We start from the raw sequence: 57,671 nt of genomic DNA, 5'->3' as shown, positions 1-57,671 counted from the left end.
GCGAGAACTACTGAATTTTCGCTTGCTTCGCTAATTCAGCGGCCTTTTTCTTGGCGCGTTTTGCAGCATCTTTTTCCGCGAGCTTTTTCAGGCCCGTTTTGGTGTATGCCGTGCCAGTCGCATGAGCGATATCTCGAATCACGCCCCATTCTTCTTTATAAGTGATAGGAGAGAAACGATCGGCACCTTTAAATGCAGCACTCATTTCTGGGGTAAAGCGGTAACTGAAAAATGCCTCCTCGATTTTCTTGACCAGTTCTGGCTTGAGGTTATAGGCATAACCAAACGCAGACGTAGGGAAGCGAGGACTGCGGTAAATCACCTTCAACTCAGAGTCGTCGACGCGGCCTGCGGCAACCATGCGGTCATAGACATCAGAGGCAACGGGCGCCGCATCATAGTCTCCGTTATATACACCCAAAATAGATTGGTCATGTTTACCAGAGTAAAGCACCTTGTAATCTTGATCTGGCACTAGACCTTTTTCAGGGAACAGTGCACGGGGTGCTAGGTTACCTGAATTGGAGGACGCGGAGGTGTGCGCAACCTTTTTACCTTTTAAATCCGTCATGGAATCAATGCCGCTATCTTTGCGAACAATGGTGATCAAGTTATAACCTTGAAAACCTTTTTCATCGCCTTTAACTGCAATAGGCACATAGCCTGCAAGGTTCACGGCATAACCTGTTGGACCCGTCGAAAAGCCAGCGACATGAAGTCGACCAGAACGCATGGCTTCTACTTGTGCGGAGTTTGAGTGAACGGTGTAGTAAATAACACGTTTACCCGTAATTTTACTTAGGTGTGCTTGGAAGTCTGCGAATGCATCTTTATATAAAGCGGGATCTTCAACGGGTGTGTAAGTAAAAACGAGGGTGCTTGGGTCGATCCATTCATCGGCGTTCTTTGGGGAATCTGCCACCAAATCTTGGTTTTCATCACAGTATCTATTATCTAGCACGCCGCGGTTTACACACTCGCTTGCTGAGGCAACTGTAGGAAGAAGCAATGAGCTAGCGATTAACAATCCTTTAACGCTGGTTTTCATATTCATATCCTATTTCTACGTTTTGTTAAAAGTCGCTTACTCTATTGCACCCTTCATGCCAGATTTTTACCCCTTAATTATCAATAAGTTAAAATTAAATTGGTTTTCACCCCTTGATTTTGGGTCATCGATGTCCACTAAAAAAAGTAACGTTTGGGTCATTTGTGTCCCGCTTCAGAAAGACATATGAGGCCATGCTTGAATCTTGAAAGAAGGCGATTTGAGCGCTAGCTCACAGCTGCACGCACCACATGTCAATCTTATTAGCCTAGTCTTGTATAAATCTTCGTCATCTCAAAATGTTAAGTCATTAGTGGCAAGTCCCGCACAACACGCCTATTCGTTTTTGGGTCATTCTTGTCTCTTATTTGGATGCATATAACGCAAGCTCGCCGGCCTTATCAATCCTTAAAGCTGTCTTTATCCAGTTGATGCTTTTTCATTTTTCGATAAAGGGTCTTACGCGGAAGATTGAGTTTATTCGACACCTCATTAATGTTTCCTGAGGATTCAATCAGGGCTTCTGTCAACACGTTCTTCTCATACTGTTCCATCTGTTTTTCAAACGCAAAATCGTCACCCACCCCTTCACCGGTCGGCGATGTAAGGTCAAACCCATCACCCACGATGCCTAACACAAAACGGTCAGCCACATTGCGCAGCTCTCGGACATTTCCGGGCCAGTCATGGCGGCTTAATTGTTGGCTTTGCTCTGGATAAATCGTAGAAGGACGCGTTTTGTATTTCAGGCTGGCTTGTACCACGAAATGCCGAAACAGCACCAAAATATCCTCTTTACGCTGTCGTAACGGGGGCAGATGCAAGCTGGCGATATTTAATCGATAGAACAAATCTGAACGAAACTCGCCAGATTCACCCAGGCTGGCTAAATCGGCTTTACTGGCTGCAATGACAACGATGTCGACAGGGATCAGTGTATTTCCCCCTACACGTTCAATCGCGCGTTCTTGGATAACCCGAAGCAGTTTAATTTGAACCGCGATAGGCATACTTTCTATCTCATCGAGAAATAACGTTCCGCCACTGGCCTGCTCGATTTTGCCAATTCGCTTCTTATTGGCACTGGTGAACGATCCTGCTTCGTGGCCAAACAGCTCGCTCTCAATGATGCTCTCTGTCATTCCGCCACAGTTAATTGCAACAAAGGGTTTTTCTTTGCGGCAACTAAAGTCATGAAGCGCTCGCGCTATCACTTCCTTGCCAGTACCCGTTTCGCCATTGATGATAGTGTCCACACCCGTGTGTGCTAGCGCCATGACCTGTTGACGAACTATATCCATGCTTTTAGATTGCCCGATGATGACGGATTCAATCGGTAATGCGCTTGCAGAAGACGCATTGTCTGTTTCTGAGGGCTGCGATTGCTGACAATGCGTGACAGCAAGATTGAGCTTTTCGATCAGCTCATCCGCGTTGAGGGGTTTCTCCAGAAAATCAAACGCACCCAGTTTGATGGCTTCTATCGCCATCGGAATATCGCCATGACCACTCATCAGCAACACGGGAACTTGGGGTGCACGGTGTTGTATTGCTGTCACCAACGTAAGGCCATCCACATCGGGCATTTTTACATCACAGAGAACAACGGATTGGCAATGATGATCTAACGAGCGAAGGCCTGCATTCGGGTCAGTAAACCCACTGACTGAAAACCCCTCAAGCTCAAGCATTTCACTGACAGCTTCAACAACATCTGATTCGTCGTCGATCAGTACAACGTGTTTATCGTGTTTCATCAATGGCTGCCTTTTTGTAACGTAACAATGAATTCTGTTCCTTCATGCTCTACAGACTCAACAGCAATGGTGCCGCCAAAGCCTTGAATGATGTTGTAGGCAATCGACAAGCCTAAGCCCAAGCCCTTGCCCACCTCTTTTCGGGTATAAAAAGGGTCAAACAGATAAGAAAGATCGCCTGAAGGAATACCAAGACCATTATCTTTTACCGAGAACTGAACACCTTTTGATGTACCCTTCACCGCAACAGCGACCCGCGAGTTTGGCTGATTTTCGACAGCATCTAAAGCATTACTGATCAAATTGACCAATACCTGCTCAAGGCGAATACGATTTGCCCGCACCCACTGTTCTTCCGTTTTCTCATATTCAATCAATACACTGGTTTGCCTCGTCTCGAAAAGTCCAATGGCATCTCGAATAACCTCGTCCAAGAGTACGTTATCTACCTTTCCATCACTTTTGCGCGAAAACGCCTTAAGATGCCTTGTTATCGCGGCCACTTTTTCAAGTAGCCCCTGTATTTTCTCTAGGTTATTCTGCACCTTGTCGGGCCGGTCTTGCTCTAACCAACGTTGAGCGCTACGAATATGACTATTTACAGCCGTCAACGGTTGATTGATTTCGTGGGTAATCCCCACACTCAACTGACCTAATGCAGCAAGCTTTCCAGCCTGTACAAGCTCATCTTGTGTCACCCGCAGTTTGGCTTCCGCCAACGTTCTTTCTTCGACTTCCGCCTCTAGTTTCTGATTGGTCTTTTTCACCACTTTGGCCGTCAATTGGAAGACCTTTAAGTATTTCGCCATTTGAGTTACTTCATCTTCACCACGAATCGCGACTTCTGTGTCTAAGTGCCCGGTTGAAATCGCGAACATATTGTCCTTTAGCTGCAATAAACGCTCTAGTATGTTTTTGCGGACATAAAACCAAGAAATGGCAGCCGCCGCCAATACACTGAATATTGAAAGAAAGAGTGACCACTTTTGGTTAAATAACAAAGACTGCTGAGCTTGAACGATGGAAAGATCAATATTTCGGTTGACCTTGCTCGTGTTAGTCTCAATTTGCACGGTTAATTGATTGAGGTGTTCGCGGCTATTTTGTAAGAAATATTGCTCTTGATAATGGTGATCTAACGCTTTGTTTTTCAGCGCATAAAGGCTGCTAGAACGCGATGCTAAGTTGTATATCACAGAGAGTTGTCGATTTAATTCTGGAAACTCATCACCTAACCCGCCAACAACCCAAAGCGTCCACCATGATTCGCCCACTTGCTCTAATCGAGACCCCGTGTAATCGAGATCGTTAAAACTTGCGTCGTTATACAGTTTTTCGACCAAGCCTAACTGGTAATACAAGAGCGCTTTAAGTTGGGCATAGTCAATCTTGTTCTTGCTATCCTCTGGCAGTTGATCAAGCGATTGACTTGCTTGTTGAAGCAATGGATAGAAACCTTCCAGCAAATCCCCCAACTCTTTGTTGAGGTGTTCAGATTCGACTTCACTTTGAAACAACAAGCTCAGGCTATTATTGACTTGTGCAATGAGATCTTTGAAATAGGCATGATATTCGGGAAACTCCACGACAATGCCATCCATCACCAAAATCGCTTGTTCGATCTTTTCCATTGCCTGCTTTCGTTCAATGTTGGATTCTGCATCACCAATCTGCGAAGAAGTGGTGATAATCACGCGCACCATGTCATTGAGTCTTGCGGCTTGTTCCAATGCAGGAATCTCACTTTCCTTTAATTCCTCCAGACGCTGGTTAAGATCTGTAAATGTAAAGGAAGAAACAACAAAGAGAAAAAGTGTTGTCATTGATAGCATCGATAACGCCATAACAAGTCGTAACTCAATGCCTTTCCAACCAAAATTTTTCCTACGCAATCGAGAATGAGGCTTAGTTTGTAACGCCCCATTTTGCTCAGACTGAAACACTCCGCCGTCCACTGGCATCCACCTTATTGGTTACATCAAAACGTATTTTTCTGCAGGTAGTTTGAAGGGTCAGTACCCTAAAACGCGCTAAAATCCACATCAAATAACGGCAGATCAGCCACCGTTTCCACCCTGAATGTTCACTAAACACTGCCACAATCAATATAAAAAACTATATACCCAAGGCCCAAACACCTCTCGCTTTTTTCTTTTTCTACTCCTAATACGCTTTATGGTTAGCGTTCAAGTTAAAGACGTACCATTTCAAAACCTATTAACCAGAAAACAGCGGCCACTTACTTATTTTTTGTGTTTATATCTAAGCTGACTTTACACCTGCCTATTTTATCGACCAAAACTGCCAATATTTTTCATATAAAACAATATGAACTGCCTCATTAATGAAAATATCATTTAGTTAAAGAAACAATCCATACCTCACTAATTGACACATTCCAAGAGCACTAGCAACAATGATGAACGACTTAACAGAAGATGTGTTCAATCAAACATGGATGTTTCAAAAATGAATCAAAAAACTTCTCACTCCCAGCGCCGATTGAGCAAAAAAGGCATTGTTAAATCATTGCTGCTGGGCATGCTTTACCTAAATTACGCCCATGCAGGCAACGAACTCGAAGATGACAGTTATTTTCCTGCCGCAAGAATGTCTTTTGGATCACAAGCAAATGTTCGCTTGTTTGATGAGGCAGCCAATACCACTGCTCACCAAAAAGGGATGTGGAGCACTTCGGGAAATTGGCCGTTATATGCCATTCATATGGCGTTATTGCCAAATGGCAATGTGATCACCTACGGCACAGACGAGTCGGGTCGTGGTCTCGGCTTGGCGTATGATGTATGGACACCTTCACAGGGCTTCACTGACGCATCTCATAACACCTTAGATATCACCACTGACACCAATGTATTTTGCTCAGCACAACAACTTTTGGGCAATGGTAGCCTGCTTATTTCTGGTGGTGACCAGCGACCAAACGGCATCAATGGTGCGGGCATAAAAAGCGCAAATGTCTTCAACCCCAATGATAACAGCATGTCACTTACGGGAGAGATGAATCAACAGCGCTGGTACCCAACGCTAACGACAATGCCCAATGGCGATATACTCGTCCACGGTGGACGTATCGACAAAGAGACCCCTACCACATTACCGGAACTATACAGCCAAACGTCAGGCACCTGGTCTCAACTTCATGGCGCTGACTCGCCGGATGTGTATTCCGTAAAAGGTTGGTATTATCCAAGAAGCTTTGTGAACAACAAAGGAAATGTCGTTTTTATCAAAGGTAATGACAATGGCGTTTATGAATTAGACGCCTATAAAACAACCGCTAATGGACAAGGTGGAATTAATCACAAAATAAACACTGGTACGGGCGATTTTAAATTCTTTTACCCCACCGTGAGTTATGCAAGCGGCAAAGTACTTGCGTTTAAAGAAGGTAAAAAAGTTTATTCCATCAATATTAATAATTTCAGTTCCAAACGACTCGCTAATATTCCGTCTGAGCGAATCTGGTCTGATGCCACCCTGTTAGCAAATGGCGAAGTACTCGTTTCTGGTGGTTCATCTGTCCGACAAGACCTCGATTCTGCTCACTTCACTGCCGAGGTTTACAACCCAGAAAATGATAAGTGGCGAACCACAGAAGCTTCCCAGAAAGCGCGCCTCTATCATTCCTCAGCTGTGTTGTTACCTAGCGGTGCCGTTTTGGTTGCGGGTGGCGGTCCTCCAGGCCCTATTTATCAACTGAATGCTGAAATGTATTACCCTGACTATTTATTTGATGTAAACGGTAATTGGGCAACACGACCAACCATAACAAGCATTACGACGAACGTATCGTATGACAAAAATATCTCCGTCAAATACTCGGGAAATAAGAAGATTGAAAGGATCACCATGGTTAAACTGGGTTCAACGACACACAGTTGGAACATGGGGCAAATCTTCCGTGAAGTGAACTTCAAAGAACGCCAAAACAACCGTTTGGTGATTGGGTCAGGGCAACTGACACCTCAAAAAATGACACAGGGTTACTATATGGTCTTTGTCATTGATGCCGATGGCGTTCCATCAGAAGCAAAAATCATTAAGCTCTCATAGATAAAGCTCTCATAGATAAAGTTGTCTCGGGCGGCATGGGGAAATACCCAGCCGCCATTCTCAAAACCCACACGCCCACGCTTTGAAAATCCCCTTACTCTAACGCTCTCTGTGCCAAACCGATTGAAACGTCTATCTTTTCAATAACACGCCATCATTGAGTGAGTCATGAACCTTAAACGTATCGAAACTTTTGTCTTGGTCGCGACACTGCGCAGCTTTCGAAAAGCCGCCGAGCAACAATTCACCACTCAACCGGCGATTTCATCCCGCATTGCAGGGCTTGAGAAAGAACTTGGCGTGATCTTGTTTGATCGTGATGCGTCACCGATTTCATTGACCGCGAAAGGGCGAGAGCTATTGCCTTATGCTGAGAAGATGTTGATTTCGGCGGAGCAGTTTGAACGCCGCGCAGAGAACAATGCGCTATTGAGTGGCACCTTGCGATTAGGGGTGTCGGAATCCATCGTGCATACATGGCTGACTGCGTTCTTGCGCTGCTTGCATGACAAATTCCCAAGTTTAGACATTGATGTGACTGTCGATGTGACGTCGAACCTACGTCATGATTTGCTCGATAGAACCTTGGATTTGGCGTTTCTAATGGGACCCGTCTCGGAGCCTTCCGTGACCAATTTACCCTTGTGCAGCTACCCGCTTGCATGGGTTGCGAGCCCGTCGATTGCCTTGCCAGATTCAGTGGAATCTCTGGAACATCTTGCACCTTGGCCCATCATTACATACGCCCGCAATACCCTGCCATTTTGCGAAATCAAAGAGCATGTGGCGCAAGCCGATGTGTCTGGTGTGCATTTCTTTACGTCCAGTTCTTTATCGGCTTGTTTGCGGATGACAGCGGATGGGCTTGGCGTTGCCACCTTGCCCATGGCGATTGCAGCGCCTGAAATTGCATCAGGCAGGTTGAGGATAGTGGAATGCAATTGGACGCCTTCACCACTCGAATTCACCGCATCTTTCATGCGAGCACCACTGAATGGCGCGGCACAAGAAGCGGCGAAACTGGCCACGAAAGTCGCGGCTCGTCACGCTGGAGAACACACCTTGATTGCGTAAATCTGCGTGATTAAGAAGGGGGGATTTGTTTGGCATTCACCAGCGTTTGTGGCCGATAGTCGAGTGCCTGCCACCGTTTCCACACGCTCGGATCGACACGGACATTCAATGCGGGTAGCCCCCCTCGGCCGAGATTATACGCGCGATAAAAGCGTCCGTTTTCGTCTCCTTTACCACGAAAGCGCTGAAAGGCTGCATAGAAGCCGCGAATAAATTCATGAAAGGAGTCGCGAGGTTGTTTACGCCAAGGATCGTCCGTAAACACGTGTTGCGACATCTCTAGATCAAGCCCGAGTCCCATCGCTTTCTCAGCTATCCAACCGAAGGGGATTTCCCGCAAGGTATCATTGGGATAGCCACCTCCCACATTGGCATGTGCGCCGGTAAACCAGCGCTGTTCAACCTCTTCAATCGGCCTCATTTCGGTGTTTGCGTTGCACGTCCACAATGCCGCGTTGTAAGCGCTTCGGTGTTCATCTAACGCCATGGCATGAAAAGCATGTTTAATGCTGTCAGAGAGCGTTGTGTCGTGCCAACTGAACACGCCTTTTTCCGATAAAATGGTACCCGGCACGCCAAGTGCCCCCACCGTGTCCCACACCCCCATAAAATGAATGTCCACGTCGCGGCTGAAGTTTCTTCGGAAGTTCACACTCGCTTCGGAATCCCGTGAGAGCGACGGATTGCTGTAGAGCGCCATTGCACGTTTTAACAGATCAGGTGTGACGATTTTTAACAGTCCACACATACGCACGATCCCGCCCAAGCTGCGTGCAGTGTAAGCACCGCGACTGAACCCAAAGACCCAAATTTCTTCTTGAGAGTGGCAATGTTTGGCGAGCCATTCATACCCTTGAAGGAGATTTTTGGTTAACCCCCAGCCAGATGTGCCGCCAAGAAAACGCGTGGCGGCAGACGTTCCCACTCCCGGATCGTAGAAAAAACGCTGACGTACACCGTGTTCATCAAAAGGTTTAATGTATTTGGCGAGTCGATAGACATTGGTTTGATCTTGCGGGTCATTCCATGTGCCGTCGAATAGCACGATAAGACGTTGCTGAGATTTTGCTCTAAATGGGTTTTTTCTTGCGCCGTCGCTCGTCATAAATACCTCCAGCGACCAAGGTCTACATTCTGTGAAAGCGAACGTGACCTGTTCGTGTTTTTTGTGTCAATGGCATCCTTCGGGGGCTGCGTTGTTCCATGCTTTGGACACTTTACCTAGAAATTTTATGCATTAACCACGAGCAATGAATACGCAAGGTCGAGACAAATCGAGTGGTTTGCCGCCGCAAAGGCGTTTAAAACAACCCATTTCGTGACGAATTCCAGATGTTTCGCAGTGTTCAATGACCGATTAATTTTTTTTATGACAAAAGGTAAAAAACTATAATTGGACGGAATGACACCAAACTGCAACATTTAATTAACACAACAAATCACTGTAAGGGTTAAGGATGACGACCACGTTACCGACAGGCATGGAACGTCCTATCGCATTTATGCAGCGCGATGCTGCGTTGGCGGAAGCACGTAATCTACGAACGAAAATCCGCCGCGGCGAATTTCAGGACGCCACCAGCGGCTATGCTTCAGGCCTAGCACAAGGCAACGTGGTGATTCTGCCCAAAAACTGGGCGGATGATTTCTTGCTGTTCTGCCAAAAAAACCCGATTGCTTGCCCACTGCTTGCCGTCTCTCTCCCCGGCCAGCCTCTGCTCGACGCACTGGGTGACGACATTGATATTCGCTCAGACGTACCAGAATATCGTGTGTTTCGACATGGCGAGTTTACAAAAGAAACACAAGACATCAGTGATCTGTGGCGCGCCGACATGGTGACGTTTGTGCTCGGCTGTTCGTTTTCATTTGAAGATGCGTTAATGCGCGCTGGGTTGTCGCTTCGTAACATCGAAAGCCAGTCCAACGTCTCTATGTATAAAACGAATATCCCCGCGAATCCTAGCCAACATTTCAGCGGCAACTTGGTGGTGTCTATGCGCCCCTTTACGCCGGCCGATGCCATTCGCGCTATTCAAATCACATCGCGTTTACCGAAATCTCACGGTGCGCCGATTCACTTTGGCAACCCAGAAATGATCGGTATCAGCGACATTTCTTCGCCCGACTTTGGCGACCCGGTAACCATTAAAGACGATGAAATTCCCGTATTTTGGGCGTGTGGTGTGACGCCGCAATTAGCCATTGCAAATGCACGCCCACCCATTGCTATCACTCACGCGCCAGGGAAGATGCTCGTGACTGATATCAGTACTGAACAACTCTCAATTCTTTAACGAACACATGTGAAAAGGAGACTTCCAATGAAGTTGTTGAAAACCCTGCTACCTGCCATGGTCGTGTCATTCTCAGCATTGACCGCCTCCTCTACGATTGCTGCTCAATGGCACATGCCGACGCCCTATGGTGACGCGAATCTGCCAACCAAAATTGCCTATGACTTCGCTGAGCAAATCAAACAATCAACGGGCGGTGATATCGACATCATCGTGCACTCTGGCGCCTCGTTGATGAAGCACCCTGAAATCCCTCGCGCTGTGCGTACGGGACAAGTTCAGCTCGGTGAAGTGTTCATTGGCATCATGGGTAACACCCACCCTATTTTTAAACACGACAACATTCCTTTCCTTGCCACGGACTACAACCAAGCTCAGAAACTGTGGGAAGCGGCAAAGCCTGAAATTGAAAAGCAACTGAGTAAGGAAGGCATGATCCTGCTTTACACCGTGCCTTGGCCTGCACAAAGCCTTTACACCAAAAAGCCGGTGAACGCGTTGGCGGACATTAAAGGCACCAAGATGCGCGCTTACAGCCCTTCAACATCGCGTTTGGCTGATTTAATGAACACCACGCCGACGACGGTACAAGTGCCAGACATTCCACAAGCGTTCAGCACCGGCATTATCGATGCGATGATCACCTCTCCTTCAACGGGTGCGAACGGTCAAGCATGGGATTACCTGAGCCACTTCAATGAAATCAAAGCGTGGATCCCGAAAAACTTCGTTGTCGTGAACAAACGTGCGTTTAAACGCCTCGACAAAGACGATCAAAAAGCCATTCTTGATGCGGCTGAAAAAGCAGAAGCACGTGGCTGGAACGAAGTAACAGCACAAGAAGCGAAAGACACCAAAACCCTTGCTGATAACGGCATCGTGGTGTCTCAACCTTCTGAGCAATTGCTGGGTGAACTGCAAGCCATTGGTCAAACCATGACGAATGAGTGGGAACAAGAAGATCCTGCCGCACTGACACCTGTATTGAGCGCGTATAGCGCCAAGTAAACCGTCACTGAATCGACATCGCTCGCACTCAGCGTCAACCTTGGCTAGGTATATATAACAAGGTGCGTCGCGATGACGAAACGTGAAAAAAGCGTTCGCCCCCATCATTGGCTTTTTGTCTGCGCGGTGTGTTCACCGCGAACATAACAAAGCAGGGATGTTAAGTGATGGGGAGACACCGCGCTGTTGTGCCAATCGCTTGCTGTCATTCGCAGCACGCAAGGCAGCGCCAGACTAGGAAGGTTGAAATGAAACGAGCCCTGTATTTGCTGTCGGGCGGTTTATCCGGATTTTTTATCGTGGTGATCATGCTGATCATCCTCGCCCAAATCGTCGGCCGACTCTTCGGCTTTATTATACCCTCTGCGGAGGATTTCTCAGGCTACGCACTTGCCGCCTCTACGTTCTTTGGCTTGGCGTATACCTTTCGCGAAGGTGGACACATTCGCGTAAACCTCGCCATTCAGCGTTTGCCTGAATCATGGCAACGTCCGCTCGAAAGCGTGGTGCTGTTTCTCGCGTTTTTGCTGCTTTGCTTCGCCAGCTATTACTGCGCTTATATGGTGTGGGAATCCTATGATTTTGAGGAAGTGACGCACGGTTACATCCCTATTCCTTTATGGATTCCACAAGTCCCACTCGCGGTCGGCATGATTGCCTTTAACCTTGCGGTGTTGGACAGCCTCATCGATAACCTTCGTGGCATTACTCCGCATTACCGAGTGCGTGAAGATGAAGACGCGAACATTGACCTTTCAGAAGATCAGGAGCGCGCGTAATGGCTGACATATCTCTTATTTCCATCATTCTTGCCGTCAGCTTGCTGCTGTTTCTTGCCGCAGGTATGTGGGTTTCCCTCTCCCTGATCGGCGTTGGTGTGATTGGTTTGTACCTCACGGGCAACGAACAGATTGGATTGTTGTTTGCATCATCCAGTTGGGGCGCCAGCACCAGTTGGTCACTCACCGCACTCCCTATGTTTATTTGGATGGGTGAACTGTTATTCAGAACACGCTTGTCGGAAGATTTGTTTAAAGGCCTGTCCCCTTGGCTAAGCGGATTCCCCGGCAAGCTCTTGCACGTCAATGTCTTGAGCTGTGGCATCTTTGCTGCGGTATCAGGCTCATCTGCCGCCACCGCTGCCACCATCGGCCGCATGACCCTGCCTGAACTAAAAGCGCAAGGTTACAGCGAACGCATGGCAATTGGCACACTGGCAGGTTCTGGCACCTTGGGGCTGCTAATTCCCCCATCAATCATCTTGATTGTGTACGGCGTCGCTGCAGAAGTATCAATTGGCCGTTTGTTCATTGCAGGTGCCTTACCAGGGCTGATGCTGATGGGCTTATTTGTGGGTTACACCACCATCTGGGCACTGCTCAATAAAGATGAACTGCCTGCACACAACGCTGAAGAAACCTCATGGGCTACACGCTTCGCCGCCTTGCGTAAGCTGATCCCGATCGTCAGTTTGATCACCTTTGTATTGGGCTCGATTTACGGCGGACTAACCACGCCAACCGAAGCCGCTGCATTGGGTGTGTTTGGCGCCATGATATTGGCGTGGCTCACAGGATCGTTAACCTTCCAAGGGTTTATTGACAGCTTGCTCGGTGCAGTAAAAAGCGCCTGCATGATTGGCTTTATCTTGGTGGGCGCGCACTTCCTTACACTGGCAATGGGTTTCCTTGGTATTCCGCGTGAGCTGGCAGAATGGATTGCATCCATGTCTCTCACACCGATGGAACTGTTGTTGTATCTCACCATCTTGTTCGTGGTGCTGGGTTGCTTCCTTGACGGTATCTCCGTGGTCGTACTCACCGTTGCCGTGGTCATGCCCATGGTGCAGCAAGCGGGTATTGATCTGCTGTGGTTTGGTATTTTCATTGTGCTTGTGGTTGAGCTGTCACAGATCACACCGCCTGTTGGCTTTAATCTGTTTGTTATTCAGGCACTCACGGGCAAAAACATACTCTATGTCGCACGGGCTGCCTTCCCGTTTTTTATGCTGATCCTTTTAGGGTTAGTGTTGATTACCGTCTTCCCTGACATCGTGACGTACCTACCAACCACCATGAGTCAGCGATAGCGGCAGCGACCAAATAACAGCGGAGCGTTATTGATGAAATTGAATTGCGATATGGGTGAAAGTTACGGCGCTTGGGTGATGGGCAATGACGAAGCGGTCATGCCGTGTATTGATATGGCGAGCATTGCCTGCGGCTTTCACGCCTCAGACCCAGTCACCATGCAGCAAACCGTCGCGATGGCGCTCAAACACGGCGTCTCAATTGGTGCGCACCCTGGCTACCCGGATTTACTCGGATTTGGTCGCAGAAAGTTCGATTGTACAACCGAAGAATTGCGCGCGTGGTTAGCGTATCAAATCGGTGCATTGCAAGGCATTTGCCGTCAGCAACGCACCTATGTTGATTACGTCAAACCTCATGGTGCGCTTTACAACACCATGATGCGTGACATGGATGTGTTGCGCACCGTGATGCTCGCGGTGAAAGAAGCAGCACCCGGTTCAGCGTTGGTGGTGATGGCAATCCCGAGCCGTTGTGTTATCGAAGGCATGGCAGAAGACATTGGTATTGAGCTGATGTACGAAGCGTTTTCTGATCGCGCATATGACGATGCGGGATACTTGGTTGATCGCAAAGTCGAAGGGGCCGTTCACGGCAGCGCCGACGCCATCATTCGCCAAGTTCAGCAAATCGTGGAAAACGGCACTGTCACCACACTCAGTGGCAAAACACTGGCAGTGAAGGCTGACACGCTCTGCATTCATGGCGATGGCCCTCATGCCACCGCTGTCGCCTCTGCCCTTCATCACTGGCGCAAGAAAGACAAGCTGTAACGGAGTACCCATGCTTAAGATTGAAGCAGTCAGCGAGCAATCCCTGATTGTGTATTTTGGCGACACCATTGATGAAGCGATTGCGGCCAACGTCAATCGCGCCATCTTTCAAGTAAGACGCGAACTAGACGATGTTGTGACTGACATTGTCCCGTCTTACAACTCGATGCTGGTATGTTTTGATTTAAACCAAACCGACCGCTTCGACATTATCAAACGCATTAAACATGCCCTCGCCAGCAATGCTGAAGGTTTGAGTGACAGCAGTGATAACGTCGTGATTGAAATCCCCGTGTATTACGGCGAAGAAGTCGCGCTCGACATGGCCGATGTGTGTGAAAAGACAACGCTAGATGCAGAGACAGTCATCAAGCTGCACAGCGAGCGACAATACCGGGTGTATGCCATCGGCTTTAGCCCAGGGTTTGCTTACCTTGGCAGCTTAGACGATGCCATTGTCATGCCACGTAAATCCACGCCGCGCCTCAAAGTGCCAACAGGCAGTGTGGGGTTGGCAGATAATCAAACCGCGATTTACCCCAGCAGCACACCTGGTGGCTGGCAGATCATCGGCCGCACACCGCTGAGCATGTTGGATTGGGAAAGCCGCAACCTTGCCAGAGTCAACGTGGGGAATCGCGTGAAGTTTTGCCCTATCGACAAACAAGAGTTTCTCGCCCAAGGCGGTGTATTAAATGATTCGGAGGGCAAATGAGCTTTAACGTCATTAACCCCGGCATGCTGACCTTAATAGAAGACAGCGGTCGCCAAGGTTTCCAACACCTCGGCATTACCACTGGCGGGCCAATGGACGAGCACGCCTTTTATTGGGCAAACCGTTTGCTGGGCAACTCGCCTGATACAAACCAGTTGGAAATCACCTTTGGTCAGTTACAGCTCATCGCCAATCATGCGACCAGCGTGGCGATCACAGGCGCAGATCTTGCTGCACGTTTGAATGATAAGCCGATTCAACCTTGGTGTACGTACGCACTGAAAAAAGGCGATACCTTAGCATTCGGTGCGCCAGTCAACGGACTTCGCGCTTACCTGGCGGTTGTGGGTGGTTTTCAAGTAGAGGAAAAACTGGGAAGTGCTTCAACGGTAAAACGCGAGCAATTGGGCGGGCTATCGGGTAACGGCGACCCCTTGAAAAAGGGCGATGTGTTGCACTTCACGCCTCATGCAGAACCCATTGTTCAACGCGCGCCAAAATGGACCATTCCTGATTACAACGCACCGTTAGAATTGGGCGTGATGCCTGCGTATCAAAATGCCTCGTTTTCGCATGATGAACAAATGACATTTTTCACCCATAATTATGAAGTGAGCCAGAATATCGATCGCATGGGCTATCGACTCTCTGGCACACCCATCAAAAGCAGCTTAGACGGCATCATTTCTGAAGGTATTGCGTTCGGGGCGATCCAGATCCCTAACGATGGGCAACCCATCGTGTTGATGAAAGATCGTCAAACCATTGGCGGCTATCCCAAGATCGGTTGTTTGAGCAGTTTAGGTGCAGGCCAACTGTCCCAACGTCAGCCAGGACAAATCGTGACGTTCACATCCATGGATGTGGCAGATGCCGAAGTGGAAAGACGGTTGTTCAATCGCGTCATCTTTGGCTAATTCGACTCACCTATTGAAGCATAGCTAACCGCTCAACGGATCTAGGGGAATGTGAATCGATGCAGAAAAACGATATTACCCCGTTTTTATCGACCATCAATCGCTACATCGCAGCGAAAGATAACAACAAACCGCACCTGCTTTCGCAGGTGTTTACCCAGCAGGCAACCCTCTCTATGCAGGTAAACACAGACGGCATTTCATTCCCATCAGAAGTCGTAGGAAGACACGCAATTTCAGATGTTTTGGTCTCCCAGTTCAATCAAACGTATGAGAACATTTATACCTTTTGTCTGTCAGATTCCATCGATCGAAATGGGTCGCTCTTGGCCTGTAAATGGTTAGTGGCCATGACAGAAAAGGAAAGCGGAAACCTAAAAGTAGGCTGCGGACATTATGATTGGGAATTTCAATCTGAAGACGGTTCAAGCGTGAAGAAGCTGAGCATTACAATCAGACACATGTTCACCCTGGATTTTCAAAACACAGCGCATTTTCTTCATGGATTAAGTGAACTGCCCTACCCGTGGTGTTTCAGCAGTTCAGCACGTATCGAGATGCCTGCCATCCCAGCATTGCAGGATATTCGCACATTCCTTGACCAGATTTAATTCACACTAAACAACGCCTTCTGCATTAACACGTTTGATGCAGAATATTCGCTGGCGTCGCGCTACACGAGTGCGCTACGCTTCGTCCATATGACTGTTTATCGATGATTTACGCTATGAACCCAACCATTCGCACCGCATTGCCTTCTGACGCTCAACGCATTACTGACATCATTAACCCGATCATCGAAGGTGGGCAGTTCACCATCCTAGATTCGACGTTTTCGGTGTCTGACCAAAGCTTCTTTATTCAGTATTTCCCGGTCAACGGCGTGTTCCTCGTGGCAGAAGATCAAACCACCAAAACCACGCTGGGCTACCAAACCGTAGAACCGTTTGCCAGCTTCACCCGCACGCTGGATCACGTTGGTATTCTTTCAACGTACGTTGAGGAAAACAGCCGTCAAAGAGGCGTTGCATCCGCCCTGTTTGCGACCACGTTAGAGATAGCCAAATCACGGGGTTTTGAAAAGCTGATCGCCCAAGTACGTGCTGACAACGACGTCGCGTTGAACACGTATTTGAAACAAGGGTTTACCGTGGCAGGCACATTGACCAAGCATGCCAAAATCAACGGACAATACGTTGATGAAGTCATGTTAGAAGCCTTTCTATAATTCCCAACTTGTTTCACCCCCGCCCAAAAAGAATTCCCTGCAGGCCAGATAAAATCAGGCCTGTTTCGTTCAAACCCTGACATATCTCCAAAAGAATTGACGCAAATTTGTTGTTTCTTTCTCGTCTGGCGCTACACTCCGTCGCTTTTCGGCGATATGCCGATTTTTGAACGACTCACAGAGATACATAAGAATGAAAATGAAAACGCTACTTTCCCTGATATGCGTTTTAACGAGCATGCTGACGCTATCAAACAACGCCCATGCTGAAGAAAGAATCACACTCGGTCGTACTATCCTGCTAGAAAACGCGAGCCATGGTGCAGATATCCCATTGCTAATGTGCCGCCGCGTTAACGCGATCAAACTCAAAGCGGACCGTGACGCCTATGTGCGCAAGGTGAAAGTAACCTTTAAGAACGACGAAACCAAAACCATCAATTTCTATCGCAACATCAAAGAAGACGCGACAACCGATTGGCGTAAATTTGCTTACAAACGGTGTGTGAAGAAATTGGAAGTGTTTGGCGAATCGAAGAACTCGTCGGCGGGTATTCGCGTTTACGGGCGTCAGTGATCTATTCCTTATTATAAAAAGAAACGCTGCTCATTTAGCAGCGTTTTTGTCCTTCAACTAAAAAACAATTCCACTCTATGAATAAAAGCCAATAGATATATTAAAGCCCTAGAAATAAAATCCCACCCATTAAAAATGAAAAGATATATTTACAGGTAAAACTCATTTTCTAAAGTCATGACAGCGTTAATCACATCGCATTAAAATAAAATATGCTCACAGTTTTAAAATAGTCAACTAGTGAAAACACCACTCATACCACCACGATTAAGATAGAGTTCAAATTTTCACATGTCACCTGCAACATTCAGCACGTTAATATGAGCGAAAGGCCTTATTATCTCCTTAAAAAATATATGAAAATTTACATAATAAAACAGTAAACCATTCCTTACAAAAATCCCTTTAAACATTTGGCAAGCAGACATACACACCTAATCAAATACCTGCTTTACTTGGGTGGAGATATGAAACAAATCTATTAATTTCAGAATTATTACGACTAATGACAAATAAATAATAAGTAACAACCTTCATTCCCAACATGAATTTGAAATTAACGCATTACACATATATGCCTTAAAACGTCAAAATAAAATTGAAGTATTTTTTGTCGTTTATCACTAACAGGTGCCCATTTGCAGTTAGGTATCTTATTTAATTATTGGAGTTAATATGAAAATGAAAACGGGCTTTTCATTGCTCACTATCTGTGTGGCTAGCCTTGCTGCAATCAATGTATACGCTGCTGAAAGAACAACGCTAAACGAGGAGGCAATGTTCAAAGTAAAGGCAGATTCCCTCGCTAGTCGCATCATCAATAGTCAGTCTTTTTCTACGGGCGCTTCTTTTATTGATGCTGAAGGCAACCTCAAAGTACGTATCAATCAGATCTATCAAGGTCTTCCAATATATGGAGAGAGCTTTGTCGCGACACAGAATTCACGAGGTGATTTCCAGCGTTTCTCAGGTGATGCCGTCTCGGGTATTGCACAAGATTTGCCCTCTGTCGAAGCCACTGTTTCGTCAAACGAAGCATTGGCCACTCTGGCTGTGCATTGGAAGCATCAAAATCACCAGTTCTCCCACCCTGAACAACAATTGGTCGTCTGGCTTGATCATAAAGACATTGCTCATCTTGCATGGCAACTTTCCTATGTTGTTTACAGCGAAGAGCCAATAAGACCAATAGGGTTCGTTGACGCTCACAGTGGAGAGCTCCTCGACACTTGGGATGGGCTTAATCATGCTCACGGTAAAGGGCCTGGTGGTAACCAAAAAACGGGACGCTATGAATTTGGGCAGGATTACCCCGCGTTTGAGGTAAAACAAAACGGCTCTACCTGTTCACTGGATAGCGAAAACGTCGAAACACATGACATGCAACACCGAAAATATGGCGGAAACATTCACGCATTCCCATGTTTTGAAAACAGTGAACGTGAGGTGAATGGTGCTTATTCAGCACTCAACGATGCCCATGCATTCGGCCAAGTCGTTTTTAATATGTACAAAGATTGGTACGGCATCGCCCCCATTTCCCAGAAACTCAAGATGCGTGTCCATTACGACAGTAATTATGAAAATGCATTTTGGGATGGGCGCCAAATGACATTCGGCGATGGAAAATCCTATTTCTATCCACTTGTATCGTTAGATGTCGTTTCCCACGAAGTCAGCCATGGCGTCACGCAGCAAAACTCAAACCTTGAATATAAAAACCAATCAGGTGGCATTAACGAAGCTTTTTCTGATATCGCGGGCGCCGCTGCAATCCATTATTTCGAAGGTGACTATAACTGGAAAATTGGCGATCGCATTAAAAAAGGAAGTGGTGCCATGCGCCATATGGATAACCCTCCATTAGATGGTAAATCGATCGGCCATGCGAAAGATTATTATGATGGTATGGATGTCCACCATAGTTCGGGCGTGTTCAATAAGGCTTTTTATCTACTCAGCACTACGCCAAACTGGAATATCCGAAAAGGGTTCAACATTTTTGTAAAGGCCAATCAACTGTATTGGACACCTCGCTCAACCTACGACCAAGCAAGTGTCGGTGTCGTGAACGCCGCGCGAGATTTAGGCTATTGCGTCGATGATGTTATCCATGCGTTTGAGAAAGTCGGGGTTGATGCTGGCAGAGCAACAGCGGAATACTGTACAGATGTGCCACCCATTGTTGTGGAAGCCCAATTCACCGCGACAACCGATAAACTCTCCGTCGCGTTTAAAGACCAATCGGTTGGCAAAGTGCTTACCCATTATTGGCAATTTGGCGATGGAAATACATCCGCTCAAAAAAGTCCAACCCATGTTTACGCGGCATCTGGCTCTTACAACGTCTCTTTAACCGTCACCAGCGCGTCAGGTTACAACGATGTTTACACACAAAACGTCACAGTAGACGATAACATAACCTCGCCTTGTCGCATTGAGGCGTGGGAGAGAAGTAAGAGCTACAGTTCTGGTGACGAAGTAAGCTTTGAAGGAAAGACATACCTTGCCAATTGGTGGTCGACTGGCGCTCAACCTGATCTTTATCCACAAGTATGGAAAATGACCGGGAATTGCGATTTAGGCCCTATTGATAATATTGCCCCCGTTGCAGCGTTCTCGTACTCAGCGCAAGAGCTTATTGTTTCATTTTCAAATACTTCGTCTGACGACAAAGCCATTGTTTCCCAACAATGGACCTTCGGAGATGGAATTAGCTCTACAGAGAACAATCCAAACCATATATACGCAACAGCCGGCAACTACACCGTCGAGCTTTTAGTAAAAGATGCAGAAGGGTTAACGCACTCAACGACAAAGAACATCACCCTGACGGACACTCCGACAACATGTTCGGTCGCGGCATGGCGAGCAACGGATACTTACAACACTGGTGATCTCGTCGCGCACAAAGGCCAACGTTACAAAGCAGGATGGTGGACGAAAAATGAAGAACCGGGTACCACAGGACAGTGGGGCGTATGGAAAGCACTAGGCCCTTGTGAATAAACGTAAATAATATAAAAGGAGCACATAAGTGCTCCTTTACTTGCGTCAAATACGCGCTATTCACTCGATATGTCTACTTGACCGTTGCACCTACAACATCCTAAACACAGGCAATATATCGGTCTAATAGTGCTGTCTAATGAAGGTAAACCTTCACCAACGTTTCCGGCTCTAGTTCTATGTAGTAATTACCCTTTTTTTCACCGTCAAGGTATTCAACATACACAGAACCTTCGACGGGACATTGCTTATCTTCATAGCATTGCAGTAGCTCACCAAATTCATTCATACAGATCATAAATAGCACCTCAACTCACTCTCAATCCCTATCGAAAACGACTTAACCCTATATTTTTTCTGTCTCTTCTTTTACTTGATGATATTCCGTATATAGACATGAGCATATAACAGGCCAAGGTTATAAAATCTTAAATAGTTGTTTATTTTCAGAGAGTAAACTAGGTAGTAACACAGTGTTCAGCAATGGCAGCGGCATCTTATTGCAAAACGATTTTCATATTGCGACGAGCGTGGTCGAAAAACGGCCAACAAAAACGTCACAGCGGCACACCAACAGATTCGAAAGCAGACACGCAGAATAGCGACGCTACGGATTCAGAGAAGAAAAAGCGCGGTATCGGCTTTTGGATTTTTGCGATTATCTTTTCTCCGATCATATTGATTGTCGCCATGGCTCGCGCCTCAACCACGGCGAAAATAGCATTCGCCGCATCACTCTTCTTTTGGGTGTATTACTTCTTTATGTGATTCCGCGATTTGCTCTCACACATGCACCTGTTGAGCGCCAGCATACATTCGAGGGGTTCCGTGATACCGTCTGGCATTATCACTCTGACAGTTCTCGCACGCCGTGGCATAATCTGCCCCCTACAACGATCAATAACAAAAGAAAGCAACGATGAAACTGATTGATAAATTGGCTTGGCTGACCATCAAAGACGGCAAACTTCTGGCAGTGCGTTCTAAAGGGAAAACGCTGTTCTACCTTCCTGGTGGCAAACGTGAAGCAGGTGAAACCGATGAACAGGCGCTGATTCGCGAAATCAAAGAAGAACTGTCTGTTGATTTAGTGCCAGACAGCCTGAAGTATGTTGACACTTTTACTGGCCCTGCCGATGGCAAAGCGGAAGGTGTGTCTGTGCAATTAACCTGCTACTTCGCCGATTACACAGGCGAGCTAGTCGCAGATTCAGAAATTGAAGAGTTGGCTTACTTAGGGGCAGCGGATGAATCTGTGACCTCAAAAGCGGCGTGGATTGCAATGGAATCGCTCATTGAGCAAGGGCATATCACCCAATAATTGCTCCCTTCAAATAGAAAGAAAACGCGCCACAATGGCGCGTTTTTTTATTCGGGTTACGACGTTATGACAGCAGCATCTCGAACGCCACTTCATCAGATTCCGTCACACAAAATGTCGTGACTAGAGTGGCGGCTTCATGTGGCGTGAGTGTTCTTACTTTCCCATGCCATTCCAATTCGCAATAAGGGTACGCAGCGGAGTTGTAGACTTCAAAGGCATTCCCATGCGCATAGTCAGCCGCATCTGTCAGCGCTTCAACAAAAGAAGTGAGCAACAAACCTTTCGAGGTATTTTCAATGGGGCAATACGCCAACGCTGTCGAGGAGTCAGGATGAACACCGACTTTAAACTCGTTATCATCGTTACATATCACCACCCCATGACATCCTGTCGTTTGCAGATTGTTCGCGGGCTCGCCGAAGTACGTCTCTAGCTTTGATGCCTCATTTTGCTTGTACGCGATGATGGCATTACGCTGCAACATCATCACTGACCAGCACCCAACCTTGACCACGTCTGCGCCTTCATTGGTGATCTGATGATGGATTTCAAACTGCCCTTCCACGGTTTCAGACAATGACACCATTCTGGTAATCACCAATCCATCGCTATTTTTAGGACTGGTCATTTTCACAGAATGCGCACCTAACCACTCAACATGGTATGCCGCCGAATCCAGCACAGGAATCGGGCCCTTATCCTGCCAATAACGTTCTGGTGCAAGCCATGTTTTCTCACCGCCCCATAACGGAAAAGGGACATGCTTAGCCCGTGTCGGGAAGGTGTTTAGCTCACCTGTCACTGAATCTGCATGAATGCCCTTCAAGTCAGGGTTGGTAAACAATAGCGAGTGCCCCTTGTACACCACATCCATAAGACGCCCACCAATGCTGGGCATCAAAATCAACGATAGATCGCCACGTGTCAGCGTGGTCTCTTGCCAAGTATTTTTCACAGTCAAACCTTTGTATCCCCAAATACCAGTCGCGCTGGTTTAGTTGCTGAGTTTTATCTTTTTTTTTTGCGACGAAATCATACTCACTCATAAAAACAGAAGATGCCTGTTTTCCTAGAATCTGCAGAAATTGTCGTGTTTTGTTGTTTCACTCATTCGTGCAGATCCATATCCATCAAAGCATCGAACGCTAACCCCAACAAATTAGCACGTTAGACACAAAGGGGTTTCACTTCCATTAGCACATATGAATACACTTTTGTAATCATATATTTAAGGTGTTTCTTATGATTGATACGCGACACAACATTGCGAAAACCGACGACATATTGAATGCTTAACCTATTGGATAAATGTTGGAAATACCGTTTGCAGGTTGTATGTCACCTTTGTGATCACGTATCGAATGTGCCCGAGCTTAATGAGAATCAAGTGGCGGTTTGTCGCGTCTGTGGTGGGCATGTTGTGGAAGGCGCAAAACATGATGACGAAAAAGTCATCGCCTTCGCGACCACTGCCAGCATTCTCTTATTATGCTCGTTACTGTTTGAACTGATTTCGTTTTCTCGCCAAGGCCTCGTCCAGTCTATGGGGTTGATGGACGTGTCACTCGTGATGGTGAAACACCAATACGAGCCGCTGGGCGCTTTGATGGCCGCCACCATAACAATGCTGCCTGCCAGTCTGCTGCTGTTTGCGTTTTTCCTGCATACCCCGCTACGCAAACTCTTGCCGACGTCCCTGCAGATCTTCATGACCAAAGCCATTTTCTTTTGCAAAGATTGGAGCATGCCAGAAATTTTTCTGGTCGCCGTACTCGTTAGTTTGGTGAAAATCACCTCACTCGCAGACATTGGGATGGGGCTGTCATTCTGGGCGTACATTGGCTTCGTGGTCTTCTTCTTGCTGACCATGCTCAACATTCATCGACAGAATTTATGGGACAGCATTTCCCACCATTCCAAATATCCCCAGTATCCCACCCTCGGACGCGCCATCGATTCAGACGTTGGTGGTTGTCACACCTGTGATTTGATCACCAAAGAATCGGAATGCCCACGCTGCCATAGTGCCGTCCATACGCGCAACCCACAAAGTGTGCAGAAAACCTTGGCGTGGTTAGCAACGATTCATGTTGTATATCCCCGCGAATATCGCGCCGATTTTGATTACCGTTTTTCTTAACTCGCCTGAACCCTCAACCATCATCGGTGGTGTGGCTGTTCTTATCGAACACGGGTCTTATCCCATAGCCATCGTTATTTTCGTCGCGAGCGTGATGCTACCGCTCGCCAAAATGGCAGCGTTTGCGCTGTTCTGCTGGGTCGTCACCAAACAGAAGAATATCTGCCGTTTATCGTTTACGCAGATCTACATGATTGCAGAATTTTTAGGGAAATGGTCGATGATTGATGTGTATGTCGTCGCCGTTTTGGCCGCGCTGGTGCAACTCTCCGGCATGATGGAAATCGTGCCGGGCGTAGGCGCAGTGTATTTCTCACTGATGGTGATCGCCTCCATGATTGCGGCACACAGTTTTGACCCCAAATTGCTCTGGGATTTAGAGCAGAAATACGCCGATAAGGAATAATATGGCAGAGGCAGATAACGCCGTCATCACACAGCGCAACGGCATATCCAAAATCTGGTTTGTGCCGCTGATGGCGCTGATTTTAGGTATTTGGATGGTCTACGCTTATCTCGATGACAAAGGCACCATGATCACCATTGTGATGCCGAATGCGGAAGGTATTAGCCCCGGTAAAACCCAAATAAAAACACGCAGCGTCCCCATTGGGTTGATCACTGAAGTTCACCTCACCGATGATCGACGCCAAGTGGAAGTCACTGCGGAGATTGAAAAGCGCTATGACGATCTTCTCACTAAAGATGCGCAAATTTGGGCCGTTCAACCACGCATAGACCAATCGGGTATCAGTGGCTTGGGCACATTACTTTCAGGTATCTACTTTGAATTTCGCCCTGGCAACGCACAAGAAAACAGTGATGAATTCACTGTACTACCCGAACCACCATTAGTGTCCATAAACCTTAAAGGGAAACGCTACGAGTTGATCAGCTATAACGCGGATGCGATGGCGGTTGGCTCACCGGTTTACTTCAAAGGTTACAATGTTGGCACTATCGAAAAAGCCCAGTTCGATTGGCAACAGCAAGTGATGAACTATCAGGTTTTTATCCAAGACCCTTATCACAACCTCATCACACAGAAAACGCTGTTCTGGGTTGAAACTGGCTTAGAAATGGATTTGTCTGCTGATGGATTGAGTGTGCGCGCTGGCCCGCTGACAAAATTCGTGGATGGCGGCATCACGTTCGGGGTGCCTAATCGCGAAGATCCGGGGGCAATCGCCAAAGAAAACAGCCAGTTTGTCTTGAGCAAAAGCTACAGCGAGAGTTTGGAAGAACGCTACCCTGATTATCAATACTATGTCGTGATGTTTGAACACTCGATACGCGGATTGCGCGCGGGTGCGCCCGTTGAATACCGCGGTGTGCGCATAGGCACCGTCGTTGAAGTGCCTCTCAACGAAGGAAAAGACGGCATGCCGGTGCTTGTCACAGAGAACAACACTGACATTCCCGTGCTGATCAAAGTGGAGTTTGCGCGCATCAATGAAGATGTCGCGCTGGCCGAAAACTTCTGGCGCAAGAATATCGGTATTTGGCTGAAAAATGGCCTTCGCGCCTCCATGGAAACAGGCAGCCTGATAACGGGGGCGTTGTTCGTCAACGTGGACTTTTTGTCAACGCGACGAGAAGCCCTATGCGGCAACGTTTGGCGGTTATAACGTGATCCCAAGTACCGCGGATGGCTTTACCCAGCTTACAGACCAAATGTCAGGCTTCCTCAATAAGCTCAATGCGCTGGAAATCGAGAAAACCCTCGCCAGCATTGACGACACCTTGGCGTCTTTCTCGTCGCTCGCAGGCTCAACGGAGAAAATCGTCAGCAGCGCCAACATCGAAAGCGTGCCAAAAGAAATCACGGAGAGCTTGGAAGAACTGCAAACCACGCTACAGAGTTATCAAAAAGGATCGCCGCTGTATAACGACATCCAGAACGCGATTCAATCCATGGAAGTGCTGATGAAGCAAATTCAGCCGTTGGCGGAAGAACTCAGCGAACATCCAAACATACTGATTTTTGATAAACCTGATGAAGACGATGTGCAACCCAAAGCCCGAGGAAATGAATAATGATCATGAAACGCACCCTCGCAGGATTGGGATTCGCTGCGGCTCTAGTTGTGTTAAGTGGCTGCTCAGCGCAGACAGAACGCAAAGTGTCTTACTACCAGTTCGACATTGTGGCGGAAGACAAGGTGGTGACCACACCCGCATCGAAGCCGCAACTCATTGTTGAAAACGTCGACATGTATTCAGGGCTTAACGAACCCGGCATGGTACAGCGTGTTGACAACTACCGCGCCCGCGCTGCAACTTGGCATCAGTGGGCGATTCTGCCTGCTGACATGTTGGAATCCGCCACGGCGAATTTATTGTCACAGCAGTTATCGGGTTGGTTGGTGCTGATCGAAAAAGACGGCGATATTCCGCAGTCTGCAGCCGCAGAAAAAGCCAGTTATGCCGTGCGACTTTTCGTTGAGCGCTTTAACGGCGGGCTAAATGGCGATGCAGAAGTGGTGGGCAGCTGGTCACTGTATGACGCTAATCAGCAACTGGTGATTAAAAACACCTTCAACAAATCGGTGCCATTAGAGCAAGACGGTTATGTCGGCCTGACGCAATCATTGCAGGCCGCGTGGGTTGAGGTGAGCGAGGATATTGCGCGCTATGTGAAAACGCGCTGAACCTTCGCATTTTCGCCAAGTCGCGATCAACGCATTCCGCTTTACCCAATAAAAAACGCGCCCTGTTGGCGCGTTTTTTTCGATCTTATTTTAACGAACGCGCGTTAACCGATCACGTCAGTCAAAGCGCGGCTCGACACCCATTTGATCAAAGCAAAATGCATACACGTCAGCATTCGAATCGAGCACTTTGTGGGTAGGCATCCCAGCACCATGGCCTGCATTCACATCAATACGAATGAACACAGGATTCTCGCCCACATGTTTGGCTTGAAGCTCTGCAATGAACTTGTAGGAATGTGCAGGTACAACACGGTCATCATGGTCTGCTGTCGTCACCAAGGTTGACGGGTACGCCACGCCTTCTTTCACGTTATGAACAGGCGAATACCCCAGCAGATATTCAAACATTGCTTGGCTTTGCGCCGAGGTGCCAAAGTCATACGCCCAGCCTTCACCCGATGTGAAGGTGTGATAACGCAGCATGTCTAACACGCCAACCGCAGGCAACGCGACACGGAAAAGTTCTGGTCGTTGCGTCATGCATGCCCCCACCAGCAAACCCCCGTTAGAACCACCGCGGATCGCGAGCTTTTCTGATGATGTGTATTTTGCATCAATCAGGTATTCCGCTGCCGCAAAGAAATCATCAAACACGTTTTGCTTTTGCTGTTGTGTCCCTGCATCGTGCCACGCTTTTCCGTATTCACCACCGCCGCGAAGGTTCGCCACAGCGTAGATCCCGCCAAGCTCAATCCATGTCGCGACATTCGGATTAAACGCAGGCTCAAGACTGATATTAAAACCGCCGTAGCCATACAAAATCGTCGGGTGACTGCCGTCCAGCGTGATGCCCTTACGATAGCAAATCGTCATCGGCACCTTGGTGCCATCTTTGGAGGTATAAAACACCTGCTTCGATTCCAGCTTGGCACTGGCGATCACACACTCACTCTTTCGATAAAGGGTCACATCGCCGCTTTCAGGATCGTAGCGATAGATAGCGCTTGCCGTGGTGTAATTGGTAAAGCTAAAGAACAAGTCCGATTCTTGTTCACGCGCACTGAACCCTGAGGCACTGCCAATATCAGGAAGTTGAATGTCTCTCACCTTCTCGCCAGAATACCGATACTGGGTGACTTGGGTTTGCACGTCGACCAAGTAACTGACAAACAAATACCCACACCCTGAACCAATGCTTAACTCATGCTCGGTCTCAGGGATCAAATCTTGCCAATGTTCTTGTGTCGGCGTGGTGGCATCCACGGAAACGATACGCCCCATGGGTGCGTTGAGGTTGGTATAGAGGATGAGGGTGCCGTCGTGATGTTCGATCACATCACTGTCGAACGCATCATCTTGTGTTAAACAGGTTAACGGCGTGCCCGCTTTTAGGTCTTGCACATAGAGCATGTTGCCCGAGGTGGCATTCGCACCACTGATCACCAAGAAGCGATCATCTTCCGTCATGTAACCGCTCACGTAGCGATATTGCGGGTCACCTTCGCCACCAAATACCAGTTCATCGTCGCTTTGCGTTGTGCCGATACGGTGGAAATAGAGTTTATGGTGCTCCGTGCGTGCTGACAGTTCGCTGCCTTCCGGCTTGTCATAGGTCGAGTAATAAAAGCCTTCACTTCCGCGCCACGAAATACCTGAAAATTTCACGTTCTCGATGGTATCACCCAGCGCCTTGCCCGATTCTGCATCAATCACATACACGGTGCGCCAATCACTACCACCCTCGGACGTAGAATACGCCACCAGAGTGTCATCACGAGAAAACTGCAGACGATCAAGCGACGTAGTGCCTTCGCCACTCCATGTGTTGGGGTCAAGAAAGATCTCTAGCTCAGAGGCGTCTGTATTGTCACGATGCGTTTTTGAACGGAATAGAATCGCGTGATCTTGTAAGCCATCATTGCGATAGAAGTAGGTGTGATCTCCCCGAACAAATGGGCTTGATTGTTTCACGTAGTCGTTCGCACGGATCAGGCGCAATCGGATTTCATCACGGCACTCAATCGCGCGAAGGTAGTCAAAGGTCACGGCATTTTGCGCATCTACCCAATCGGCCGTTTCATCGCTCAAATCGTCTTCTAGCCAACGATAAGGGTCAGGAATATTGTTGGAAAAATAGGTATCAACGGTGTCGTCTTTGCGAGTTTGGGGATAGCGGAACATGTGTTACTCCGTGCTGACGTTATGTTTTTCATCATAACGAAAGGCGCGAACTTCTGCCTAACGTTTCTACCCAAACAGCACAGTATTCAATGTCTCTGAGGCAAAAATATTGTATTCACATATTGGTGGAAATATCCCTTGTTTCGATTTATTTCCCCTCTCTCTCGGCCAGTCTTTTTGGACATAACTCGCAAAATATCTAACCGATAAACACGACCGTTCCCTTAATTTTCAACCACCAAGCACGAGATGCCTTTTCGACGCCTTAGTATTAAATATCGAGGTAACTAATTAATTTTACTATGAGCGAACGAAAGGGTGATTTTCTGGGCATTTCATTTTACCGACACAAAAGGTGATCTTTTTCATTCACACCATCAATGATTCTCAGTGACTAGCAGGAAATCTCGATTGCTCACGTGCCGGAACATCTGCTTAAATAGTCGCCGACCTGTTAAGAAAGGAGGCAAAATAATGTCGATCACAACCGATACTTACGCGATGCGCGAGACACTGGAACGCCTCAATAAAGATGCAACAAACACCATGGATAAGGCAGATAACTGCACCGTAAAACTCAGCGATCTTTCTACCCTGTTGGCTGCATATAAAATCGAGCTCAACAAAGGTAATCACCTGCGAAAACTTCTGGACCAAGAGACTAACGCCCAATAGGCGTTATCACGTCGCCTATCGTTAATCCCTCTGGTGCCCACATGGCAATAGGCGACGTTTTTATTTGATACATCCCTATTCAATACCCCCACCCATCTTGTCCAATATTTATTTCTCTTCCCCGATAAAACTGCATGGGTGCAGGTGCTATATCAATACTCTTTACAGGGAAAAGAAACTCATGATAAATTCGCGCAATTGACGGCAAGCGTCGAACGAACCAATACCAAAACCAATAAAGTACCGCAACCAGGAGGAAAAAAATGATTGTAGCAATGACCCACCCGGCAGGAATCGTACGCTAAATAGCGCATTTTAAACGATCGGTAAAACCGCGTTTACGCCCTCAGCGACACCCTTCCTTTGCCCGGTGAATCTCGACCGGGGTCTTTCCAAATTGATTCGACCCTACAACACTCTGTTACTCAAACACACAGAGCGACTCTCTGTGCGTAGGGAAAAGCAATGACATCTTTAAAAACATTGAGCCAACTTGGCTGGCAACCTGTATTTCAACAACAACTGACTCTGGAAGATTACGAAAATTGTCGTATCGCCAGAATTGCAGAGCATCACCGTGGCCACTATGTACTGATCAGCGAATCGGGCATCGAATCGCTTGAAATCCGCCCATCGTTTCCCAGTATGACGGTTGGTGATTGGCTTTTATTGGATGATGACGGTCAGTTCATTCGCCCGCTCGATCGCCAATCTTTGTTTGCGCGCAAAGGCGCAGGCACGAAAGTGATTGAACAGTTGATTGCCGCCAACATCGACACCGCGTTTGTGGTGTGCGCGTTGGATCATGACTTCAACCTGAACCGCATCGAACGCTATTTGGCGATGTGTGCGGACGCATCCGTTGAACCTGTGGTGGTCTTAACCAAGCGTGACCTTGCTGAAAGTAGCCTTGATGCAGACGGCAACGCGTTCGATGTGAATGACACCCTTCGTTCTGTCGAAGCATTAGCGCCATTTTTGGCCGTTGAAGCGGTAAACGCCCTCGACGAACAGACCAAGAGCGCCCTTAGCCCTTGGCTAAAACCGGGGAAAACGCTGGTCGTGATGGGATCATCTGGCGTGGGTAAATCCACCTTAGTGAACACCTTGTTGGGGGATTTCGTGCAAGCAACCGGCGGTATTCGTGAAAGTGATAGCAAAGGTCGCCACACCACAACAGCAAGAAGCCTGCACTGTTTGCCTTCTGGCGCAGTGTTATTGGATACACCGGGAATGCGAGAGCTAAAAATCTTCGACAGCGAAGACGGCCTCAATACCTTGTTTTCCGACATCAAGGCACTGGAATCACAATGTCGATTCAGCGATTGCCAACACGGTAACGAACCGGGCTGTGCCATTCGTGACGCCTTGGCATCTGGCAGCATCGACGAACGTCGACTCAACAACTACATCAAACTGCAAAGTGAAGACGCGAGAAACTCGGCAACCATGGCGCAAAAACGCGCAAAGGATAAAGCCTTCACCAAAATGGTGAACACGGTGCAATCCAGCCATCGCCATATTAAGAAAGGGTTCTAACACCCCAAGACATGATGTTTCTAATGAAACGATAAGGAAGCGTGGACTGGCACTTTACGAGCGTGTTGTTCCTCGCGCGCTTAGTGTTGTCCTCGTGCGATCGAGTGGAAAGCCGACATTCTCGATAGCCTGAGTGCAATCCACCACCGCAACCTGATCAAAGCGCGGGAAGCATTGCAGCGTCACGCACAAGAAATGCACACCTCAAAATAACAAGCCTTGGCATGGACCCGCTTTGAATAGCGGCGTCCATCGCCTACGCTTTTTATATCTTAATCAACGCATTGTTTAATCTTTAGAACACATGCCGCTCACGAATTTCGATAGAGTAGTCACGCGCTATCCTCAGCAAATGCTGGGTGATGGAACCGCAAGGATGGCGCTTCATCGAATTACTAACAGGGACTCACTATGGACATGCTAGCAGGGCTACTTTCCGGCCTTCCTAACTTTCTGATCTACTTCGCGACCTCAATTGCCTTCGTTCTCATTTTCAAATTTATCTATGTGCGCATCACGCCATACGATGAATGGTCGTTGATCAAAGATGACAAAAGTGTCACTGCTGCTGTTGCGCTTGGCGGCGCATTCTTAGGTTACTGTCTCGCCATTGCAGGGGCGGCGCAGAACTCCGTCAACATCATCGATTTCATGGTGTGGGGCGTGATTGCCATGGTTGCGCAGTTTATTGCCTTCGCGATAGTGCGCTTTTTGCTGCTGAAAGAGCTGACCAAGCGTATCGAAAACGATGAGTTGCCAGCCGGTATTGTGTTAGCGGTCGTCTCTGTGTCCATAGGCATTTTGAATGCCGCGTGTCTGACCTATTAATTCGGGAGAGACACCATGACGCAGCACAATACTGAGCAACACGCTAATCGTTCAAAACGAAGCAACAACGTGAAACGCTCCGCCATGAACAAAGCTGCGCGCGTGATCCCTTTCGCGTTCGTTGGCGGCATTTCAGGGTGCTTTTTCGAACCTGAAACCGAAGGGTTTGTGTTCGAAAACCCACGCCAATGTGGGAATTCATTTCCTGAACAAATGGAAGAATGTGAAATCGCGTATCAAGAAGCCTTACGCGACGCCGCTGAATCCGCGCCGCGTTACTACAACCAACAAGAATGTGAAATGGACTTCTTAGACGGTTGTCAGCGCTACTCATCGTTTTTCATTCCAGCGCTCGCGGGGTACTTCTTCGCCCGAGGGTTGGATGACGATTACTTCAAGCGCAAGAAAAAACGCCACTACTCGCAACCGCTTTATCGCTACCGTGGCAAGTTCTTCTCTGGCGACGGCAAATCTTTTGGCAACGTGGCGAACAAGGCAGTGAACGTCAGTTCTAGCACGATTAACCGTAAGGGCGGCACCGTCGGTCAAGTGATGTCTCGCGGCGGCTTCGGTAAGTCCGTGTCATCGTCATCACGCTCATCGAGCAGGGGCAGCTAATACATGTTCCGTCGGAATATCTCTGAACGCCCGCATTGGCGTGAACTCGCCAAGAAATACGGGTTTGGTTTTCACTCCATGTATGACGCCCCTTACTGGGACGAAACGGCGTATTACCAATTTAACCTCAAGCAAATTGAGGAAGATTTAGAGAAACCGACGGAAGACATCCACCAAATGTGTTTAGACGTGGTGGAAAAAGTGGTGCGAGACGATGCGTTATTGCAGCGTTTTGGCATTCCTGAAAGCATGTGGGATTTGGTCGCAAACTCATGGCGTCGTCGCGATCCATCGCTGTATGCACGCCTTGATTTTGCGTATGACGGCGTCAACCCCGCCAAACTCTACGAGAACAACGCAGATACCCCCACCTCTCTCTTCGAGACAGGTTTCTGGCAATGGGTGTGGCTGGAAGATGTGGTCGACAGTGGTCGCATTCATCGCAGCGCAGATCAGTTCAATATCTTGCAAGACTTCATCATTGAGCGCTTTGCCGATCTTGCGCGTCGACAACCGGGGCAAACGCTGCATTTCAGTTGCTGCAAAGACACTGAAGAAGACAGGGCCACAGTGCAATACCTTGAAGATTGCGCCATTGAGGCAGGGTTACACACCGCCTTTGTGTTCGTAGAAGACATTGGCGTCAACACGCATGGCGAATTTATCGACCTCAGCAACCGCCCGATCCGTTGGATGTTTAAGCTCTACCCGTGGGAGTTTATGTTTGACGAGGAGTACGCCACACACCTGAAAACGTCTACCGTCAATTGGTTAGAGCCTATGTGGAAGTCTGTGCTTTCCAACAAAGCCCTGCTGCCCATGCTTTGGCAAATGCAGCCAAACCATCCGAATTTGCTGCCTGCCTATTTCGCTGACGACCCAAGGGCCTCTTCATTAACCGACTTCGTGATCAAGCCTTTGTTCTCACGCGAAGGCGCGAACATCGAAATCATCCGAGACGGCAAGTCGTTCGTCAAAACCGACGGCCCTTACGCATCCACACAGGCGATTGTTCAGCAATACCAACCGCTGCCTAAGTTTGGGGATAGCTACACCTTGATCGGCAGTTGGCTCGTCAACGATCGCGCCGCGGGCATTTCCATTCGTGAAGACGCCAGTTTGATCACTCAAGACGTTGCCCGATATATCCCGCACATTATTCTTTAGCTTTCGTGCTTCAACTTTTCTTCTTTTAATTTCCCCTTCACCGCGCAAGCATAAGGTGTTGATTTATTGAGATTGGCACGCCTTCTCTCTTTTTAATCGCCTATCTTTTAAAAATAAATGTCCCCGTTTGGTCACCCTCAAACGTTGTCTATACGAGATTAAATCTCACAACAACAATTCATGAAATGGAGAGACGAAGATGAAAGAATTTATGTTTATCTACCAAGGTGGTGACCCAGAATGGATGAAACACACTTCCCCTGAAGACATAGCCGCAGTGATGAAATGCTGGGAAGAGTGGATGACCAAACTGCAGGAAGCCGTTCCTGAATGACTTATGCCCATGATTTGTTCCGCTTTCCTCTTGTGTGATACAGACAACGTAGATGACTATTCAAACAATTTGAAAATGAAGGGCGCAGTGAATTTGACGGGCGTTTTGCCTCGCTTTTAAACCAGCAAGATCAAACACCTCAAAGAAAACCTGACGCTGATAAAGCAAAAAAACGGCTCTTATGAGCCGTTTTTTTGTATACCTAATCCACTAAAAAATCATTACGATTGTTGCGGTGTTGGCACCATTGGATAACGCAGGCCAGCCATGTGTTCAATACAGTGAATCACCTGACAGCTGTAACCAAACTCATTGTCATACCAGATGTAAAGCACACAACGGTTGCCATCGGCAATGGTTGCTTCGCTATCAACAACACCCGCATAGCGCGAGCCAACGATATCTGACGAAACGATTTCCGTCGATTGCGTGTAATCCACTTGTCCCGCTAACTCTGACACTAACGCCGTATCACGCAAAAATGCGTTGAGGGATTCGCGCTCTACCTCTGAGCCAAGGTTAAGGTTCGCAATCGCCATCGACACATTCGGCGTCGGTACACGAATCGAGTTACCCGTTAGCTTGCCCTTCAGCGCAGGCAACGCCTTCGCAACGGCGGTTGCAGCACCCGTGGACGTTAACACCATGTTCAATGATGCAGCGCGACCACGACGATCACCACTGTGGAAGTTATCAATCAGGTTTTGGTCATTCGTGAACGAGTGAACCGTTTCGATGTGCCCTGATTCCACGCCGTAACGATCATGCATTGCTTTTAACACTGGCGTGATGGCATTTGTGGTGCAACTTGCAGCCGAAATGATGGTGTCTGCATCATCAATGTCGTCTTGGTTAACGCCATATACGATATTTTTGATGTCGCCTTTGCCCGGTGCAGTCAGTAAGACTTTACCTGCACCTTTAGCAGTAAGGTGTTGACCGAGGCCATCAGTGTCACGCCACATGCCTGTGTTATCCACCACCACTGCGTTTTCAATGCCGTAAGCCGTGTAATCTACTTCAGAAGGGTGATTGGCGTAAATGACTTGGATGTAGTTACCGTTTACGATCAGCGCATTTCTCGCTTCATCCACAAGGATTGAACCGTTGAAAGGACCATGCACGGAATCACGACGCAGCAAGCTCGCACGTTTTTCCAGATCGCCATCGCGTCCACCACGTACAACAATGGCACGTAAGCGAAGCGGGTAACCAGGGCCGCTTTTTTCGATCATAAGACGCGTAACAAGGCGTCCAATACGGCCAAAACCATAAAGCACAACGTCTCTTGGTGCGTCTAATGCATTGCCCTTTGGCAAGTCTGCGACGGCGCGCTCAAGAAAGCCCTCTAATGCAGTGCCATCTTCGTGCTCGCTCCAATAAAGGCTCGCAAGGCGACCAAGATCGACGCGGCATGGTGGTAAATCCATGTTAGAGAGGGCTTGAAGCAGCGGGAGGGTGTGTTCAGTAGTGACTTCTTGGCCGGTGTACCAGCGCGCAACGCGATGTGCTTTCACAACATCAATGGTACTTGCCGTGACCATTGCGCGGCCATAAATGTGAATGTCGACGCCTTTTTCTCGGTACAATTTCCCGATCAACGGATACATGGATTCTGCGTCGGCTTGACTTTGTTGCCATTGGGTAAGGTACTGTTCTGGACTCATTGTTACTTTCTATGCCTTTTAACTAATACGTGAAAAGAAGAACAACTAAGGGTGATTATTATTATTTTGGTCGTGAGTCTAACGAGTGAACAATTATTAACCAACCAAAAATAACATAGCCCCAATGTCATACTATTCAATCAGTTAAATCGCACAGTGATGAATAATTACTGTCTTATTGCACCTTCTTCGCTTTTCCCTCAAAAATTGATTGAAAGTTTACTACTTCCCGCTGAATTCAAGCGGGCTTGTTGTTACTTTTTAATCGCAGGGAATTAAGTAAATCCCCTGCCTGTCGAAAAATTTTTCGTGATCTTACTCGAAATAAAAATGTCATTTCATTGCCTTAATAGCGCAATATTTTCGTTATACATCTAATGATTTCCATTTTCCCGGACTAAAAATTACATCCATATATAACAATAAGATACAAATTTAAAGTCTCATAAACGTGACGAAAACTTGATAATTGATGAGCAAACTGTATCCTTTAGGTGGCTTTAATGTTTAGACCTCTAAAGGATTAGTTAATCAAATGAGCACTACGACGATCTACCAAACTGCGGCTTTAGCGCGTTTGAGTCAGGATGAAGATGCATGGGTTTTTCGCGTTCCAACCCTTAAAGATGGCATCGGGATCCACCAATTAATCGCCAGTTGTCCGCCGCTTGATGAAAACTCTTCTTACTGTAATTTCCTTCAGTCCTCCCACTTCCACAAAACCTGCATCCTTGCAGAGTATGATGGCGAAATTGTTGGTTTTATTTCCGCCTACCTAAAGCCCGAATCAAATGACGAACTCTTCGTCTGGCAAGTGGCTGTTTCACCGACCATGCGCGGCAAAGGCCTCGCATACCATATGTTGCAAGAACTGCTGATGCGCGAATATTTGCAGCATGTTCAAGCCGTCGAAACCACGATCACCAAATCTAATGAAGGCTCTTGGAACCTGTTCAAGAAGCTCGATAAGTCGCATGGCGAAACGGGTTCGGTATCGGTATTTCTCGACGAGCAGCAGCACTTCAAAGGTCATCACGACACGGAATTTCTTTACCGCATTCCTTTGAACAACAACCAATAAATTGGAGTTAAAACGGAATCCTTATGGATATTTATAACAAGCAAGAATCAAACGTTAGGTCTTACTCAAACAGCTTCCCTGTGGTTTTCTCTTCCGCAAAAGGGTGCTGGCTGAAAACCGAAAACGGCGATCGTTACATTGATTTTCTCGCCGGCGCTGGTTCGCTTAATTACGGTCACAACAATGCCATCTTCAAAAAAGCACTGATCGAATACATCGAAAGTGATGGCGTGACCCATGGCCTTGATATGCACACGGAAGCCAAGTCTGCATTCCTAACCGCACTCCGTAATCACATCTTCGAACCACGAAATCTTGATTACAAAGTGCAGTTTACGGGCCCGACTGGCACCAATGCCGTTGAAGCGGCAATGAAGCTTGCACGTAAAGTGACGGGCCGTGCCAACATCGTGACCTTCACTAATGGTTTTCACGGCTGTACCTATGGCGCATTGGCGGCAACCGGTAACCAACACCACCGTGGCGGTTCAGGCATGCCATTGGCTGGCACTTCACGTTTGCCGTACGAAGGCTATGCAGGCGTAGACAGCCTATTGCTGCTTGAAACCATGCTGAACGACAACTCAAGCGGTTTAGATAAACCGGCTGCTGTGTTACTTGAAACCTTGCAAGGTGAAGGCGGCCTGAACGTGGCGTCCAACGAGTGGCTTCAGCGTTTAAGCAAAATCTGTAAAGACAACGGCGTGCTTGTGATTGTTGATGACATTCAAGCAGGTTGTGGCCGCACCGGGACCTTCTTTAGCTTTGAGCCGTCAGGCATCAAACCAGACATGGTGACCTTGTCGAAATCTATTGGTGGTTACGGCCTACCAATGGCACTTGTTCTGATGAAGCCTGAGCTGGACAAATGGGCGCCGGGTGAACATAACGGTACGTTCCGTGGTAACAACCACGCATTCGTTACTGCAACCAAAGCCATTGAAAGCTACTGGGCGAATGACGATTTCGAAAAGCACATTGCCGAGCGCAGCCAACAAGTGAAAAAGGTGATCGACCGTTCACTGAAGCGCCACTCGTCTTTGTTCGTTCGTGCTAAAGGGCGCGGCATGATGCAGGGCATTGAGTGTAAAGATGGTGATCTTGCTTCTGCCATTTCACGTCGCTGTTTTGAAAAAGGCATGATCATTGAAACTGCGGGTCCAAACGATGAAGTGGTGAAGTTTTTCTGTCCACTGACCATCAGCGAATCTGAGCTCGAACAAGGCCTTCATATTTTCGAGCAAGCCGCAGAATACGTTGCACAGACAGCAACACGAAAAGCATCTTAAGGAACAAGAAACATGATCGTAAGAACTCTGGAAGAGTGCAGAAACAGCGAGCGCCGCGTCGCGTCTGAAACGTGGGAAAGCGTTCGTATGTTGTTGAAAGACGACAAGATGGCGTTTTCTTTCCACATCACCACGATTTACGAAGGCACGGAAACACACATTCACTATAAGAACCACTTAGAGTCTGTGTATTGCATGTCGGGTGAAGGTGAAATTGAAGTGGTAGGCGGTGAAACCTACCCCATCAAACCAGGCACCTTATACATTCTGGATAAACATGATGAGCACTACCTTCGCGCCTATTCTGGCGAGGGTAAAGAGATGGTGATGGCATGTGTATTTAACCCGCCAATCACAGGTAACGAAGTCCACGATGAAAACGGTGTTTACCCCCTCGTCGACTAACGTCTCTCATCAATAAGGGGCGACTCGCCCCTTCTTTTTATCCTCTTTTGTGTAAAGGAAGCCCAAATGACTTACACCGTAGAAAAGATTGGTGGCACGTCCATGTCGGCGTTTGATGCTGTCTTAGACAACATCTTGCTGCACCCGGCATCCCCTTATAACCGTGTTTTTGTCGTCTCTGCTTATGGCGGTATCACGGATGCATTGTTGGAATGTAAACGCTCTGGTGAACCCGGTATTTACCAACAAGTTGCGAAACGCGATGAAAACTGGATGAGTGCGTTCACAACCGTGAAACAACGCATGATGATGACCAATGAAAATCTATTTGCAGACCCGGTCAGTCGTAAGCGCGCAGACAAGTTCATTACTGAACGCTTGGATGATGCGCAAAACTGTATCACCAACATATTGGCGACCTGCGAATACGGCCAGTTCACCCTCCGCCAATACCTTCCACAAATTCGAGAATTTTTATCTTCGATCGGCGAAGCACACAGTGCGTTCAACACCGCTCTGAAGCTAAAAACTCTTGGCGTGAACGCACGTTTTATTGATTTGTCAGGATGGGATAACAACCTTTCGGGCAACTTGGACACTGTCATTAAAAGTGCCTTTGAAGATATTGATGTCACCAAAGAACTGCCGATTGTCACAGGCTATGCATACTGTGATGAAGGGTTGATGAAAACCTATGACCGTGGTTACAGCGAGATGACATTTAGTCGTATTGCTTGCCTGACCTCTGCAGACCTTGCCGTGATCCACAAAGAATACCACTTGAGCAGCGCCGACCCACGCATTGCAGGGCCTGAAAATGTGCTGCCGATTGGTAAATCAAACTTTGATGTTGCTGACCAGCTCGCGAACTTGGGGATGGAAGCCATTCACCCAAATGCCGCCTCTGGCCTGCGTCAAAACAACATTCCGCTTCAGATTAAAAACACCTTTGAGCCGGAACACCAAGGCACCTTGATCTCTCAGGAATACCAGCCTGATGCAGAGAAAATTGAAATCATTGCGGGTAAAAACAAAGTGTTTGCGCTGCACGTTTTCGACCAAGCCATGGTAGGACAGGTTGATAACGTGGGTTATGAAATGATGGAAATCATTGCCGATGCGCGCGTCAGCTTGGTGGGTAAGGAAATGAATGCCAACTCCATTACTTACTACTTGAGCGGCGCAGGTAAAAACCTCAACCACTTGCTGTACAAAGCAGAGAAACGCTTCCCTAGCTCGACCATTACTGGTCAATGGGTCGCACTCATCTCCGCCATTGGCGCTGAAATAAACACCAACACAACGTTGAGCCGTGGCGTGCTGGCACTCATGAACCATGACATCGCACCGATTGCTGTGCATTCGTCAATGCGTAACGTGAACGTTCAGTTTGTGGTAAAAGACGATGCTTATGATCGCACCATTCGCGCACTGCATGATGAGTTCTTTACCGCCAAAGCGATGAAAAAACAGCATGTTGCTTAAACATACCCGTTAAAGACAACCGCTGTCACAAGACCACAAACGCTCATTGATAACCTCAATGAGCGTTTCTCTTTTCCGCTAGTCTTAAAGTAACGTGTTAACTCGCCTTCGACACGCATTCATCAACACGACCAGTGACATCATCAGCAAAAGGGAGACACGATGAGATTGGATAAATACGACGTGAAGATTTTGCATATCTTGGCAACACAAGGCCGTATTACAAAATCTCACCTCGCAGAGGCCATCAACCTCTCTGTGAGCCCTTGTTGGGAGCGCGTAAAACGCTTGGAAGAAGCCGGTGTCATTGAAGGGTATGGTGCAAAGATTAATCGCAATGTGTTATCCAAACAAACGCCCGTCATTGTAGAAGTGACGCTCGGTCAGCACAGCGCGAATAGTTTTGAGCGCTTCGAACGCGCGATGCAAGAATGCGATGAAGTCGCCGACTGCTTTGCAACAGGTGGCGGCGTTGATTACGTGCTTCGTGTTGTCGCGAGCGACATTGACCAATACCAGCGCTTAATCGACCACTGGCTCGTGTCCGATTTAGGCATTGAACGCTACTACACCTACATCGTCACCAAGACCATCAAGCACCAGCAAGAATCCTTGTTCATCGACGATACCCAATTGTCATAAAAACGCCGTCCTGATAAAACGAAAAAGCCAACCGCATCATCTGCCGTTGGCTTTTTCTGTGTTTCTGCTAGGGTCCGTTGAGCTTGAGTGTTGCCCATTAAAACGTGACGCCAACGCTCCGCGCCAACACCCTTAGTTAGCTTTAATTAGCACTGACGTATCCATACGCCCCAAACCTTGCTCTTGCAGGCTGGCATACTTGCTATCGACCTCTTGCGTCAGTGACAGCGTTAAGTCATGGCGTTTTGCTTCATCAAGGCAAATCCCCAAATCTTTGCGCATCCAATCAATGGCAAAACCAAAGTCGAACGTATCTTTCGCCATGGTCACCGCGCGGTTTTCCATTTGCCATGAACCCGCTGCACCGTGCTTCAGCACACTGGTCACCTGCTCAATGTCTAAGCCAGACGCTTGCGCCAGCAATAGGCCTTCGCTCAACCCCTGTAAAATGCCCGCAATACAGATTTGGTTCACCATTTTACAGCGCTGACCTTGTCCATTCTCGCCCAACAACACTGCTTGCTTGGCATAAGCGTCAAAAACAGGGTTGACGATGTTAAAGATGCCTTCATCGCCGCCACACATAATGGTTAGCGCACCATTTTCAGCGCCCGCTTGGCCGCCCGACACCGGCGCATCAATAAAGTGCACGCCCTTTTCCTTACAGGCTGCCGCCAACTCTTCTGCTAACTCTGCCGACGTAGTGGTGTGATCGACCAAAATACTGTCCGGTTTCATGCTCGTTAGCACGCCATCATCACCATAAATAACGCTTCTCACGTCATTGTCGTTACCCACACAAACAAACACGATGTCGCAATCTGATGCTGCTTCACGCGGTGTATTAGCAAACGTTTGTTGATATTCAGACGCCCACCTCTCTGCTCGCGCCGTCGTGCGGTTATAAACGGTAGTGTCGAAGCCAGCACGGGCCAGATGACCTGCCATTGGATACCCCATGACACCCAAACCGATAAACGAAACCTTTTTCTCTGACATATCCTTATCCTCTCATGTTGGGTGCATGCAAACTGGCGTGACTGATTCAGCCTCACAAACAAAAACGTATGATTAGTGAGTAATGAGATGACTATAATTGCACCGATTGACATATGTCAATATTAAGTTTGATTGCACTAAGCTATTTCAATTCGGTTGAAAGCTGGCCATAATTTGTTCCAGTGATAGAAAATACATGGAATGCCAGTGAGCGAAACCAAATTCAAAGACATCGCCCGTCAAATTGAGCAACGCATTGATGAAGGGATTTACCCACCCAACGCCAAGCTACCTCCGCACCGCGAGCTTGCTGCTGAGTTAGACACCACGCCAGCCACCATTTCCAAAGCCTATAAGCTACTGGCGGAAATGAATCGAGTGGAGTCGTTTGTCGGTCGTGGCACGTTCGTCGTGGGTGAGTCTCAATTGAATCAAGCCATTCAGCCTGGCGAAAGTGATACCGAATTTAACTTCTCGATCCTTCAACCTTACGTGTTGCAGAATCTATCCTCACTGCGCACCGCCTATCAAAAAGCATCCCTCGCGTTTACACCAGAACTCTTGGTCTATACCGACCATTCTGGTCACCATGCGCACCGTGAAGCGGGCGCAATGTGGGCAAAACGCTACGGTTTGAATTCGGCAACAGCAAGCAATGTGCTCTTAACCAATGGTGCACAACATGCGCTGTCACTGCTGGTTGAAACGTTGACTCAACCCGGCGATGTTATCGCGGTCGAAATGCTCACTTACCCTGGAATTTTGGCTATTGCCAGTTTAGCGGGACGCCAAATCATCGGCATAGACATGGACGAAGACGGACTCATCCCGTCCGCGCTCGAAACAGTATTACACACACACAAACCCAAACTGGTCATTGCCATACCGTCACACCAGAACCCCACTGGCATCACTATGCCAATTCAGCGTCGACAAGCCATTGCCGCCATCATTGAGCAATCCGCCGCCTATTTGGTGGAAGATGACATTTACGGGTTTCTAAACGAAGACACCTTGCCTGCAATATGCCATTGGCTCCCAGAAAAAGGCATTCATGTTTCTGGGTTATCCAAGGCCATTAGCCCCGCCATGCGTTGCGGATTTGTGGTTGCTCCTGAGCATCTATTGCCGGTGCTAAATGCCCATATTCGCGCCAATGTCTGGTTAGCCTCACCCATGAATTTCATTGTTGCCGAACAGTTGATCAACAGCGGCGACGCGTTTTCTATGGCAGATACCCAGCGCGATATTGCCAAACAGCGACAAGCCATCGCAAAAGACATTCTCGGTGACGTAATATCTGAATCTGATGGTTACCACGTTTGGGTTACCTTGCCAGCACATTGGCAACAAGAGCGCTTTGTGATGGAAGCGAAGCAACGAGATTTGATCGTGACAAGTGGTAGCTATTTTGTTGCTGGAAACACCAACCCGAATTGCATTCGGCTGTCTTTGATGTCGATAAAACACAACGAGGCATTGAAGCAAGGCCTGCGTGCATTAAAGGCGTTACTCGAAAGTCATGAGGTATCTTTAGCACCGTTTTGAACCCGATAATTCAAAGCGGTTGCTCTTTCGGGTATACCTCAGAATTTTCCGATGGTTAGACTGAACAAGGCCTCTCGTCGCAAACGTTGGATGGCGATTTCGTCCCACCAGCATAAGCAACGTATTTCTTGGCATTCTCCGGTTTTACATCATGCAAGCGCATTCCGGATTAAAGTGATATTCTAGCGCTCGCATTGAATCACTGAGAATCCAAAAATGAGCAAATTGACTGCTGACATCGAAGCAAACTTGACGCTTTTCATTGAAGAAACACAAGAAACCGCCAAAGTTTGGGGTCTAACCAATGAAGAAGGTTGGCTGGCATGCGATTCTACCGAATTTGAAAACAGCGAAATCATGCCTTTCTGGTCTTCAAAAGAAGATGCAGAACTTCACAACGTTGAAGAATGGGCAGATTTCGAGGTTCAAGAAATCCCACTAGATGTGTTCGTTCAAGATTGGTTGATCACGCTAGATGAAGACGGCGTACTGGTTGGTATCAACTGGAACTCTGCGCTAGAAGGCAAAGAACTTGAGCCAGCAACACTGGCGAAAATGTATCTGTAATCGTCTTCTCGACAAGTAAGATCACAAAGGGCATCCACGTTCTCGTCGATGCCCTTTTTCATGTCTGTTGTTTATCGATGCTGACGCTTAATTCGCGATCACATATAGACGTGGTTAAACACGTATTACGGCGCAGCACGGCCCAACAAACGAAAGTTCCAGTTTTCCACTTCATTCGTCTCTTGGCGTTGTTTCACTTTCCCCATCCAACTGTCAGACAGGGCAGATTGCTCGCGCAGTTTCGCTAGTCCTTCCGTGTTCAAAGGATCACCAAAGAACACATCACACACCTCACGCAGCGTCATGGAATTCTTAGGGCGCGATAAAAGCACGAGTGGCAATTGCTTGTTCACAGTGCCGGTTTGAATTACGCGATAAAGCCAACCGCAACGGCTGACGGCTTGCATGTCGACGGAAAGGTTTTCGACTTCCCAGCGCTGATTGAGCTTAAAACATGGCGAACGTGGCTGACTCACTTCGATGATCGCATCGCCCCACTGGTAACGATCACCAATGCATACCGTGTCTTCCGTCATCCCCACGGAGCTGATGTTTTCGCCCATACCCGGTGCTTGCCAATCTTGCATATCACCATGCTTTTCTCGCCAAAATACATAGTGCTCCTGCGGGTAATGGTGAAGGGCGCGCTCTGGACCACCGTGATGCTTCTTATCCGCAGTTTCATCACCGTCTAATCCCGTGTTTGACAGAAAAACATCGCCCGTAATGTCAACCTTGTCCATCGCCGTTTGAAGGCCATAGCGTTCGGCCACTTTCCCACGATAAATGTTAGCAAGCTGAAAGGTCAGTGTTGGTGAAGGCGCTGGGTTCGATGCATCTTGCAAAGCGGAATCTCCAAAGCGAATAGTCGAGACTATCTAAAACGTTATTTTCTTGGTGTTATCGAGTGAAGAAAAAAATGCACTGATGTCTTTCACATCCTCTTCACTGAGTTTCACCCCAAGTTGATGCCATGCTGTGTCACGCACAGCCTGATCCAGATTGAACACTGCACCATCGTGAAAATAGGGGGCAGTTTGCGCCACATTTCTTAAGGTCGGCACTTTAAACATAAAGTTGTCAGCAGAGCTGCCCGTCACATGCGCGCGGCCTTTGTCGATCTTGTTAGGATACGGCTTCACTAAGCCCATTTTCATGAAGAGTTCGCCGCCAAGCAATGGGCCGTTGTGACACGCATTACACCCTGTGGAAATAAATTGTTCTAATCCCCGTTTTTCTTGAGCATTCAGCGCTGTTATGTCTCCCGCTAGGTACATATCGAACCTGTCTTCGGTCACTAACGTGCGTTGAAAGGCGGCGAGAGACTCCGTCAAGTGATCAAAGGTCAGCGCATCATCTGCATCGGGAAACGCAGCAGCGAACGCGTCTTGGTAACCTTTGTCTTTGAGCTTATCAATGGCTTCGTCTTCTGAAGACAACCCCATCTCAATGGGGTTGGTGATCGGCCCACGCGCTTGCTCTGCCAGATCTTTCGCCCGCCCATCCCAAAACTGAGCAAATTGAAAACCGGCGTTCCACGTCGTGAGGCTATTGCGCGTGCCTAACTTACCGAGCGCGCCAACAGAAACAGACAATGGTTCAGCGCCTGACCCGCCATCTAAAAGATTGTGGCAGGTATTGCACGACTGATTATCAACAGCAGAAAGCGCCGTTTCGAAATAGAGCGCTTTGCCGAGGGCAATCCGCTCAGGCGTATCAAACTCGCTGCCCGGCATCGTCTCAGGTAGCGGGCCAAATAACTTATTGGCGAGGGTTTGCAAGGGTTCGGCTGCGGAGGTACTCAAAGAAAACCCCAGCATTGAAATAACGAAAAAGACAGTGCGTATCGTTTTCATCCTATGACCTCCTATCAGCAGCCTGTCTGGGAGTATAGGCAGCAATTTTCGACCATTTACAACGAGATCTTTCGATGGAAGCAACAGAAAAAACGAATCACAGGCGCTCTAAGCCAATGCGACGATCAAAAAGGCCTTTGATTGATTTAATCAAAGGCCTTTTTAACGCACTGTTTTTCAACATTCATTCACTCAAATGGCTCGGCAGGGATCCAGCAATTCTCACTTTCATCGTTCTCATCTGCCAGTACTACCAGCAACCCCATATCAACCATTTCTTTCAACGTGAGATCATCGGCGAGATGCATTTTCTCGCCAAATTGGTTTTCCAATTCCATGTTGCACTCCTTAACGACTTAGCGCAGTAAAAGTAAAGATAGCACCAGAAAAACCACCTGAAAGAAGAATGTTATTTAGCCTTAATTTCCTGAGGGTTACGCGTAAAGAATAAGTACACAATTGGCACAACGCAGACAAAAGGTAGCAACAGTAAATTCAACGATTGCCACCCCATCGTGGCCTCCAGATTCCCGGCTAACAGTGCTGTAAGCGTGACACAGCCAAACACCGCAAATTCATTCATCGCTTGTGCTCTTGCCTTGTCCTGCGGCAAGTATGTTTGGGTAAGTTGGCTGGTTGCACCAATGAACATAAAGTTCCAACCAATACCTAACAACACCAGTGCCACCCTAAAGTGCCACTCCGTCACGCCATTCAGGTTGACCAAAATACTGGCGATAAACATCAAGCTACCCAGCATGATGGTCATGCGCGTCCCTATCTTTCCAATCAGCGAACCTGTAAAGAACGAAGGAAGAAACATACCCAATACATGCCATTCAATAACAAGCGCCGCGGCTTCAAAGTGGAAGCCATGCTTGTGCATCGCAATTGGCGTTACCGTCATCAGAAGATTCATAACGGCATACGCGATAACCGCGGCAAAGACTGCCAACATGTATCCCGGCGCACGCAGAATATCGCCCACCGCGCTTTGAGAGGATTGATGCTGTTCAGGCGCAGCACGAGGAAGGCCTATAAATTGAAGCACCACCAGTGAGAGCACGTACAACACAGTAATACCAATAAATGCGCCACTGAAATTCGTGCCCGGCAACCAGTGCTGGCTTGCAATGGCCAGATTCGGCCCAAGCACCGCGGCAAGCACACCACCTGCCATCGACAATGAAATGGCTTTATCACGGCTTTCTGGCGCGCTTACCTCGATGGCCGCAAATCGGTATAACGTGCCGAACCCAATGCCTATCCCTAAAAGCATGGTGCTGAAACAAAACAGCCAAAATGCGCTTTGACCAAGGGCGTATACACACAACAACGCCCCAAAAATGCCAATGACATTTCCAAGCATAAAGCCGTTTTTTCTGCCTATTTTTGCCATGATCAGCGAGGCAGGAATGGTGGCCATCATCAAGCCAACAAACTGTGTAGAAACAGGTAAAGTTACCCAACTGTCATCCGGGGAGAGTGCTTGTCCAATCAGGCCGTTGACGGAAATAAGCACGATGTTACCGCTCATCAAAAGGGCTTGGCATAGCGCCAACAACCATACGTTTTTATTCATGCTTTCCCCTTTTGACTTTACTTTCGCAGCAAAGACAAACCATTCCTTAGTCAAGTGGCGAGTATCTCGCAGGGGCTGCGAGGCGGCAAGCATGTGGGCAATAAATCAGCAAATCACAGTCACACCAACACGAAACAATTGCCTTGTTAGTTTCCCAATGAAACTTATATACACCCCAACCACCTGAAGGTGCGTAAGTTCAGAAGTGAAATTGCCACTGGCCAGACGTTTGATTTCCATTTGTTGCAAACCACTTTCGACGTACTTCAACAATGAAATAAAAAAGAGTAAATCTTGCTTGGAAATCTATGAACTTGGTTGTTTTTCATACTTTCATCAATAAGATAAAAACCATTAAGTTGCTCATGGAAACTAACTCATTGTGACGATCAAGCTCAGCAGAACACATAGCACCGCGGGGATCATCAATTCGCTTTGGCAATCTCCAGGCGTTTCTCGCATCGAAATAGCGTCAAAGCTTGGTCTCGATAAATCTACCGTCACGAAAACCGTCAACCACCTCCTCGACATTGGCATGATTTTAGAGCAACCACAGATCGTGTCCGGCAAAGGCGGTCGCCCCAAAGTGTCTTTGGTATTCAACCCAGAGTTTGGTGTTGTTATCGGTGTCGATGTGAATTCAGACACACTCAAAGTTTCCGTCGTCAACTTGCTCGGGCAAGTGATTTATCACGACATGTTACCCATCGATACACAAATCTCGATAGACGCCGCTTTGCTTAATGCACTTCTCCCCTGCATTGAAGACATTGAAACACTGTTCCCGCGGATTCTTGCGATCGGCGTTGGCGTTCCCGGCCTTGTAGACCCTGAAAAATGCCAGCTCCAACTCTCACATTCGCTCAATGTTCGCTCTATTATTAATTTTGCACCGTTGTTTAAACGTCATGTCCCCTATCCCGTGTTTCTTGATAATGACGCCAACTGCGGCGCATGGGGCGAACTCATGCAACAGCGTAGCCTGCCTTATGAACACTTTTTGTATGTGCTGCTCTCTACCCACCATGCCCGTGAACACTATCACCGACTCGGCATAGGTGTTGGCGTGGTACTCAATCGTCAGTTGTTTTACGGCGAGCAACACATGGCGGGGCAATTTAACAGCCAAGCGTTGATGCGAGGTGCTGAGCCAACACCCAGCGTTATTATTGAAGAATTTTCCGAACTTGCCGTTAACCTTTGTAGTCTGATGAGCATTAAGCGCATCGTCATTGGTGGCAACGGCATGTCATTTGGTTCGGAGCTAGCATCATCACTGCGTAAACACAGTGACGCATTGGCGGGGTCTTATATCGTGAAGCCTAACATTGAGTTTTCGATTCTTGGCCCGCAAGCCGCCGCCATGGGCGCTGCTTCCATGGCTTGGCAAAAGCTACTCACACCTGACCTAAGATTGGCCGAAAGTTTGTGCTTACCAGAGAACGGTAATGTTTCAATTTAATGTGAATGACAAGGACGATGTCAGATGGAATTGATTTTCCCCGCCCCCAAACGCTTTATAGAGGGGTTTTCAGCACAGCGATTTCGCATAGCGAACGCGCTGCGCAGTTGTCCGACGGATTATGAAGCACGCTCATCACATGCGCTTTTGACTTATCTACACGATCCATCGCTACCCGAGCAAGGGTATCGACTGAGTTATTCCTCTTGCGGGTTGAACTTGGCCTATGCCGATCTGCACGGCCTGAGATACGGGCACCTCTCGATCAATCAATTGATCGAAAACGACGCTGAATTGAAGTTCGATTTTGTCATTGAAGACTGGCCCGATTTTTCCGCACGCAGTATTTTGCTCGATATCAGCCGAGATCGTGTACCTACCTTACCCGCGCTCAAGCGACTCATCGATTATTGGAGTGCGCTCAGGTACAACCAATTACAACTCTATACCGAACATACTTTTGCCTATAAAAAGCACGAGGCCGTATGGCGCGACTACACACCCATGACCGCGGAAGACATTCGTGATATTGACGTTTACTGTCGCCACAAAGGGATCGAACTGGTCGCAAACCAAGCCTGCTTCGGCCACATGGAAAAATGGCTGAATCACCCTGAATATAAGCACCTTGCTGAACAGAAAACCGGGTTTAAAGATCAACGTGGCGACCACCGCCCTGGGTCATTTGGTTTGAACCCCATCAGTACACAAACTGAAACCTTCATAGACGGACTGATCGCTGAGCTTACGCCAAACTTTTCCAGCCACACCTTAAATATCAACTTTGACGAAACCATGGATTTAGGTGTCGGTGCCAGCAAATCAGCGTGTGAGATTTTTGGAAAAGGGAAAGTCTATTTAAACTACTTACAGAAAGTTCTCACCATCGCCAACAAACACGGAAAGCGCTGTCAGATCTTCAGCGACATGCTCTTTCGTTACCCAAACCTAATTGACCAATTGCCTGACGACCTTACCTTGCTTAACTGGGGTTACGAACCGAATCACCCGTTTGATGCCGAGCACAAGCAACTTGCCTTGTTTGGCTACCCTTTCCATGTCGCGGTTTCCACCAGTTGTTTTGCATCAGTGTCGGGACGTTGGAATGCTGCTGTCACTCACATGCGAAAAGCAGCGAAATCGGCGAAAAAATTCGGCGCAAAAGGCTACATGGTGACGGAATGGGGCGACATGGGGCACGGCCAGCAATTCTCAATGCCGATCCCTGCATACGCCTTTGGTGGCGCGATGGCATGGGGAGAAATGCAGCAAAAAGATAACGATGTCATGCGCGCGATTTCATGGTTCTACCCTGATGTCACCCAAACAGAATGCGATGCACTGATTGCACTGCAAGACATCTATTTGATGACAGGCATTGAAACGCCGAACTGCGCCTTCTTTGGTCCTTTCCTGTTTGATCAAGCCTCGCGCCGTCATATCAAACATGCCAAAGGCATTGAGACGAACACGGTTAATACAGCGCTGAATGAATTGGCGCTGTGGCAAGAAAAGCTCGAAAACCTTTCTTCCGCATTAACCAAAGAGTTGCGCTGGACGATAGACGCATTACGCCTTGCTTGTCTTATTGCACAAGGTTATGAGCAAGAAGGCCATCGCCTTGTCGAACAATTTACAGACGATAGAAAAACCACGCTTGTGGCCGAATTGAAACCACTGATACGCACCTATCGCGCGCTGTGGACCAACAACTATCGTCCAGGTGGCATGAATCAAAGTACAAGCCGTCTTGAGTATTTATTGTCATTACTCGAGACAGTGACATCAAAAGCAGCAAACAAAGAGGCAACGCCGTGACCACGACGCAAAGTGATGTTCAACACGCCATCAAGGCACTGGCGCTTGAGAACAAAGTACTGTTTGTTCACTCGTCCATTCGATCATTCGGCCACCTTGATGGTGGGCCTGATACCTTGTTCGATGCCTTGCTTGAAGCAGGATGTACCCTCGTGGTGCCCACCTTCAATTACGACACACTTTGCCTTCCACCCAACGGTGACCCGTATCGCCAAAACGGATATCGCGGCGAGCTGCAACTTGAAGAAACGGTGACCTTCTGCGGCGAAGAAAACCGACTTGAACCCAGTATGGGGGCAATTTCTAAAGCCTTGCTCCACCGTCCAGACCGAATCCGTAGCACCCACCCAATTTGTAGCTATGCAGCATTAGGCCCACACGCGGAAGCCATATTGTCGAAACAAACGAATGATGACATCTACGGCCTGTATGCATGCGATGAAGCCAAAGATGCCCTTGTCATCTCAATGGGCGTGCCACTCACCACCATCACCCCTATTCACTATGCAGAACAACTTGCGGGCAGAAACCTTCTAAGGCGCTGGGCAAAAACTTACACACGCGGCATTGTCGAAACGTCAGTGGGAAGTTGCTCTGAGGGTTTTAACAAATTTGCCCCCTTGCTCACCGAGATATCACAGCAAGCCAAGGTAGGACACAGCACGTGGACGGCTTATCCGCTGCGAGCTCTGGTACAAACCTGTGCCAATGCCATCAAAACAACGCCAACCATCACCCATTGTGGCGATGAAAAATGCTACCGATGTGCGGATATGGAGAAAGGTGGATTAGTGAAGGCGTAACAATATTTGTTACACCGTCACTTACATTGCCGCAAGTATACGCTTTGATGACTCGGGCTATGGAGGCCTCTCGGTGAGGTGAAAAGAGCGCGTACTCATGACATGCCATAAGAACACGATCAGTTCACAATGGAGCCCATAGAACATTGCCTGCTGCGTCTCCTATTAGCATGTGGGAAAGAGATTCAGTAAGCACAATTGCCGTTACCTCAGCGTCCGTTGGTCGCCTCAAGATGAAGGCATCATCGGTCTCGTCTAGCATAACGAGAAAAACCGCACCGTCTCGGTATCCTGCCAACACACCTTTATCCCTAGAAAAAGCGTGCACACACGTCACGACTTGGTCATCACGTCGGCCAATGCAAACGGGTGAGCGCCTCAAAGGGCCATCTTTGCCATCAAACGGCCAACAAATCACTTCATCCGTGCCAGACGTTGCAAGGTATGGTGTTTCACCCACCCAGCTAAAACTCTTCACTTTTTTGGGATACCCGGACATTTCAAGATCAGCGCCATCCGACAAGCGCCATACGTGGACGGCTTTCTCTTGCATCAGTGTCATCAAAAAACGCCCGTCAGGACTAAAATCAACGGCCCCGTGGACGCCCTTCCAAGGTAAAAGCAACGATGTCCACTCACCGTTTTTATAGCTCCAGAGAGTGACACCACCATAGTGAGCGACGGCCAATTGCTCACCACATTTATCAAAGGCAACCCCTCCCACTGTGCTCGGATGCGCCAGTAACGTAGGAGAAGACTGCTCACCAGACCAAAGGTAAACCGTTCGACCTGACGAGCAAGCAAACCAATCGCATGTTGCCCCCACACAATCCACCCACTTGGTACCAAACGTCGCGATTTCCTGAATGCTGCCATCAGGTGATACTCGCAGAAAACGTCCATCATCGCCGCCGCTCAGCACGCTTTCCCCATCCGTGGCAAGACAGAGGACGACGCTCTCATGCGCTTGAACTAACGCAGGCTCCTCTTCAAATCCAAAGAAAGCGATTATCCCGTTCCCGAACCCTGCAGCAACGCCGCATCCCAAAGAAACGGCGCAAGTCACCGCTGCGCCAAACTCGAGGCGAATACCCCGGTTCTCGAGATACGTCTCCCCGGCTTCGAGAGGATGATAGGGTCCACCCCATAGACTAGGGTCTATTTTATCTTGCATGCGTCAAACCCCTCCTTCAGGCCCATGCTGTTTAGGTTTCGCCCAATAAACACCATTCTGGAATTGCGGGGCTTGTCTTCAGGCCAAGCTCCCATCATGGAGCCGTCCATCAGCATGTGTACCCCTTGGAAAACATACCGTTCTTCTTGCCCTTCAAAGTCAAGAATACCTTTTGAACGTAAAATGTCCTGACCGCGTGTTTGTAAAAGCCGACCAAACCAGCGTTGGAATTTTTCAAGATCAAGGGGAGTATCTGTTGTGAAAGAAACGCTAGTGACATCGTCATCGTGCTCGTGAGCATGTTCAGACGCTAAAAAATCCGGCTCAAATTCCAGCACACGATCTAGGCTGAAGGCTTTCAATCCAATAATGTCGTCAAGAGGGGCATCACAGCGGGCCGTTCGAATGATTTTTGCGTAAGGATTGCTTTTGCGAATACGCGCTTCAACGTGTTCAACGTCGCCGGCTCCCGCAAGATCCGTTTTGTTGAGCAAGACGACATCCGCAAAAGCCAGTTGCTCGTCAGCTTCATGATGTTCAGCTAATTGAGACTCAAGGTGAATGGCGTCTGCCACTGTCACAATGGCATCTAACCGCGTGCAATCTGCCACATCTTGGTCAACAAAGAACGTCTGAATCACGGGGCCTGGATCAGCAAGGCCCGTTGTCTCTACAATGATCGCATCGAATTGATCAGCGCGCTTTATCAACCCGCTAAGGATTCGGATGAGGTCACCACGCACCGTGCAGCATATGCATCCGTTGTTCATTTCGAACACTTCTTCATCAGCATCAACCACCAAATCGTTATCAATGCCTTCTTCACCGAATTCGTTAACAATGACGGCATAGCGACGCCCGTGCTTCTCAGTGAGGATTCGATTTAACAACGTTGTTTTTCCTGCACCAAGGAAACCAGTTAACACAGTGACAGGCACTTTTTCTGTTCGGATCATCGTCTTTCCTTCCTAGCGATTTTACAACCAATGACAAAGGGTAGATATCATTTGCGATGTTCAACTCGATGCTGCCTCAGAGCAGCTTAGTAAATGTTACGTTATAACATTACACCACACTTTAAATTGTTGGCATCTACTATCTGATACACCCTCCACTTTGCTGTTCAGGAGGCTCAAAAGAAGCGGTAAACAGATGACCTAGCGTTTAAAGAACAGAAACATGCCGACGCGTCAGTCGACATATTGTTAGCGAGATAAATATTCAAAGGGCTGCTGGAGTTCATGACGGGTCTACAATGATTCTTTAGCGTTGTGATGCGGAATCAATAGACAAACACCAAAACACCAGCGACCGTCACTGGCGTTATGCGCATGTGCAAAGGTGAGGTTCAAGAAGAAAACAAAGGCAGTCACCTCAAAAAAAGCCAGATTCAAAGCCTAAATCTGGACATAATGGAAGCAAACGAATGATGCAAGAGAGGCTTTGAACCCAACGGGAACCGTTGGAATCAGTTCATGACCATTGTTTCTTGCTTACCGTTGGCTTGATGTTGGTCCCCATTTTCAGGCTTTACATTAGATCGGGAAGGAAATACCGGTCTGCCACTCTCTACAGGGAAGGGTTCATAATGCTTTATTTCATTGGAGTACTGATACTCATTGGGTTTGTCGCTTACCGAATGACCCCACCAGAAAAGCTATTCGAGCTTGGCATTTCAGCAGAGCGAAGAATATCGGGTTTGACTTTAAAAACATCGGAGATTGAAGAGGGCGAAATTGCCTATCTGGAAGGTGGATCGGGTACGCCACTTCTGTTGCTTCACGGCTTCGGCGCAGACAAAGACAACTGGGTAAGAATGGCGAAACACCTAACTAGCAAGTACCGAGTGATAGCGCCGGATCTGCCAGGGTTTGGGGATAGCCTGAAACAACCTGACTTAAACTACGATGTGCCTGCTCAGGTGGCACGCCTTCAAGCATTTGCAGCGTCTATTGGCTTGTCGGCGTTTCACATTGGCGGCAATTCTATGGGAGGTTACATTGCGGGGAATTACGCGGTAGAGCACCCTGATCAAGTGCTAAGTTTGTGGCTTCTCAACCCACTAGGCGTGGCAACCTCGCCAGACAGCGAGATGTTTACCATGTTGCGCCAGCAAGAACGCCCCGCAGTGCTGGTCGGCGATGCCAATCAATACAGAGAACTGTTGGCGTTTGCATTTCACAAGCCACCCTTCATTCCAGAAGTAATGATCAAAGAACTCGCTAAACGGGCAGAAGCCAGCTTCCCACTTAACAGCAAGATCTTCCAGCAGATCCACCACATCACAGATGGACAAGTCCATTTCACTTTGCCGCTGGATACTGTGCTCGTTGGCTTCGAGAAACCAACACTGATTACCTGGGGAGACAATGATCGTGTTTTGCATGTCGCCGGTGCTGATATCCTTGGTAAATTAGTCTCTCAATCAGAAGTGCAAGTGATGAAGGATATGGGCCATCTGCCAATGATTGAAGCACCGTCCAAGACGGCGAAGCTGTTCCTTCAATTTGACCAAACGTAGAGCAAGGTGAAGCTAAATAAAGAAGAGACGAGCATGCTCAACAACAAACTAAGGACAGACATACCTAAAAATTCATCCCATTAGTGGTTCGTTGTCTGAACAGTTATAACGAGGATTTCATTTTCTCTACAAGCCGAAGGCACGCCTTCAAGAGCAAATGCTCCATATCTTTATTGTTATACAAGGGCTTATACCGAAAGAACAACCCATTGAGCGTCATTGAACGCCCAACAAAATCAGACCAAGAGAAACGCTCTACCACTTTGTATTTTTTGAATGTTTTCTGACTGTCTAAATAGAACAAACGTGAATGTATCTCTATCTTGGGTTTCCAAAATATAGGCACCGATATGGGATGCAAACCCGCATCAACAAGCTCTCCACCTCGGTATCCCACAACAGCCACTTGCAAACCAAGATCACGTCGCGTCACCTCTGACGCAGTAGAAATATGTGGCAAGTTAAAGATCTCACCAAGCTCAGCGCGAATACTCTCTTCAAAACTTTCAGCACTCGCCAGAAATCCCCATTCATCGCTTGACGTTAGCTCCCCACGAGGCACGACAAAGATCGAGTCGAGGTACACCCTTGGTTTTTCTTTCTTAAAGAACTTCCGTACAAACAACATTCATCACTCGGTCGCTACGTCATGTTCGCCAGAATACAGTATCTGAATGACATTCCCGTATTGAGCGCCCCAATCTGTGACAGTGCGGTTTAATATCAATGCAGCTTGATATCAATGAGCACGCACCAACAAACTGAACCGAGCAGTCAAAGGGTGCCACCTTTAGCAACGAAATCTCTACTATGTTCGCCCCCTGATAGTGATAAAATCTCCGCATCAGAATTAACGAGAAACGCTATGTTTATCCATCATGTTAACGGCATCGACTGGCTGGTGATTACCGCTTATGAAGAACTGAAAACGATGTTTATCGAAGAAGCCGGTGCGATCCCCTTTTGCTTCTCTACTACGAGCGAATTGAACCTGATTGATCAAGCCAAACGCACGTATGGATATTTGCCTACACTCAGCGGCGTCATCACCGATACTGGCACCTTTCAAAGTCAGGATAACGAAGAAGATTTGAACCCACAGCTTGCCTGCTTAGTTGAGGGACGTGGTCGGGTGTTTATCTATTATGGCGGCTTTGTGGCTTTTGTGGATGACGAGCAAACCTTTATTACCCGAATGGACTGAAAATTATTCAGTAAATTGAAATCGGCGAATTGGCATCCCTAGCAAGGAATGGGGAAATTTTGAGCTAGTCATCATTGCTAACTCAAAATTGGACAGAAATCATTTAGAGTAGGAGCTCCAAGCCACACGCTTCGCATAAGCTCAGTTTTGGTAAAGTTTGGCTTTTAACTGTCTGCCGAGGATTTATGTTACTTCCAGGAGGCGATCGCCTGTCAATCGATGGTCGGCGGGCATCCTCTCTATGCTCATCCGAGCAATTTACTTAATAAAGTAGCGACTGGCTTGTACATCACCCAAATAAAGTGGCGGCTGCGCGACACTTATTCTTATTTGTTATGCCATTTTTCCAATGCTAGACCATTGCCATTTTCAGATATAACAACTTCTTGATAGATTGTACTTTCCGGCATTTTTCTACGAATATAATCTCTTGTTTTTTCGGGCATTCGATAACCAAAAATGATTGATTTTATCCACTCGGGTTGAAACCTGACTAATGCAAGTTTCCCTAAATCTTTCACGATCAAATTTTGAGCACGATTACTTAAGTTAATGCGATATTCTGACTCATACTCCCATTCTTTTAGCTTAATCTTCAATGATAGCCAAGCCTGAGAAGCTATTTCATCTTTAGTCCTCAAACCGATTGTGGATTCAATCAACTCTAACAGGTCTAAAGTTGGGAGTTTGTCGCGGTATGTTACTTTCTCAGGTGGCATTGAACTACCATCCCATTCGATGCAAAACCCATTATGCGAGTTCGCATAATGAGACCACATCAAGTTATTAGCAGGATTTTCAGTCACACAATAGAATAAATAACCGTCTAAAACATCCTCGATACTCTTAACTAAAAGGTCGAAATTATGATTCGCATTTTCACCCATGTATAGGTATTTAAAAGTACGCTTGGATTCACCAGATAACTTTTGATAAGTCCTACGGACTCGCTCTCTTGAAGGGCGAAGAATTTTAACTTCTGAGTCGAACAAATCATTAAAGTTCTTTCTCCGTGAAAAAGATGCCTGATTCTCAAACAGGTTTACTAGTGAATACTCTTTTCCCAGATCATCATGCGAATAAATTGGACAATATTTATAAAAGCTTTCCATACTACTCCTGTTTAAAATGGCATAACGCTAAGCTAAGTAGAAAATTACAGTTTGGCTAAAATGCGCGTAGCGCGAGCCAAACTGTAATTTTTCCGTTTAAGCGCCTTGTTGAACGAAGCCGCTACGCGGCAGAATAGAATATCCCGCCTACGTTTCTCTCAACCCTGCCAATCGGGCAGCGGACAGGAGAAATACCATGAACCGTCAACAACAACAGCACTTCGATGCGCTTTACCAACAGCACCTCAATAATTTAACGCTACAAGGCAAACGACCCGCCACCATTGATGCCTACAGCCGTGCCGTACGGCGTATCGCCATGTTCTTTGATTGTCCGCCGGATAATCTCTCTCAGCAACAGCTCAAAACCTACTTCGTGAACCTTATCGGAACCCATTCTTGGAGTACCGTCAAACTCGATCGCAATGG

General features: G+C 47.7%; 56 protein-coding genes. 39 read left to right on the top strand and 17 right to left on the bottom strand.

All coding sequences use genetic code 11. The features are described from left to right. Positions 1-7 precede the first annotated feature (7 nt). The 3 genes from phnD to BM082_RS17070 form a co-directional block, all read right to left on the bottom strand. Positions 8-1,048, bottom strand: a complete 1,041-nt coding sequence (gene phnD / locus BM082_RS17080) for a phosphate/phosphite/phosphonate ABC transporter substrate-binding protein (RefSeq protein ID WP_017010307.1) — start codon at positions 1,046-1,048, stop codon at positions 8-10. 401 nt (positions 1,049-1,449) lie between these two features. Beyond that, entirely contained in the window at positions 1,450-2,805 is a 1,356-nt protein-coding gene (locus tag BM082_RS17075; protein WP_017010306.1) for a sigma-54-dependent transcriptional regulator, read from the bottom strand. Further along, positions 2,805-4,766 (bottom strand): ATP-binding protein, encoded by a 1,962-nt coding sequence (locus BM082_RS17070; RefSeq protein ID WP_074927892.1) that lies wholly within the window; start codon positions 4,764-4,766, stop codon positions 2,805-2,807. Before BM082_RS17070 ends, BM082_RS17075 begins: the two co-directional genes overlap by 1 nt. Positions 4,767-5,274: 508 nt before the next feature. Between BM082_RS17070 and BM082_RS17065 the strand changes: the two genes are divergently transcribed. Together BM082_RS17065 and BM082_RS17060 are read left to right on the top strand one after the other, a co-directional pair. After that, entirely contained in the window at positions 5,275-6,879 is a 1,605-nt protein-coding gene (locus BM082_RS17065; protein WP_074927890.1) for a galactose oxidase early set domain-containing protein, read from the top strand. A 168-nt stretch (positions 6,880-7,047) separates the two neighbouring features. Then, positions 7,048-7,953, top strand: a complete 906-nt coding sequence (locus tag BM082_RS17060) for a LysR family transcriptional regulator (protein ID WP_017010303.1) — start codon at positions 7,048-7,050, stop codon at positions 7,951-7,953. A gap of 10 nt (positions 7,954-7,963) precedes the next feature. On the opposite strand, the gene BM082_RS17055 is transcribed toward BM082_RS17060, so the two are convergent. After that, positions 7,964-9,058, bottom strand: a complete 1,095-nt coding sequence (locus BM082_RS17055; protein WP_074927887.1) for a DUF2235 domain-containing protein — start codon at positions 9,056-9,058, stop codon at positions 7,964-7,966. 376 nt (positions 9,059-9,434) lie between these two features. Here BM082_RS17055 and BM082_RS17050 point away from each other — a divergent pair, with 376 nt between their 5' ends. The 11 genes from BM082_RS17050 (at position 9,435) to BM082_RS17000 (ending at position 20,567) form a co-directional block, all read left to right on the top strand. Further along, a complete protein-coding gene (locus BM082_RS17050) occupies positions 9,435-10,250 on the top strand; it encodes a putative hydro-lyase (RefSeq protein WP_017010301.1) in 816 nt (271 codons plus the stop codon). A 27-nt stretch (positions 10,251-10,277) separates the two neighbouring features. After that, positions 10,278-11,258, top strand: coding sequence for a TRAP transporter substrate-binding protein (locus tag BM082_RS17045; protein ID WP_074927884.1), 981 nt, complete (start codon positions 10,278-10,280; stop codon positions 11,256-11,258). A 248-nt stretch (positions 11,259-11,506) separates the two neighbouring features. Then, positions 11,507-12,037 (top strand): TRAP transporter small permease, encoded by a 531-nt coding sequence (locus tag BM082_RS17040; RefSeq protein WP_017010298.1) that lies wholly within the window; start codon positions 11,507-11,509, stop codon positions 12,035-12,037. Beyond that, a complete protein-coding gene (locus tag BM082_RS17035; protein ID WP_017010297.1) occupies positions 12,037-13,347 on the top strand; it encodes a TRAP transporter large permease in 1,311 nt (436 codons plus the stop codon). Before BM082_RS17040 ends, BM082_RS17035 begins: the two co-directional genes overlap by 1 nt. A gap of 33 nt (positions 13,348-13,380) precedes the next feature. Next, positions 13,381-14,121: a 5-oxoprolinase subunit PxpA gene (locus BM082_RS17030; protein ID WP_074927881.1), complete on the top strand. Its 741-nt coding sequence runs from the start codon at positions 13,381-13,383 to the stop codon at positions 14,119-14,121. Positions 14,122-14,131: 10 nt separating this feature from the next. After that, positions 14,132-14,836 carry a 5-oxoprolinase subunit PxpB gene (pxpB, locus tag BM082_RS17025; protein WP_017010295.1) on the top strand — a complete coding sequence of 235 codons (705 nt, stop codon included), beginning with the start codon at positions 14,132-14,134 and terminating at the stop codon, positions 14,834-14,836. After that, positions 14,833-15,753 carry a 5-oxoprolinase subunit C family protein gene (locus BM082_RS17020; RefSeq protein ID WP_017010294.1) on the top strand — a complete coding sequence of 307 codons (921 nt, stop codon included), beginning with the start codon at positions 14,833-14,835 and terminating at the stop codon, positions 15,751-15,753. The genes pxpB and BM082_RS17020 overlap by 4 nt, the downstream gene beginning before the upstream one ends. Before the next feature lie 59 nt (positions 15,754-15,812). Further along, positions 15,813-16,364, top strand: a complete 552-nt coding sequence (locus tag BM082_RS17015; protein ID WP_017010293.1) for a nuclear transport factor 2 family protein — start codon at positions 15,813-15,815, stop codon at positions 16,362-16,364. A 116-nt stretch (positions 16,365-16,480) separates the two neighbouring features. After that, the gene (locus BM082_RS17010; protein WP_017010292.1) at positions 16,481-16,981 is read left to right on the top strand and encodes a GNAT family N-acetyltransferase; all 501 of its coding nucleotides are present in this window, start codon (positions 16,481-16,483) and stop codon (positions 16,979-16,981) included. 199 nt (positions 16,982-17,180) lie between these two features. Continuing rightward, entirely contained in the window at positions 17,181-17,558 is a 378-nt protein-coding gene (locus BM082_RS17005; RefSeq protein ID WP_371735029.1) for a DUF2541 family protein, read from the top strand. Positions 17,559-18,233: 675 nt separating this feature from the next. Next, entirely contained in the window at positions 18,234-20,567 is a 2,334-nt protein-coding gene (locus tag BM082_RS17000) for a M4 family metallopeptidase (RefSeq protein ID WP_074927879.1), read from the top strand. Between the two features lie 136 nt (positions 20,568-20,703). On the opposite strand, the gene BM082_RS25110 is transcribed toward BM082_RS17000, so the two are convergent. Then, positions 20,704-20,865: a hypothetical protein gene (locus tag BM082_RS25110; protein ID WP_017014938.1), complete on the bottom strand. Its 162-nt coding sequence runs from the start codon at positions 20,863-20,865 to the stop codon at positions 20,704-20,706. A gap of 221 nt (positions 20,866-21,086) precedes the next feature. Between BM082_RS25110 and BM082_RS16995 the strand changes: the two genes are divergently transcribed. Further along, positions 21,087-21,335, top strand: coding sequence for a hypothetical protein (locus BM082_RS16995; protein ID WP_229491901.1), 249 nt, complete (start codon positions 21,087-21,089; stop codon positions 21,333-21,335). Between the two features lie 151 nt (positions 21,336-21,486). Beyond that, on the top strand, positions 21,487-21,888 hold the full coding sequence (locus tag BM082_RS16990) for an NUDIX hydrolase (RefSeq protein WP_017010287.1): 402 nt from the start codon (positions 21,487-21,489) through the stop codon (positions 21,886-21,888). 64 nt (positions 21,889-21,952) lie between these two features. On the opposite strand, the gene BM082_RS16985 is transcribed toward BM082_RS16990, so the two are convergent. Further along, the gene (locus tag BM082_RS16985) at positions 21,953-22,846 is read right to left on the bottom strand and encodes a hypothetical protein (protein WP_017010286.1); all 894 of its coding nucleotides are present in this window, start codon (positions 22,844-22,846) and stop codon (positions 21,953-21,955) included. A 333-nt stretch (positions 22,847-23,179) separates the two neighbouring features. On the opposite strand from BM082_RS16985, the gene BM082_RS24825 reads away from it, so the two are divergent. Genes BM082_RS24825 through BM082_RS16970 form a run of 5 tightly spaced genes read left to right on the top strand, consistent with a single transcriptional unit; the run spans position 23,180 to position 26,682 of the window. Further along, positions 23,180-24,031: a paraquat-inducible protein A gene (locus tag BM082_RS24825; RefSeq protein WP_122984135.1), complete on the top strand. Its 852-nt coding sequence runs from the start codon at positions 23,180-23,182 to the stop codon at positions 24,029-24,031. Then, the gene (locus BM082_RS24820) at positions 23,979-24,437 is read left to right on the top strand and encodes a paraquat-inducible protein A (protein ID WP_122984134.1); all 459 of its coding nucleotides are present in this window, start codon (positions 23,979-23,981) and stop codon (positions 24,435-24,437) included. Before BM082_RS24825 ends, BM082_RS24820 begins: the two co-directional genes overlap by 53 nt. A 1-nt stretch (position 24,438) precedes the next feature. Continuing rightward, positions 24,439-25,659 (top strand): PqiB family protein, encoded by a 1,221-nt coding sequence (locus tag BM082_RS16975; RefSeq protein ID WP_017010285.1) that lies wholly within the window; start codon positions 24,439-24,441, stop codon positions 25,657-25,659. A gap of 1 nt (position 25,660) precedes the next feature. Then, positions 25,661-26,068, top strand: coding sequence for an MlaD/PqiB family protein (locus BM082_RS25350; protein ID WP_017010284.1), 408 nt, complete (start codon positions 25,661-25,663; stop codon positions 26,066-26,068). Further along, the gene (locus BM082_RS16970) at positions 26,068-26,682 is read left to right on the top strand and encodes a PqiC family protein (RefSeq protein ID WP_017010283.1); all 615 of its coding nucleotides are present in this window, start codon (positions 26,068-26,070) and stop codon (positions 26,680-26,682) included. The genes BM082_RS25350 and BM082_RS16970 overlap by 1 nt, the downstream gene beginning before the upstream one ends. Positions 26,683-26,799: 117 nt before the next feature. Here BM082_RS16970 and BM082_RS16965 read toward each other — a convergent pair whose 3' ends face one another. Continuing rightward, positions 26,800-28,866 (bottom strand): prolyl oligopeptidase family serine peptidase, encoded by a 2,067-nt coding sequence (locus BM082_RS16965; RefSeq protein WP_017010282.1) that lies wholly within the window; start codon positions 28,864-28,866, stop codon positions 26,800-26,802. Between the two features lie 474 nt (positions 28,867-29,340). Between BM082_RS16965 and BM082_RS16960 the strand changes: the two genes are divergently transcribed. From BM082_RS16960 to BM082_RS25445, 6 genes are all read left to right on the top strand, one after another. Continuing rightward, entirely contained in the window at positions 29,341-29,541 is a 201-nt protein-coding gene (locus BM082_RS16960; protein ID WP_017010281.1) for a hypothetical protein, read from the top strand. A gap of 465 nt (positions 29,542-30,006) precedes the next feature. Then, a complete protein-coding gene (gene rsgA / locus BM082_RS16955; protein ID WP_017010280.1) occupies positions 30,007-31,080 on the top strand; it encodes a ribosome small subunit-dependent GTPase A in 1,074 nt (357 codons plus the stop codon). Positions 31,081-31,491: 411 nt separating this feature from the next. Next, entirely contained in the window at positions 31,492-31,908 is a 417-nt protein-coding gene (locus tag BM082_RS16950; protein ID WP_017010279.1) for a DUF350 domain-containing protein, read from the top strand. 15 nt (positions 31,909-31,923) lie between these two features. Beyond that, on the top strand, positions 31,924-32,526 hold the full coding sequence (locus BM082_RS16945) for a DUF1190 domain-containing protein (protein ID WP_017010278.1): 603 nt from the start codon (positions 31,924-31,926) through the stop codon (positions 32,524-32,526). 3 nt (positions 32,527-32,529) lie between these two features. Further along, a complete protein-coding gene (locus BM082_RS16940) occupies positions 32,530-33,693 on the top strand; it encodes a glutathionylspermidine synthase family protein (protein WP_074927876.1) in 1,164 nt (387 codons plus the stop codon). Between the two features lie 199 nt (positions 33,694-33,892). Then, positions 33,893-34,027 (top strand): hypothetical protein, encoded by a 135-nt coding sequence (locus BM082_RS25445; protein WP_017010276.1) that lies wholly within the window; start codon positions 33,893-33,895, stop codon positions 34,025-34,027. A 221-nt stretch (positions 34,028-34,248) separates the two neighbouring features. Here BM082_RS25445 and BM082_RS16935 read toward each other — a convergent pair whose 3' ends face one another. Then, positions 34,249-35,694: a glyceraldehyde-3-phosphate dehydrogenase gene (locus tag BM082_RS16935; RefSeq protein WP_017014947.1), complete on the bottom strand. Its 1,446-nt coding sequence runs from the start codon at positions 35,692-35,694 to the stop codon at positions 34,249-34,251. A 535-nt stretch (positions 35,695-36,229) separates the two neighbouring features. Between BM082_RS16935 and ectA the strand changes: the two genes are divergently transcribed. From ectA to BM082_RS16910, 5 genes are all read left to right on the top strand, one after another. Then, on the top strand, positions 36,230-36,775 hold the full coding sequence (gene ectA / locus BM082_RS16930) for a diaminobutyrate acetyltransferase (RefSeq protein ID WP_017010274.1): 546 nt from the start codon (positions 36,230-36,232) through the stop codon (positions 36,773-36,775). A gap of 23 nt (positions 36,776-36,798) precedes the next feature. Then, positions 36,799-38,064 (top strand): diaminobutyrate--2-oxoglutarate transaminase, encoded by a 1,266-nt coding sequence (gene ectB / locus BM082_RS16925; protein WP_017010273.1) that lies wholly within the window; start codon positions 36,799-36,801, stop codon positions 38,062-38,064. A 12-nt stretch (positions 38,065-38,076) separates the two neighbouring features. Further along, complete coding sequence (locus BM082_RS16920; RefSeq protein WP_074927873.1) at positions 38,077-38,469, top strand: ectoine synthase; 393 nt, start codon at positions 38,077-38,079, stop codon at positions 38,467-38,469. A gap of 66 nt (positions 38,470-38,535) precedes the next feature. Further along, positions 38,536-39,954 carry an aspartate kinase gene (locus tag BM082_RS16915; RefSeq protein WP_074927870.1) on the top strand — a complete coding sequence of 473 codons (1,419 nt, stop codon included), beginning with the start codon at positions 38,536-38,538 and terminating at the stop codon, positions 39,952-39,954. 162 nt (positions 39,955-40,116) lie between these two features. Next, a complete protein-coding gene (locus tag BM082_RS16910) occupies positions 40,117-40,596 on the top strand; it encodes an Lrp/AsnC family transcriptional regulator (protein WP_074927867.1) in 480 nt (159 codons plus the stop codon). A gap of 132 nt (positions 40,597-40,728) precedes the next feature. Here BM082_RS16910 and BM082_RS16905 read toward each other — a convergent pair whose 3' ends face one another. After that, the gene (locus tag BM082_RS16905) at positions 40,729-41,595 is read right to left on the bottom strand and encodes an NAD(P)-dependent oxidoreductase (protein WP_074927864.1); all 867 of its coding nucleotides are present in this window, start codon (positions 41,593-41,595) and stop codon (positions 40,729-40,731) included. A gap of 207 nt (positions 41,596-41,802) precedes the next feature. Between BM082_RS16905 and BM082_RS16900 the strand changes: the two genes are divergently transcribed. Next, the gene (locus BM082_RS16900; RefSeq protein ID WP_074927861.1) at positions 41,803-43,143 is read left to right on the top strand and encodes an aminotransferase-like domain-containing protein; all 1,341 of its coding nucleotides are present in this window, start codon (positions 41,803-41,805) and stop codon (positions 43,141-43,143) included. A gap of 216 nt (positions 43,144-43,359) precedes the next feature. Beyond that, on the top strand, positions 43,360-43,710 hold the full coding sequence (locus BM082_RS16895; RefSeq protein WP_017010267.1) for a DUF2750 domain-containing protein: 351 nt from the start codon (positions 43,360-43,362) through the stop codon (positions 43,708-43,710). Between the two features lie 125 nt (positions 43,711-43,835). On the opposite strand, the gene BM082_RS16890 is transcribed toward BM082_RS16895, so the two are convergent. The 4 genes from BM082_RS16890 to BM082_RS16880 all read right to left on the bottom strand — a co-directional run bounded on the left by BM082_RS16890 (position 43,836) and on the right by BM082_RS16880 (position 47,148). Beyond that, a complete protein-coding gene (locus BM082_RS16890) occupies positions 43,836-44,555 on the bottom strand; it encodes an MOSC domain-containing protein (RefSeq protein ID WP_074927858.1) in 720 nt (239 codons plus the stop codon). Between the two features lie 33 nt (positions 44,556-44,588). Further along, positions 44,589-45,566: a cytochrome-c peroxidase gene (locus BM082_RS16885; RefSeq protein WP_074927857.1), complete on the bottom strand. Its 978-nt coding sequence runs from the start codon at positions 45,564-45,566 to the stop codon at positions 44,589-44,591. A 188-nt stretch (positions 45,567-45,754) separates the two neighbouring features. After that, the gene (locus tag BM082_RS25105; RefSeq protein ID WP_017010264.1) at positions 45,755-45,904 is read right to left on the bottom strand and encodes a hypothetical protein; all 150 of its coding nucleotides are present in this window, start codon (positions 45,902-45,904) and stop codon (positions 45,755-45,757) included. 71 nt (positions 45,905-45,975) lie between these two features. Beyond that, positions 45,976-47,148 carry an MFS transporter gene (locus tag BM082_RS16880; RefSeq protein ID WP_017010263.1) on the bottom strand — a complete coding sequence of 391 codons (1,173 nt, stop codon included), beginning with the start codon at positions 47,146-47,148 and terminating at the stop codon, positions 45,976-45,978. 382 nt (positions 47,149-47,530) lie between these two features. On the opposite strand from BM082_RS16880, the gene BM082_RS16875 reads away from it, so the two are divergent. Genes BM082_RS16875 through BM082_RS16865 form a run of 3 tightly spaced genes read left to right on the top strand, consistent with a single transcriptional unit; the run spans position 47,531 to position 51,231 of the window. Further along, a complete protein-coding gene (locus BM082_RS16875) occupies positions 47,531-48,610 on the top strand; it encodes an ROK family transcriptional regulator (protein ID WP_017014953.1) in 1,080 nt (359 codons plus the stop codon). Between the two features lie 24 nt (positions 48,611-48,634). After that, a complete protein-coding gene (locus BM082_RS16870; protein ID WP_074927856.1) occupies positions 48,635-50,428 on the top strand; it encodes a family 20 glycosylhydrolase in 1,794 nt (597 codons plus the stop codon). Beyond that, positions 50,425-51,231, top strand: coding sequence for an AAC(3) family N-acetyltransferase (locus BM082_RS16865; RefSeq protein ID WP_017014955.1), 807 nt, complete (start codon positions 50,425-50,427; stop codon positions 51,229-51,231). Before BM082_RS16870 ends, BM082_RS16865 begins: the two co-directional genes overlap by 4 nt. Positions 51,232-51,355: 124 nt before the next feature. On the opposite strand, the gene BM082_RS16860 is transcribed toward BM082_RS16865, so the two are convergent. Then, positions 51,356-52,405 carry a WD40 repeat domain-containing protein gene (locus tag BM082_RS16860; RefSeq protein ID WP_074927854.1) on the bottom strand — a complete coding sequence of 350 codons (1,050 nt, stop codon included), beginning with the start codon at positions 52,403-52,405 and terminating at the stop codon, positions 51,356-51,358. After that, complete coding sequence (locus BM082_RS16855; RefSeq protein ID WP_074927852.1) at positions 52,390-53,361, bottom strand: CobW family GTP-binding protein; 972 nt, start codon at positions 53,359-53,361, stop codon at positions 52,390-52,392. The genes BM082_RS16860 and BM082_RS16855 overlap by 16 nt, the downstream gene beginning before the upstream one ends. Before the next feature lie 632 nt (positions 53,362-53,993). Between BM082_RS16855 and BM082_RS16850 the strand changes: the two genes are divergently transcribed. After that, complete coding sequence (locus BM082_RS16850; RefSeq protein ID WP_074927850.1) at positions 53,994-54,926, top strand: alpha/beta fold hydrolase; 933 nt, start codon at positions 53,994-53,996, stop codon at positions 54,924-54,926. Positions 54,927-55,029: 103 nt separating this feature from the next. Here BM082_RS16850 and BM082_RS16845 read toward each other — a convergent pair whose 3' ends face one another. Continuing rightward, the gene (locus tag BM082_RS16845; RefSeq protein ID WP_074927848.1) at positions 55,030-55,554 is read right to left on the bottom strand and encodes a hypothetical protein; all 525 of its coding nucleotides are present in this window, start codon (positions 55,552-55,554) and stop codon (positions 55,030-55,032) included. Positions 55,555-55,791: 237 nt separating this feature from the next. On the opposite strand from BM082_RS16845, the gene BM082_RS16840 reads away from it, so the two are divergent. Then, positions 55,792-56,130 carry a hypothetical protein gene (locus tag BM082_RS16840; RefSeq protein ID WP_017010255.1) on the top strand — a complete coding sequence of 113 codons (339 nt, stop codon included), beginning with the start codon at positions 55,792-55,794 and terminating at the stop codon, positions 56,128-56,130. A 326-nt stretch (positions 56,131-56,456) separates the two neighbouring features. Here BM082_RS16840 and BM082_RS16835 read toward each other — a convergent pair whose 3' ends face one another. After that, a complete protein-coding gene (locus BM082_RS16835; protein ID WP_074927846.1) occupies positions 56,457-57,242 on the bottom strand; it encodes a DUF2971 domain-containing protein in 786 nt (261 codons plus the stop codon). 196 nt (positions 57,243-57,438) lie between these two features. On the opposite strand from BM082_RS16835, the gene BM082_RS16830 reads away from it, so the two are divergent. Next, on the top strand, positions 57,439-57,671 hold a 233-nt coding region (locus tag BM082_RS16830), incomplete at its 3' end, for a phage integrase N-terminal SAM-like domain-containing protein (RefSeq protein WP_208862536.1).

The sequence above is a fragment of the Enterovibrio norvegicus DSM 15893 genome (assembly GCF_900115495.1).
GTDB classification, from domain to species: domain Bacteria; phylum Pseudomonadota; class Gammaproteobacteria; order Enterobacterales; family Vibrionaceae; genus Enterovibrio; species Enterovibrio norvegicus.
Note: the sequence above shows the minus strand (reverse complement) of the source record. Positions and strands in the feature narration are given on the sequence as shown.

Coding starts and splice junctions, on each gene's coding strand:
- phnD (WP_017010307.1), bottom strand. CDS start 1,048: ATGAAAACCAGCGTTAAAGGATTGTTAATCGCTAGCTCATTGCTTCTT.
- BM082_RS17075 (WP_017010306.1), bottom strand. CDS start 2,805: ATGAAACACGATAAACACGTTGTACTGATCGACGACGAATCAGATGTT.
- BM082_RS17070 (WP_074927892.1), bottom strand. CDS start 4,766: ATGCCAGTGGACGGCGGAGTGTTTCAGTCTGAGCAAAATGGGGCGTTA.
- BM082_RS17065 (WP_074927890.1), top strand. CDS start 5,275: ATGAATCAAAAAACTTCTCACTCCCAGCGCCGATTGAGCAAAAAAGGC.
- BM082_RS17060 (WP_017010303.1), top strand. CDS start 7,048: ATGAACCTTAAACGTATCGAAACTTTTGTCTTGGTCGCGACACTGCGC.
- BM082_RS17055 (WP_074927887.1), bottom strand. CDS start 9,058: ATGACGAGCGACGGCGCAAGAAAAAACCCATTTAGAGCAAAATCTCAG.
- BM082_RS17050 (WP_017010301.1), top strand. CDS start 9,435: ATGGAACGTCCTATCGCATTTATGCAGCGCGATGCTGCGTTGGCGGAA.
- BM082_RS17045 (WP_074927884.1), top strand. CDS start 10,278: ATGAAGTTGTTGAAAACCCTGCTACCTGCCATGGTCGTGTCATTCTCA.
- BM082_RS17040 (WP_017010298.1), top strand. CDS start 11,507: ATGAAACGAGCCCTGTATTTGCTGTCGGGCGGTTTATCCGGATTTTTT.
- BM082_RS17035 (WP_017010297.1), top strand. CDS start 12,037: ATGGCTGACATATCTCTTATTTCCATCATTCTTGCCGTCAGCTTGCTG.
- BM082_RS17030 (WP_074927881.1), top strand. CDS start 13,381: ATGAAATTGAATTGCGATATGGGTGAAAGTTACGGCGCTTGGGTGATG.
- pxpB (WP_017010295.1), top strand. CDS start 14,132: ATGCTTAAGATTGAAGCAGTCAGCGAGCAATCCCTGATTGTGTATTTT.
- BM082_RS17020 (WP_017010294.1), top strand. CDS start 14,833: ATGAGCTTTAACGTCATTAACCCCGGCATGCTGACCTTAATAGAAGAC.
- BM082_RS17015 (WP_017010293.1), top strand. CDS start 15,813: ATGCAGAAAAACGATATTACCCCGTTTTTATCGACCATCAATCGCTAC.
- BM082_RS17010 (WP_017010292.1), top strand. CDS start 16,481: ATGAACCCAACCATTCGCACCGCATTGCCTTCTGACGCTCAACGCATT.
- BM082_RS17005 (WP_371735029.1), top strand. CDS start 17,181: ATGAAAACGCTACTTTCCCTGATATGCGTTTTAACGAGCATGCTGACG.
- BM082_RS17000 (WP_074927879.1), top strand. CDS start 18,234: ATGAAAATGAAAACGGGCTTTTCATTGCTCACTATCTGTGTGGCTAGC.
- BM082_RS25110 (WP_017014938.1), bottom strand. CDS start 20,865: ATGATCTGTATGAATGAATTTGGTGAGCTACTGCAATGCTATGAAGAT.
- BM082_RS16990 (WP_017010287.1), top strand. CDS start 21,487: ATGAAACTGATTGATAAATTGGCTTGGCTGACCATCAAAGACGGCAAA.
- BM082_RS24825 (WP_122984135.1), top strand. CDS start 23,180: ATGCTTAACCTATTGGATAAATGTTGGAAATACCGTTTGCAGGTTGTA.
- BM082_RS24820 (WP_122984134.1), top strand. CDS start 23,979: ATGTTGTATATCCCCGCGAATATCGCGCCGATTTTGATTACCGTTTTT.
- BM082_RS16975 (WP_017010285.1), top strand. CDS start 24,439: ATGGCAGAGGCAGATAACGCCGTCATCACACAGCGCAACGGCATATCC.
- BM082_RS16970 (WP_017010283.1), top strand. CDS start 26,068: ATGATCATGAAACGCACCCTCGCAGGATTGGGATTCGCTGCGGCTCTA.
- BM082_RS16965 (WP_017010282.1), bottom strand. CDS start 28,866: ATGTTCCGCTATCCCCAAACTCGCAAAGACGACACCGTTGATACCTAT.
- BM082_RS16960 (WP_017010281.1), top strand. CDS start 29,341: ATGTCGATCACAACCGATACTTACGCGATGCGCGAGACACTGGAACGC.
- rsgA (WP_017010280.1), top strand. CDS start 30,007: ATGACATCTTTAAAAACATTGAGCCAACTTGGCTGGCAACCTGTATTT.
- BM082_RS16950 (WP_017010279.1), top strand. CDS start 31,492: ATGGACATGCTAGCAGGGCTACTTTCCGGCCTTCCTAACTTTCTGATC.
- BM082_RS16945 (WP_017010278.1), top strand. CDS start 31,924: ATGACGCAGCACAATACTGAGCAACACGCTAATCGTTCAAAACGAAGC.
- BM082_RS16940 (WP_074927876.1), top strand. CDS start 32,530: ATGTTCCGTCGGAATATCTCTGAACGCCCGCATTGGCGTGAACTCGCC.
- BM082_RS25445 (WP_017010276.1), top strand. CDS start 33,893: ATGAAAGAATTTATGTTTATCTACCAAGGTGGTGACCCAGAATGGATG.
- BM082_RS16935 (WP_017014947.1), bottom strand. CDS start 35,694: ATGAGTCCAGAACAGTACCTTACCCAATGGCAACAAAGTCAAGCCGAC.
- ectA (WP_017010274.1), top strand. CDS start 36,230: ATGAGCACTACGACGATCTACCAAACTGCGGCTTTAGCGCGTTTGAGT.
- ectB (WP_017010273.1), top strand. CDS start 36,799: ATGGATATTTATAACAAGCAAGAATCAAACGTTAGGTCTTACTCAAAC.
- BM082_RS16920 (WP_074927873.1), top strand. CDS start 38,077: ATGATCGTAAGAACTCTGGAAGAGTGCAGAAACAGCGAGCGCCGCGTC.
- BM082_RS16915 (WP_074927870.1), top strand. CDS start 38,536: ATGACTTACACCGTAGAAAAGATTGGTGGCACGTCCATGTCGGCGTTT.
- BM082_RS16910 (WP_074927867.1), top strand. CDS start 40,117: ATGAGATTGGATAAATACGACGTGAAGATTTTGCATATCTTGGCAACA.
- BM082_RS16905 (WP_074927864.1), bottom strand. CDS start 41,595: ATGTCAGAGAAAAAGGTTTCGTTTATCGGTTTGGGTGTCATGGGGTAT.
- BM082_RS16895 (WP_017010267.1), top strand. CDS start 43,360: ATGAGCAAATTGACTGCTGACATCGAAGCAAACTTGACGCTTTTCATT.
- BM082_RS16885 (WP_074927857.1), bottom strand. CDS start 45,566: ATGAAAACGATACGCACTGTCTTTTTCGTTATTTCAATGCTGGGGTTT.
- BM082_RS25105 (WP_017010264.1), bottom strand. CDS start 45,904: ATGGAATTGGAAAACCAATTTGGCGAGAAAATGCATCTCGCCGATGAT.
- BM082_RS16880 (WP_017010263.1), bottom strand. CDS start 47,148: ATGAATAAAAACGTATGGTTGTTGGCGCTATGCCAAGCCCTTTTGATG.
- BM082_RS16870 (WP_074927856.1), top strand. CDS start 48,635: ATGGAATTGATTTTCCCCGCCCCCAAACGCTTTATAGAGGGGTTTTCA.
- BM082_RS16860 (WP_074927854.1), bottom strand. CDS start 52,405: ATGCAAGATAAAATAGACCCTAGTCTATGGGGTGGACCCTATCATCCT.
- BM082_RS16855 (WP_074927852.1), bottom strand. CDS start 53,361: ATGATCCGAACAGAAAAAGTGCCTGTCACTGTGTTAACTGGTTTCCTT.
- BM082_RS16850 (WP_074927850.1), top strand. CDS start 53,994: ATGCTTTATTTCATTGGAGTACTGATACTCATTGGGTTTGTCGCTTAC.
- BM082_RS16845 (WP_074927848.1), bottom strand. CDS start 55,554: ATGTTGTTTGTACGGAAGTTCTTTAAGAAAGAAAAACCAAGGGTGTAC.
- BM082_RS16840 (WP_017010255.1), top strand. CDS start 55,792: ATGTTTATCCATCATGTTAACGGCATCGACTGGCTGGTGATTACCGCT.
- BM082_RS16835 (WP_074927846.1), bottom strand. CDS start 57,242: ATGGAAAGCTTTTATAAATATTGTCCAATTTATTCGCATGATGATCTG.